This is a genomic window from Streptosporangium sp. OZ121, assembly GCF_051918885.1.
Taxonomy (GTDB): Bacteria; Actinomycetota; Actinomycetes; order Streptosporangiales; family Streptosporangiaceae; genus Streptosporangium.
In genome coordinates, this window is record NZ_JBPXMC010000047.1 from 1 (window position 1) to 49,164 (window position 49,164).

A 49,164-nucleotide genomic window follows, 5' to 3' on the forward strand; every position below is an offset into this window, starting at 1 on the left:
CCTGGGGCATCGGCACCTGGTGGGCCACCACCCCCCTGGTGCGCCGCTACCCCGTCCTCCGATAACCACCCCCACCCCCAGCACAAGGCCCGCCCCCGGTACGGGGAGCGGGCCTTTCCACGTCCCGGACACGGGATCTCCCGGCGTCTCGCCCGGCACCGCACCGCTTCGCGGTCGCTCACGAGCAGGACGCGGGCCACTTCCCGGCGCCGGCTCCCGTCGGGACCGTCATCCTCACGGGCCTTTTCGGTTGCTCGGGCGAAATCAGCCGGAGGGCTTGCCGAACCAGCGGGAGAGGTGGTCGTCCAGGTCCTGCTGATCGTCGCCGATCCAGGCGACGTGGCCGTCGGGGCGTAGCAGGACGCACGGAACATCCAGCACCGCGGTGGGATCCGCGAGGTGGTCGACCCGGTCGGACCAGCCGCCGGCGGTCAGGCGTTCTGTGCGGTCCAGCAGCAGGCCGCGGCCGCGATGCAGCAGACCGTAGAGGTGGCCCTGTCTCACGTCGATGTCGCGCAGGCGGCGGCCCAGCAGGTCGGGGCCTTCGCCGAAGTCGTAGCGGATGCCGATCGCGGTGATCTTCTCGATCAGATGGCGGTTCACCTCGTCGAAGTCCATCAGTTCGGTGAGCAGCCTGCGCACGGCCTGCGGGCCCGGTTCGGCGGACAGCAGCTGCACCTGGGCGCGGGTGTTGTCCAGCACGTCCTCGGCGACCGGATGACGTTCGGCCTGGTAGGTGTCCAGCAGGGTCTCCGGCGCCCAGCCGCGGATCTGCGCGGCCAGTTTCCAGCCGAGGTTGAACGCGTCCTGAACGCCCAGGTTGAGGCCCTGTCCGCCGATGGGTGGATGGATGTGCGCCGCGTCGCCGGCCAGCAGCACCCGCCCGACGCGATAACGTTCGGCCAGCCGGGTGGCATCCCCGAAGCGGGACAACCAGCGCGGGGAGTGCACGCCGAAATCGGTTCCGGCGATGGTGCGCAACCGCTGTTTGAAATCCTCGAGGGTGGGCGGTTCCGCGCGGTCGCTGACTCCCGCGGCGGGGACCACGACGCTGTAGACCTCTTCGCCGAAGGGCCGGAGCCAGAATGGCCGATGGGTCTTGCCGATCTCGGCCACCTTGGCGGCGACCTCCTCCCGCGGTACGCCCACTTTCATCTCGCCCATGAGCGTGTCGGTCCGTGAGGGTTCGCCGGGGAAGCCGACGCCGAGCAGTTTGCGCACCGTACTGCGCGCGCCGTCACAGCCGACGAGGTAGCGCGAACGCAGCCGTTCCCCGCCGGACAGCTCGACGGTCACGCCCTCGTCGTCCTGCTCGAAACCGGCGACCGCGCGATCGCGCAGGACCTGCGCGCCCAGTTCGATCGCATGTTCTTCGAGAAGACGTTCGATGACCGGCTGCGGAATGCCCAGCAGATAGGCGTGCGCGGAATCCAGGCCCTCGGGTGCGGGTTTGGGGATGGCGGCGAAGAAACCGCCGGCCGGACGCTGTCTTCCGTGCTGGAGAACGCGGTCCAGCAGTCCGCGCATCGCCATCAGCTCGAGACTGCGAACATGCAGACCGACTATGCGGACGAACGACTTGGGCTCGGTCTCCTTTTCCACAACGAGTACCCGCACGTCGTGCAGCCGCAGCTCGGCGGCCAGCATCGCACCGGTCGGCCCGCACCCGGCAATGATCACGTCGAACGTGAGGGGCGCGCGGTCGGCGCCGGAGGCCGGCGACCGGAGTCCGGGGACGTCGCCCGCGGTGAAGTCGCGCTCGACCGTACCGTTCGACGACGGCTCGGCGGTGAACTGCGGAGAGTGCATAGGTGTTGCCTTTCGGGAGTGCCTTGTTGGCGAGGCGCTCCCGGCGACACCTACGTCGATCGCCCGATCGTGACGGGAAGGGGGAGCACCCACATCGATACAGCGTTCATGGGTCTCACCTCCTCAGGCGGTGTCACGGTCGACTGCAAGTTACAAGCCCGGGCATCACACCGTCCAATCCTTTTCCCGCCACGTGATCGCGACTCCGTACGGGCCCGTGCGGTTGCCGGGTGAATCCGGCGTGGCGGCCCGGCCGGTCCCGGCCTCGGCCCGGGACCGGAACCGGGGCTTGCGGCGCTGGTCTTGTCGCCGCTGACCATTCTGGCGCGGTGGCGTCGGAGCGGTGGGGCTGATCCGCCGGAGGGCCTGGCGAGCCCGGGGGGCCTCAGTGACGTGGGTCCGGGCCCTCGGTGAGGCCCCAGGTCTCCGCGAGTCGGCCGTTGTCGATGCGGAAGATTTCGATGAGCACGGGCCGGACGTCGCTGCCTGGGGTCGCCATCCCCTCGACGGATGAGCGGACGGCGACCTTGTCGCCGTCGATCAGGATGTCGTCGGCGACAACGCGCATGGCCGGGAACCGGGCAACGACCTGGTTCCAGGCGTCCCTGCCCGCTTCGAACCCGGTGGCGCCAAGCGGGTGGTTGAGGAAGCCGGGGGTGAACAGGTCGGCGGCCTGGTCGAACCGCCGGGCGTTGAAGCATTCCTGCATCCGCAGCACCAGGGCGCTGGCTTCCTCGCGTGTGGTCATTGAAGGGGCCTCCTCGTGTTCGGCGGGGCCTGATCATGGTGAAATGACGCGAACTCATAAGCGGGGCTTTGCCCCGTTTATGAGAGGCAGCATACGGGGCGACGCCCCGGTTAAGCTAGGGGTGAGATGTCCAGCCGAACGCCTGAAGGAACTCCAGCCGAGCCGCCGACGGCTCCCGTGAACGACCGGGGGCTGCGGGCCGACGCGCGCCGCAATCGTGAGCGGGTGCTGCGGACCGCGCAGCAGTTGTTCGCCTCGCGAGGCCTCGGCATCTCGCTCGACGAGATCGCCCGCCGCGCGGGTGTCGGTCCAGGCACCGTCCACCGGCACTTCCCCACCAAGGAAGCGCTCTACCTCGCCGTCGCGATCGACCAGATCAGGCAGCTGGTCATCGAGGGGGAAACGCTCACCGGCACCGACGATCCAGCCGCCCTGTTCACGCTGCTGTCGCGGATGATGGCCTCGGGCGCCGAGAACGCGGCGGTGAAGAGCGCGCTCACGGCCGCCGAGTTCGACCTTCGCAACGCCGCTCCGGACGCCGCCGCCGACCTCACGCACCAGGTCGCACGCTTGCTCGATCGCGCCCATCGCGCCGGGGTCGTACGCCACGACGTGACAGTCGACGAGGTGATGGCGATCGTCGCCGGCGCCTTCGCCGCGATCCGGCACGCCGAAGCGGACACCAGCCGCGAACGCTCCGCGCACATCGCCCAGATCATCCTCGACGGGCTGCGGCCCCAGCCCCGATAGCACAAGGGCAATGGCCCCTGCCCTCGGCCCAGGGCGGTCACATCTCGAAGACCAGGCGGGCCAGGACACCGCTGCCGAGGACCTCGTCGAAGGAGGCGTTGATCTCGTCGAGCTTGCGGGTCTCGTAGATCACTTTGGTCCGGCCGGCGGCGTGCAGCCGGAAGACCTCCGCCAGGTCTGCGCGGGTGCCGACGATGGAGCCGATCACGCTGATGCCCTTCAGGACGGTCTCGAAGATCGGCAGGCTCATCGTGTTGTCCCTGGGCAGGGAGACCAGCACCAGGCGGCCACCGCGCCGCAGCGAGGCATGGGCCTGCTCCAGAACGCGAGGGCTGGCGGCCAGCACGATCGCCACGTCGGCCCCGCCCAGTGCCTTGATCGCGGCGACCGGGTCGGTGGTGGCGGCGTTGACGGTGTGGGTGGCGCCGAGCCGCCGGGCCAGGCGGAGCTTGTCGTCGGTGATGTCGACGGCGACGGTCTCGGCTCCGAAGATCTGCGCGTACTGCTGGGCCAGGTGGCCCAGGCCGCCGATGCCGAAGATCGCGGCGCGCTCGGCCGGGCGCAGGCCCGAGACCTTGACGGCCTTGTAGGTGGTCACGCCCGCGCAGGTCAGCGGGGCGGCCTCGGCGGGGGAGACGCCGTCGGGGACCGGTACGACGTAGGCGGCGTGGGCGACGGCGTACTCGGCGTGGCCGCCGTCGACGGTGTAACCGGTGTTCTGCTGGGACTCGCACAGGGTCTCGCGGCCGCTGACGCAGTACTCGCAGGTTCCGCAGGCGTAACCCAGCCACGGGATGGCCACGCGCTCGCCGACGGTCCGGCCGGTCACGGCAGAGCCGGTCTTCTCGATGACGCCGACGCCCTCGTGCCCCGGTGTGAAGGGCGGCGCCGGTTTGACCGGCCAGTCGCCGCGGGCGGCGTGGATGTCGGTGTGGCACAGGCCGCTGGCCTCGATGCGGACCAGGACCTGGTGGGCCGCGGGCTCGGGGACGGGAATCTCCCGAATCTCCAGGGGCCTGTCGAACGCGGTGACGACGGCGGCGCGCATGTTCATGGTCTTGCCTTCCCTTCGTTTTCACCTCCGAGTCTTCCGCGGGGGGGCCGGGCGGGGCAGAGCCGAAGGTCCTGGACGGCACGGTCGTCGGTCACGGCCGTGCGGGAGGCCACCGGGCTCGGGTCTCACGGTGCGTCGACGTCCTCGCCGCAGGCCTCCACGCCGGGTCTTTCGTCCTCGCCGCGGAAGCCGTCCGCCCCTTCACCCGCGAACCGACGGGCGAAATCCTGAAGGCAACCGGCGGAAGGTGGGGATCGCCCCCGATCCCACCTTCCGCGGAGCGTCAATGGAGAAGGGGACGATCCCGATGCGTGCGCTCGTGGTCTTCGAATCGATGTTCGGCAACACCCAGGCGATCGCCGAGGCCGTCGCCGACGGTCTGGCCACCCAGATGGAGGTGGACCTGGTCGAGGTCGGCGACGCCCCGGCGTCCGTTCCCGGCGACGTGGACCTCCTCGTCGTCGGCGGGCCCACCCACGCTCTCGGCATGAGCAGGCCCAGCACCAGGCAGTCGGCCGCCGAGCAGGCCGAGCAGGCCGCCACCGAGCTGGTGTCCAAGGGGCAAGGGCTGCGCGAATGGCTCGCCGACCTCGGCGACCACTCCCGGGCCCTGTCGGCCGCGGCGTTCGACACGCGGATCAAGAACCCCTGGATTCCGGGATCGGCCCGGCGCGGCTTCGAGAAAAACCTGCGCGGGCACGGCTTCGCGATCCTGACCGGCTCACGGAGCTTCTACGTCTCCGGTACCCCCGGTCCGCTCCTGGAGGGGGAGACCGGGCGAGCCCGCGAGTGGGGGATGGCGCTGGCCTCGGCACGACAGGCCGGTGCTCACCGGATCACGTAGGAGCCGGCCCGGCGCCATGCCCGCGAGAGGGGTGTGCCGTCCGGGCGCCGGGGGAATCCGCGCGGACCCACAGGTCGCCCGACCGGTCCTCGCGGCCGTGCGCCAGGACACCCGCGCGCCCGCCCCGCGCCTGCCGGGCACTCGCGGGGACCGGCCCTCGGACGGCACGGGACACCCTCGCCGACGGGGCGTCAGCTGACGAGCAGCATGGCGGTGTACATGTAGACGGTGATGGAGACCAGGTCCTGGATCACCGTGGCCAGCGGTCCGGAGCCGAAGGCGGGGTCGCGGCCGAGACGGTTCAGTGACCACGGCAGGGCCATGGCCAGCGCCGAGGCCACCGAGCAGGCGGCGAACAGGGCGATGGCCGCGGTCAGCGCCACCTGGACATCGCCGTACAGCAGCGCGAAGGGCAGGAAGGCCAGCGCCATGACGGCGCCGATGATGAGGCCGGTGACGCTCTCCCCGCGGGCGAGGCGGCGGATGGAAACGCCCACCGACAGGCCGCGCACCACGATCGCCTCGGTCTGGGTGCCCACCGCGTCGGCCATGTAGACCACGCCGGGCAGGAAGAAGGTCAGGGCGACGTTGGCGGCCAGGTGTTCTTCGAAGGAGCCCACGATGCCCGCGGAGGCCATCGCCCCGGCCAGGCCAAGCAGCAGCCAGGGCATGCGATGGGCGAATCGCCTGCCGATGGACTCCTCGGCCGCGGTCCGGGCGGTGGCCGACCCTTTCAGGTAGCCGCCGAGCCGGGCCATGTCCTCGTCGTGTTCCTGGAGCAGGACGCGCAGCATCCGGCGGCGGGGGACCAGGCCGGTGAACCGGCCGGACAGGTCGACGACCGCCAGGCCGCTCTCGCCGTGCTGGACGGCGTGCCAGGCGGCGACCTCCTGATCGGTGCCGGGCGCCGCGACGGGCGGGTCACGGTCGTCCAGCTCGGCCAGGGCGGCGCCGGGGTCGGCGGCGAGCAGCCGCTCGATGCTCACCAGCCCGTGCAGGCGGCCGTCGTCGTCGCGAACCACGATGTCGGAGGCGCTGTCGAAGCGCGCGCCGAACATCCGCTTCCAGGCCTCGCCGGCGGTCGTCGCGGGGCCGAACACCGGTACCGCGGTGACGGTGTGCTCGCCCGCCGTACCGGTGAACTCGTCTGTCGTGCCGATGGCCGGGGAAGTCGTCACGGTGTGGTCTCTCCTTGGACAGGCGCTTCCCCGCGGGAGGCGCGGACGAAAACGGCTCATCCGGCCAGCACACCACCTGGCGACGACCGTTCTCACGGCCGAAGGTCCTGAACGCCGCGCCGATGGACCCGAACCCTTCGACGGGTGAACCGGGCATGCGACCGGCCTCCGGATGTAAAAGGATCACCGGTGCCGTCACGGCGGCCGGGGTGGTGGTCCGTGACCCGCCTCCGGCGAGCCCGGCGAGCCCGCATGGTTTCCGGGGAGACGTTGGTCCTTACGGCGGGTGACGTTCGGCCGGTGCCGAATCTCTCCCGCGGGTGTGCGATGGAGGTGAAGGCGCGAAGGCTCTTCGAGAGGAGGCGGCCATGACCGGACTGATCGTCGTCGGTACCGACGGATCCGCACCCGCGACGGCGGCGGTGGAATGGGCGGCCGAGGACGCCACGCGCAGCGGTGCGGCGTTGAGGATCGTGTATGTGCGCGAGCCGTGGAACACCCTCATCCTCCTCTCCGGGATCGGGGAGGAGAAGGACTCGACCGAGTACGGTCACCGCGTGCTGGCCACGGCCGCGCAACGGGCCCGGGACCGCACGTCCGACATCAAGATCACCACTGCTCTGGCGACGGGAGCGGTGGTCGAACGGCTGAAGAGTGAATCCGAGCGGGCCGACGCGCTCGTGATCGGCAGCAGGGGCATCGGCGGGTTCGCCGGGCTGGTGCTCGGGTCGGTCGGGCTCGGTCTGGCGGGCCACGCGGCCGGCCCCCTTGTCGTCGTCCGCGCGCCGGTCCGGACCGCGCACGGCGTGATCGTCGCGGGGTTCGACGGGTCGGAGCATTCGCAGGCCGCGCTGGAGTACGCCTTCGCCCGGGCCCGGCAGCGCGGATCGCGGCTGCGGGCGGTCTGCGCCTGGCAGATGCCGATGCTCTCGCCATACGCCCTGGGCTACAGCCCGGTGCTGGAAGGCGTTTTCGCGGACAAGGCCGAGACCGCCCGGCGGCTGCTGGCGCCCTATCGGGAGAAGTATCCGGACGTCGCGGTGGAGGAGTCGATCGTCTGCGATCATCCGGTCCGCGTACTGTCCGACGCCTCGCGCCAGGCGGACCTGGTCGTGGTCGGCTCACGGGGGCTGGGCGGGTTCGGCTCGGCCGTGCTCGGCTCGGTCAGCCACGGCGTTCTGCACCGTGCGCACTGCCCTGTCGCCATCGTCCGGCCGCGCTCGGACGAGCGATGAACACCGAGCAGTATATGTCCCGCCAATATCGGACGTTATTAATCTACAACGTAAAGGCGACCGATTGGTTAAAAACGGACAAAAAGAACAAAAAGGACTAAAGGCAGCCCCAAAAACAAGGCCGACCCGTGCTGTCCGGCATGCGCAATACGAAAATCCCTGCCGTGGCGCGCTTTTCCTGTGGCACGGCAATCGATGTCACCGCGGTCCTGTGCCGGAAGGCTCAGTTGCCGCGGGGGGGCGAGGCGCGATGGACGGCGACGGGCGCCTGGGCGTGGTGGAGCAGGGCGCGTACGGTCGAGGTGAGGAACAGTTTCCGGCCGGGGGTGCCCACGATGACCAGTTCGGCGGTCGCGGAGGCGTCGATGAGTGCTTTGGCCGGATGTTCGTGGACGACGTGCTCGATGAGGGTCACGTCGGGGAATCTCTCTCGCCAGCCGCCGAGCGACTCGGCCAGCAGCCGGGCCTCTTCGTTGCCGACGTCTTCGACGTCGTAGACGAGTGGTTGCATGTCGCCGGGTGCTCTGGTGGTGGGGTGGGTCCAGGCGTGCACCGCTCGTAGCGGGCGCCGGCGTAGGGTCGCCTCGTTGAAGGCGAATTCCAGGAGGGGGTCCTGGCCGGTATGTCCGGTGACGCCGACGGCGATCTCGGTGTCCTGGGTGGTGGGTAGTTGATTGACGATCACTACCGGGCGTGGGGATCGGGTGGCCAGGTCGTGGCTGACCGAGCCCAGGAGGAGCCCGGTGAACCCGCCCAGGCCTCGGCGGCCGACGACGATCAGTTGTGCGGTCTCGGCCGCGGTGGCGATCGCCTCGGCGGCGCTTCCGTCGAGGATCTCGGTGGTGATCTTCAGGGTGGGGGCGTCGGAGTGGGCCTGTTCGACGGCTTGGTGGAGGAGTTCCTTGCAGGCGGCTTCCTCGGTGGGTCCCCAGTGGGCGGGCTGGGGGACGAGGGGGACGTCGTAGGCCCAGCGGAGGGCGGCGTGTACGACGTGCAGTGGCGCCTTTCTCAGTGTGGCCTCCTGGGCTGCCCAGGTTACGGCCTGTAGTGAGGACGTCGAGCCGTCGACGCCGACGACGATGGGCTGTGTCATGGTCATCCCCTTCGGTTCGTTGCCCGGGGCCGGTGTTGTGGGGTCGGTGGATGGATTTGCGACTGGATGGGGTCATCCGCTCGTGTCTTTCGCGGCCCTGTTTCTCTCATCTTTCGTGGCGCTGCCGTCTGCCGGGTAGGGGCGAAGGTCCCGTGGGTGTCGTCGGGTGTCGTTTCGTTGCCCGGGCGGGTGGGGCGGCTGGTGGGAAATCATGGTGTGTTCCCTGTTTGTGCAGGTCGGCGCTGTGATGAAAGGGGGCGGAAGGTCCCATGCTGTTGGGACTTTCCGCCCTGCTCTTCGTGGTTCGTCCTGGCGAGCATGGAGGGGGAGGTGAGGGTGATGACCGGTGTCCGTGAGGTCGTCGTTGGTTATGACGGTTCTGACTTCTCCATGCAGGCCCTGGAGTGGGCGATGGACGAGGCTGAGCTGGGGGGGTTGCCGCTGAGGGTGGCTCACGCGTGGCGGTGGCCGTACGGGGAGGCCGGCGAGGAGGCCAAACTTCATCTGCGTAAGGCGGCCGAGCATGTGCTGTACCACGGGGCCGACTGTGCTCGCGCGTGCAGCACCCTGGCTGATGTCGCCACGGATCTGTATGAGGGGGCGGCTGCTGAGCGGCTGGTGGCGCTGTCGGAGCGTGCGTTGTTGATCGTGGTGGGTTCTCGGGGCATGGGTGCCTTGGCCAGGACTGTTCTGGGGTCGGTCGCCGGGTATGTGGCGGCGCATGCGCGTTGTCCGGTGATCGTGGTGCGTGGGCCCGGTCCGATTCCCGTGCCGAGGGAGCGCGGTGCGGTGGTTCTGGGGATGAGTGGCGACACCTCTGACGGGGTGATCGAGTTTGCTTTCCGTGAGGCTCGTATCAGGCGGCTGAAGCTGACGGCGGTGCATGCCGGGCGTTTGCAGCCGTTGGCGCACGAGGTGCGGATCGCGATGAACGCGGTGGAGGACGGCATGCTCGAGCGTCTGGGGCCGTGGCGGGTCGCCTACCCCGGTGTGGCTGTTCGTGCGTGTTTCGCCGCCGCGTCCGCGAAGGATCTGCTGGTGGACGCGTCCAGGGAGGCGAGCCTGATGGTGGTCGGCGGGGCACGTGAGCACGGCAGGCTCGGCTCGACCTGCAGGTGGGTTCTTCAGCACGGCTTGTGTCCCGTCGCGGTCGTTCCGGCGGGCTGGGAGAGTCCGCTGCGTGGCGCGCCCATGTCGTCGGACAGCGATGCCTCCGGTGACGCGCGGGTCTTCAAAGGCTGACCGGGGTTGGCCGGGGTGGGGCTGAGGGGAGGTGGGCCATGACGCTTCAGGTGAAGGATGTCATGGGTGCGGTGGCCATCGCGGTTCGTCCGGAGGCGGCGTTCTCGGAGCTGGTGGAGACCATGCGTCGTTTCAAGGTGGGTGCGGTCGCCGTGGTCGACGGTGAGGGACGTCCTATCGGGGTGGTGTCGGAGGATGACCTGTTGTTGAAGGAGGTCGATGTCTCGCGTGGCGGGGCGGTCCTCGCGGGTCACCGGCGATGCCGGGAGCGTGAGAAGGCCGCTGGGATGACCGCGCGGGATGTCATGAGCAGTCCTGCGTTGACGGTCATCGGGCAGACCGCGGTGCGGGAGGCGGCCCGTTTGATGCACGTCAACCGGATCAAGCAGCTGCCGGTGGTCGATGTCGCCAGTGGGAAGATCGTCGGCACTGTGCATCAGGCCGACCTGCTGAAGGTCTTTTCCCGGCGGGCCTGTGACGTTCTGGCGGATGTGGCGGCGGCCGTCGCGCGTTTGGGCCTGGATCCGGGAGTGCTGACGATCACGGTTGAGGCGGGGGTGGTTCGTGTCGGGGGAAGGCTCGCCAGGCGTTCGCAGGTCGCTGAGATCGTCGAGGCCGGGCGCGGGGTGGACGGGGTCGTCGATCTGGACGTCGATGCCACCTATGACGAGGACGATGTGCGGGGGGGTTGGTAGGGCGGGATGTTCTTGGTGTGGTCGCCTGGGTGTTGTGGGCGGGGCTCTTGACGTGGGTGCCGGCGAGGAGGTCGGTGAGCGTTGTTCCGGTCGTCTCGTTGGGATTTTGGTGGGGTGGGGTGGGGTGGGGCGGTTCGGTGAGGTCGTGGGTTGAGGTCTTCAGCGTTTTGTCGGGGCCGGGTCGTCGTCGACGTCCCATTCGAGGTTGTTGATCACGTCGACGACTCCGTTCACTCGCTGGGTTATCCGTGTTGCGAGGTGGGTGTCGGCGCGCCGGTGCATGTGGCCGCTCAGGGTGACGATGCCGTGTGTGACGGTGGCGGTGGCGGTGTTGGGTTCGGCCCACAGGGAGTGTCTGAGGATGTTCTCGTCGACCTCGTGTGCGATGTCGGGGTCGCTGCGGACGAAGACCTTCAGCAGGTCGTGGCGGCTGACGATGCCTTGGAGGAGTCCGTCGGCGTTTACGACCGGTAGTCTTTTGACTCCGTGTTCGATCATGAGGCGTGTGGCGGACACGATGGAGGCGTGGGGCTGGATCGTGATCGCGGGGGCGGTCATGAGTTCGGCGGCGGTGTCGCCGCGGGCCTTGGCGCGGCCGTCGCCGCCTTTGCGGCTGAGGCGGTGGCGCAGTCGGGTGCGTAGGGGCGGCCGGTAGTTTTCGCGGTAGTAGCGTTCCTTGAACTCTTCCTTGTGGAGCAGGTCGGCTTCGGAGATGATGCCGATGACGCGTCTTTCGCCGTCGATGACGGGGAGCGCGCTCACCTGATGGGTGATGAGTGACTCGGCGACCTCCTTGAACGGGGCGGTGTCGTTGATCGACGTCACTTGTGTGGTCATGAGGTCCTTTACCTTCGCGTGCATCGCCGGTCTCCTTCGGGTTGCGGATCCGCGGTGGTGGGGTGCGTCCGTGTGGTCGTTCTTGTGTGGATCGGGTCGCGTTGGGGATGTGGTGGCTCGCCTGCTTTCCTTTGGGTTCTCAGATGTCCATTTCACTGTCGCGGGGGCTGGTCGGGCAGGGGTCGCAGGTCCTTGGTGTGGGGGTCTTTCGGCCACTGCGCGGGAGGGTTCCGAGCCGGTGGCCTCTTCGGTGTGGGTTATCCGGTGGGGGAGTGTCTCGCTGGTCAGCGGCTTGCCATCGTGGGGTAAACGATGGTTGGCCGGGTGGGTGTCGGCTTCTTGGCGGGGCGGGCGTCCGTATGCCCCGGTGCGAGACTTGGGGTATGGCGAAGATCGAGCCGGGTGCGTTGATCGCGCATATGCGCCTGGATGAGCTCTTGGCGGAGTTGCAGGTGCGGTTGGAGGCGGTGCTGGCGACCCGGGACCGGGTGTACGCGCTGTTGAACGCGGTGGTCGCGGTGGGTGGCGATCTGGATCTGGAGACGGTGTTGCGCCGGATCGTGGAGGCGGCCACCGCGTTGGTGGATGCCACCTATGGGGCTTTGGGGGTGGCCGGGGAGCAGAGCACGCTGGTGCAGTTCGTCCCGGTGGGGTTGAGCGAGGAGGAGATCGCCAGGATCGAGCATTGGCCTCATGGGCTGGGCTTGCTGGGTTTGTTGATCAAGGAGCCGCAGACGCTGCGGCTGGCCCACATCTCCGACCATCCGGCGTCCTACGGCTTCCCGCCCGGTCACCCGCCGATGGGGTCGTTCCTGGGGGTGCCGGTCCGGGTGCGTGAGGAGGTGTTCGGCAATCTCTATCTGACGGAGAAGCGCGGGGGAGGGGAGTTCGACGCCGAGGACGAGGCGATGGTGACGGCGCTGGCGAGTGCGGCCGGGGTGGCCATCGAGAACGCGCGGTTGTACGAGGAGACGCGGCGCAGGGAGATGTGGCTGCAGGCGTCGGCGGAGGTCACCACGAGCCTGCTGTCGGGTGTGGAGCCGCACGAGGTGCTCGTGCTGATCGCGCGGCGGGCGCGGGAGATGGTCGGGGCCGATGTCGTGGCGGTTTTGCTGCCGGATGAGGGTGGGCGGGTTCTGCGGGTGTTGATCGCTGATGGGGAGGGCTGTGATCAGGTGGCGCGGGCCGAGGCGTTGATCGCCGATTCTCTGGCCGGTCGTGCTTTCACCAGTGGTGAGCCGCTCATGGTCACTGATCCGTGTGAGGCGGAGGTGTCGATCGTGATCGCCGGGTATGTCTCGCTCGGGCCGGTGGCGGAGGTGCCGATCGGCGCGTCGGGGGGTGTGCGGGGGGTGTTGTCGTTGGGGAAGCGTTCGGGGCGTATTCCGTTCAACCGGGATGAATTGCGTACTTTGCACTCTTTTGCCGGGCAGGCCGCGATCGCTCTGGAACTGGCCGAGAGCCGGATGGACACCGAGCGGCTGAGCTTGCTGGAGGATCGCGACCGGATCGCCAAGGACCTGCACGACGTGGTGATCCAGCGGTTGTTCGCGGTGGCCATGACGCTGATGAGCACGGTGCGGTTGATAGAACGGCCGGAGGTCTCGTCGCGGGTGCGGAACTCCATCGATGAGCTGGACGGCACGATCCGGCAGATCCGCTGCACCGTTTTCGCCTTGCAGGCTTCCCCGCAGGAGGAGGACCTCGGTTTGCGCGCGCGGATCGTGGACCTGGTGCAGGGGGCGCGCGGTCATCTGGGTTTCATGCCGGGTCTGGACATGGGGGGCCGGCTGGACAGCGAGGTGCCGCCGCGGACGGCCGAGCATCTGCTGGCCGCGTTGCGTGAGGCGTTGTCCAACGTGGTGCGTCATGCCGAAGCTTCGAAGGTCGACGTATCGGTGGATGCCGGCCGGGGTCGGCTCGTGTTGACCGTGGTCGACAACGGTGTCGGGCTGCCCGCCGAGGGCGGGGGCAGCGGGCTGCGTAATCTTCGGGAGCGGGCCGAGCGGCTCGGTGGGTCCTTCGCCGTCGGCTGCCGGTCAGAGGGCGGTACCCGCCTGGTGTGGAGCGTTCCCCTTCGTGGCGAGGGCAGGTCGGCTCGGCTGTCCGCGGACCGTCGCCGATCTGGTCGCTGACCTCCAGGTGTCGGTGAGCCACCTGTTCGCGATCTTCGGGTCCTTCACGGCCCATCTCGCCGTTCGCCCGGCGGAATGTCACGGCGAGCCGCGTTCACCCGGTCCGCTGACGCGACTTTCCGTTCGCGTGCTCGGCATCCCTCGTTCCCCGGTGGGGGGTGTTGTCCCGGTCCCAGGTGAGTTCGTCGATCACGTCGACGACTCCGTTGATCTGCCGGGTCATCCACAGCGTGATCCGCGTGTCCGCGCGCAGGGTCATCCGCCCGCTCAGGGTCACCACGCCGTCCTTGACCGTGACCTGGACACGGGAGGTGTCCATCCACAGCGATCGCGTCAAGACCTCCACGCGGACCTCGTGTTCGATCTCACGGTCGGAGCGGATGAACACCTTCAGCAGGTCGCAGCGGCTGACGATGCCCGCCAGGTGGCCGTGCTCGTCGACCACCGGGAGCCGTTTGACGGCTTTGTCGTGCATCAGGCGGCCGGCGGCCGCCACGGAGGCGTCCTTTGAGATCGTGACCGCGGGGGTGCTCATCAGGGTCCGGGCCACCTCGCCCCCGGTCCTGTCCGCGCGCGGCTTTGGTGGTGGCGTGGCGGGCGAGGGGGGGTGCTCGCCGGGGAACCGCTCCCAGCGCTCCTGCCTGCGCAGCAGGTCGGCCTCGGAGACGACACCCACCACGTGGCCGTCGTCATCCACCACCGGCAGGGCGCTCAGCGCGTGGGTGAGAAGCGTCTCGGCGATGTCCTTGAAGCAGGTGTTCTCCCCCGTTGAGATCACCTGACAGGTCATCACCTCCTTGACGGTGACATGGTGCATCTCTACCTCCGGACCCGCGGTGACAATTGGTCCATAGGGGCAGGATCAGTCATGTGCACGGCATTCTGTAGGGTCCAAGTGCTCTCCGGGCGGGGACTGTCGGCTCTAAAAGACGCGAGAGACGCGGTCGAACCGATCAACGGTTGCGCCTTCTTCCCTTCAGCCGTAGTTCGGCCAGATCGGTGACGACGAGATCGGCTCCAGCGGCCCGCAGGGCCTGCCCCCGATCGTGCCGGTCGACCCCGATGACAAGTTTGAACCGGCCTCGCCTGCCCGCCCGCACGCCGGCCAGGGAGTCCTCCACGACGGCTGCCCGGCCCGGGCTCACGCCCAGCCGCCGGGCCGCGTGCAGGAACAGCGCCGGATCGGGTTTGCCCGCCAGTTTCAGCCGGGCGGCGGCCACGCCGTCGACCCGGACGTCGAACAGGCCGGTGGCGTTGGCCGCTTCGAGCACTCTCGCGCAGTTGCGGCTCGCCGAGACGGCCGCCGTGAGCACTTCGCGGCACCGTAGTTCGCGAACCAGATCAAGGGTGGAGGGGAAGGGGGTCACGCCGTGTGCGCTGATCTCAGCCCGGAAGGACGCGTCCTTCGCGGCGGCGAGGCCCGCCGCCGTGTCCGGATCGACCGTGATGTTTCGGGAGCGAAGAAAGTCGTTCACCCCGTCCAGCCGGGATTTGCCGTCGACGTGGCGCAGGTAGTCATCGCCGGCGTCGAAGGGCGGGAATCGCTCACCCGATCGTCTGGCGTACTCATCCAGAAAGGCGTCGAACACCTGTTTCCACGCGGCGGCGTGCACCCTGGCCGTATCGGTGATGACCCCGTCGGTGTCGAAGATCACCGCGGTGATCTCCTCGAGGTCCACCACCGCGGGAGCTGTCATGGAGCGGCCCCTTCCCGCGGGGTACGGCGCCGCCCGGCCCTGCCGTCAGGGCCGGGCGGCGCCGGAGACCGGTGACCTTCGCCGCAAGAGCGCGTGAGCCGTAAGGGGACGGCCGAAGGTGGGCGATCTTCGAGTGGCCGCCCCGGCGTGGCTCACCGGCCGTGCCGGATGCGGCGGCCGGTGATCTCGGCAGGAGTGATCTTGACGTAGAGCTCGCGGTCGCCACCGGCCCAGGGCTGGACGCTCAGGGCCATCACGGCCGCCTGCTCCTCGGCGGTGGAGACGTGGTGGACGCCGCCGCGGATGAGCACGCTCCAGCCCTCGCGGTTGGCGTCGTCGATGCGATCGACCTCGAAGGCGATTTTGAACTCGACTCCCTCCACCCCGGTGCTGAGGTTGGCGTCGAACGGGCCGCCGAAGGCGGTGCGGAAGATCACGCAGCCCTCGTGGAGGACGTAGTTGACCGGCAAGATCGTCGGGCCGCCGAGGTCGTCGAAGGCCAGCCGGCCGACCCCGCCGGGGGAGATGAGCCGCAGACACTCCTGGGTGTCCAGGCTCTCCAGCTCGGGATGAAGGGCGGCTCGCCCCCGACCGGGCGGTTGGTCGATGGTCGCTCCGAGGAGTTCGGCGGTGCTGGTGTCCAGAGCGGCGGCCAGGCGCTCGATGGTCTCGACGGCGGGTGCGGCCGCCCTCTGCTCCACGTAGGCGAGGTAGGAGGGGGTGATTCCCGCCCGGTTTGCCAGCTCTTCCCGGTCCAGGCCGAGGCTTTCGCGCCGTCTGGTGATCCGGCGGCCGAGGTCACCGGCAGCGGCGAGGCGTTCAGCCATGGGATTCTCCCCTCAGAAGATGGACATCGTCGGCGGAGGCCGACTTCGTGCGGAGTGCGGCGGGGCCGCGTCGGATACGGCGCCGGGCTCTGGTGGGCCGGCCTCTGGCGACGTCTTCTCACTGGGAACGCTACGGCCGGGGGAACGGCAGGCGACAGGGCCGAAAGTCCTGTTCGTCGCGGCAGGGGGACCTTGCCGGTTCGGGCACCCGGCCGGGGCGGGCACCGCACCGGCTCACCGCGCCGCTCATCGTGGCCGTCGGGTGCTCGTCCCCCGCGGCGGGCGCGTTCGGGGCCGGGGCGCCGGGCCGTCAACGCAGCTGACGGCGCAGGGGGGAGGGGGCGGGCGGGGCCGGGGCCAGCCGGATGCGCAGGTCCACCGCGACGGCGCCGCCGGGGCCGGCGATGATCGGGTTCAGGTCCAGTTCGGCGATCTGGGGAAGGTCGTCCACGAGTTTCGCCACGCGGACGAGGTGATCCCTCACCGCGGCGGTGTCGGCCACCGGGCGGCCCCTGTATCCGAACAGCAGGGGTGCGCAGTGCAGTTCCTGGATCATCTCCGTGGCGTCCTGGCCGGTCAGCGGAGGGCTGCGAAAGGCTCGGTCGGTGAGCAGTTCGGCGCTCACACCTCCCATGCCGACCATGACCAGGGGGCCGAAGGAGGGGTGGCGGATCGCGCCGACGATGATCTCCACACCGTCGGGGGCCATCGGCTGGACGGTCGCGCCGGTCATCTCCGGTCCGATCATGTCCTTCATCGCACGGTAGGCGCCGCGGACCTCCTTCGAGGTGCGGAGCCCGAGCCGGACGCCGCCGACATCGCTCTTGTGCACCGGTCCGGTCGCCTTCAGCGCGACGGGGAACCCGAGACGGGCGGCGGCCCGGGCGGCCTCGTCAGCGCTGTCCGCGGTGGCGAACTCCGCCACCGCGACGCCGTAGCAGGCGAGAAGCCGAGCCGCCGTCACAGGGTCGAGCCAGCGGCCCGCAGGATGCCGCGACAGGTCTTCTTCGACGAGTTCGTGCGCCGCCCGGATGTCGGTCCCCGCAGGGGGGACGAAGGGCTGGGCCGGACGTGAGCGCCACCGCGCGTAGCCGGCGGCGCGGCTCACCGCCTGCACGGCCTGCTCGGGAAAGGCGTAGGCCGGCACCGAGCCGATCGTCTCGTCATGGCCGACCACGCAGGCGACCACGGTCTTGTCCGCCGAGCCCGCCACCCGTGCGATCGCCTCGCGGGTCCGCTGGAGCCCGGAACCGAACGGCGGGGTGTAGACGATCAGGACCGCGTCGACCACCGGGTCCTCCAGCGCGGTCAAGGCGGCGAACTCCAGCTCCTCGGCCTGCCCGTCGGCCGTCAGATCGACCGGGTTGGCCACGGCGGCGGACGCCCGCAGCCGCGAGCGCATCCGCCGCTGGGTGGCGGGCGACAGTTCGGGGACGACCAGGCCGTGGCGCTCGCAGGCGTCGGCGGCCAGCGCCTGCGGCCCGCCGGAGTTACCGACGATCGCCATCCGGCCCCCGGCGGGCAACGGCTGGGTGGCCAGGAGCCGCGCGGTGTCCAGCAGCTCTTGCATGCCGTCGACGCGGATGACCCCGGCGGCGCGCAGCAGGGTCTCGACGGCGATGTCCGGGGTCGCGGCGGCGGCGGTGTGCGAGCGCACGGCCCGATCGCCCGAGGTGCTGCGGCCGCTCTTGATCGCGACGATCGGCTTGTGCCGTCCCACGCGGCGGGCGATCCTGCCGAACTTGCGCGGGTTGCCGAAGGACTCCAGGTACAGGGCGATGACCTCGGTACGCGGGTCGTCCTCCCAGTACTCCAGCAGGTCGTTGCCGCTGACGTCGGCCTTGTTGCCGACCGAGACGAAGGAGGAGATCCCGATCCGGAGTTCGGTGGCGCGGGCGACGAGCCCGGCGGCCACCGCCCCGGACTGCGACATCAGCGCCATGGCGCCCGGAGGCGGGGGATGGGGCAGGAAACTGGCGTTGAGCGCGGCGCCGGTGTTGACGATCCCGAGGCAGTTGGGGCCGATCAGCCGCATCCCGCCGCTACGGCAGACGCGCAGCAGTTCGGCCTGGCGTGCCGCTCCGCGCGGGCCGGTCTCGGCGAAGCCGGCGCTGACCACGACGAGGCCGGCCACGCCGTGGCCGGCGCACTCGCGTGCGACGTCCAGGACGGCGCTCGCCGGAGTGGCCACGACGACCAGGTCGACCGGCTCGCCGATCGACGACAGGTCCGGGTAGGCGGTGACGCCGAGGATCTGGGCCGCCTTCGGGTTCACCGGGTAGACCGGTCCGGGAAAGGCGCCGTCGAGCAGGTTGCCCAGCAGCCGGTGCCCCACCCGGTCCGGCTCGCGGCTCGCACCCACGACGGCGACCGACCGGGGCGACAGCACCCGCGCCAGCGAGGCGCGCTCGGCCTCGTGGTCGCGCCGCTCGATCGCGGCCGTCAGCGTGTCGGTGGGGCGCAGGTCGATCCGGACGCGCACCTCGTCGCCGGCGAACTCGCGGGTCGCCGCCAGGCCGAGGTCGGCGAGGACTTTCAGCATCGCCCCGTTGCCGGTGAGCACGTCGGCCACCAGCTCGCTCACGCCGCGGGCCGCGGCGTCGAGCGCCAGATGTTCCAGCAGGAGGGTGCCCAGGCCGCGCCCGTGTACGCGGTCGTCGATGAGGACGGAGACGTCGGCGCTGTGGCGGTCCTCATCGGGGATGTACTCCGCGACCGCGACGAGCTTGTCGGCGAGGAGGGCGACCTGGGCGTGCCCGCGGTGGTCGGGGCCGGTCAACCGGTCCATGTACCGGTGAGCCGTGGCGCGCCCGGCGGTGAAGAACCGCAGATAGGCCGATCTCGCGGAGGTGCGGTCCACCAGGTCGTGCAGGGCCGCCCGGTCCGTGCCGCGCAGCGGCCGGACATGGGCGATCTCTCCGTTTCGCAGCAGCGCGTCACATTCGTCGAAGCTCGCCATGAGGCCAGCCTCTCCCGGCGCCCGGGGCCGCGTCAGGGGTCCTTCGGCCCCATCGCCCGGCTGAAGGTCACGGCCGGGGCCCGGTGACGGGTCCGGGCCGGATACCGGCCAGGTGTCCTTCGTCCGCGGCCTTCTCAGCCGGGTTCCATCTGAGGACGCCGGAACCGCCAGGGAATGTCGGCCGAGGGAGCGCAGATCGCCGTCAGGGCCCGATCGAGGGCCTGTCGCGCGGTCGCGCCGGTGTCGATCTCGGTCGCGGCGGGCCAGGGCGCCGTTCTCGCCGCCATGGTCGCGGCGATCGCCTGATCGGCGTCGGACACCCCGCCGGTTCGGCGGGCGAGCCGTTCGGCGGTGAGCTGTGGCGGAGCGGTGCAGCGCAGGGCCACGAGGTCGCTGAAGGTGCGCTGGGCCAGCTGCTCTGCCGCCGCGCGGTGCTCGGCGTCGATCCAGGAGGCGTCGAGGATGACCGGCTCGCCGTGCTGGAGCAGCTTCTCGGCTCGAGACAGCAACTCGTCATAGGTGCGCTCGGTGCGCTCCCGATCGTAGAGGCCCTCGCCGAAAGGTGCCGCCGCCGGCTGGTGGGGCGCGATGCCGGCGAGTTCCTTGCGGACGCGGTCGCTGTTCAGCCGCGTGTATCCGAGGCGGTCGGCGATGGCGGCGGCCAGGGTCGACTTGCCGGTTCCAGGAGTTCCGCCGACGAGAACCAAAGTGATCATGCCCGCTCGCAGGTGACGGAGCGTGAGCTCGGCGAACTGCCGGGCCTGCCCGGCCGAGCCGGGGCCTTCCTGCCGCTGCCGCAGGCAGGCGACCTTGGCGCGGACGAAGGCCCGGTAGGCGACGTAGTGATGCCAGAGCGAGGGCGGAGCGGGGTCGGCGGTGAACTCGGTGTAGCGGTGCAGGAACACCTCGGCCAGGCGAGGCGCCCCGAGCCGCTCCAGGTCCATGGCCAAGAAGGCCACGTCGTCAAGGCCGTCGAGAAAGCGGAGCCGTTCGTCGAACTCCAGGCAGTCCAGGATTCGCGGCCCGTCGTCCAGGCAGAAGATGTCTTCCGCGAGCAGGTCGCCGTGGCCGTCGACGATGCGGCCCTCCTCGACGCGGGCGGCGAACAGGGGGTCGCGGCCTCGGAGGAAACGCAGCGCGAGCCGTTCGATCTCCGTGACGACCTCGGGCTCGAGAACCGCGTCGGGAAGCGCGCGAACCTGGTCGAAGCTCGCGCTCCAGCGGGACTGCAGTGCCGGTCTTCCTCCCTGCTGGTCGATCCGTGGGCTGTGAGGGGACCGCGCGTGCATGCCGGCGATCATCCGTGCGATCCTCAGCACGGGCTCCTCTACCGGTTGTCCCAGGCGGATCATGACGGCGAGGCGGCGTTCCTCCGGCATGCGCCGCATCACGACGAGATGCTCGCAGACCTCTCCGTCCGGGCCCAGCACGTCGGCGACCCCCTCGTACACATCCGGGGCCAGCCGCCGGTTGAGCTCCACCTCCCGGTGGCAGGCGGCTCGCCGGGCCTCACGGGTGGTGAAGTCCACGAAGCCGAGATCCACCGGCTTCTTGAGCTTGAAGACACGATCTCCCAGCAGGAGCACGACGGCGATGTGCGTCTCCTTGATCTGCGCCCACGGTCCCATCGGCAATGCCTCCACGCTCAATCCGCCGGCCGGATGACCGAAGCCCCGGCCGAACGGCCGGATCCGCCCTCGATGTGATCGCGGGCGGATGGGCGGGCTCCCCATGCCTCAGTCCTTCCCCTGGTCACGGTCCGTGACTCCACTGCCGACGACTGCCGGAGACTGCCGGCGATCGACCCGATGGCACGGCGGACGACACAGCGGACGACAGGCGGACGACACGGCGCCGGTGAGCGGGTGCGCCCGTTGCCCGCCTGGCTCGCCTCCTGCACAGCAGCCTTTATGTCCTGATTTTTGGGTCTTTCGGCCCTGTATCACCACTGCCCTGTGGCTGAAAACTGGCAGGTGGGGTAGCAGACTCGTCACAGGTTGCGAGGTGGACGAGATGTTCGTTGATCGCCATGATGCGGGAACGCGGCTGGCCGAGCGGCTGCGCGGGTTCGCCGGCGCCGAGAACGTGGTCGTCGTGGGGCTGCCCAGGGGCGGCGTTCCGGTGGCGTTCGAGGTGGCCAGGGCCCTTGGCGCGCCGCTGGATGTGATCATCGTTCGCAAGCTCGGGGTGCCGTTCCAGCCCGAGGTCGGGTTCGGCGCCCTCGGGGAGGGCGGGGTGCGCGTGATCGATCGCGACATCGTGTGGCGCGCGAATCTCACCCAGGAAGAGATGACCATGGTGGAGGAGCTGGAGCGGGCCGAACTCCTGCGCCGTGGGCGCCGCCTGCGCGGGGACCGTGCCCCGGTGGATCTGGCGGGCCGCACGGTGATCGTGGTCGATGACGGCATCGCCACCGGCGGGACGGCTCGTGCCGCCTGCCAGGTGGCCCGTGCGCGTGGTGCCTCACGGGTGGTGCTGGCGGTTCCGGTGGGAGCACCGGAGACGATCGAGAGCCTGCGCAAGGTCGCCGACGAGGTGGTCTGCCTGCGGACGCCGGAGTTCTTCTACGCGATCGGTGCCTGGTACCGCGATTTCTCCCAGACCACCGATGATCAAGTGGTCGAGCTGCTGCGCCGGGCCGGAGCCTCGGGGGACGAGCGCGAGGAGAACGCGCGGGAAGCCGATCCGCCCGAGCTCGACGGGGAGGTTCGGATGGAGGCCGGAGGGGTCCGGCTGCCCGGCCGGCTCGTCGTTCCGCAGAACGCCGCAGGGGTGGTGGTGTTCGTGCACGGCAGCGGCAGCAGCCGGCACAGCCCGCGCAACCGGTATGTGGCCTCGACGCTCAACCGCGCGGGCCTGGCGACGCTGTTGTTCGACCTGCTCACCCCGGAGGAGGAGTTCGACCGGGGCAACGTGTTCGACATCGGGTTGCTGGCCGGCAGGCTTGTCCAGGTGACGGGCTGGCTGGGGGATCGGCCCGAGGTGGCGGGCATCCCGGTCGGCTATTTCGGGGCCAGCACCGGAGCCGCGGCCGCGCTGTGGGCGGCGGCGGAACCGGGCTGCGAGGTCGCCGCCGTGGTCTCCCGGGGTGGGCGGCCCGATCTGGCCGGGCCGCGACTTCCCGCGGTGCGGGCGGCGACCCTCCTGATCGTGGGAGGCCGCGACGAGGCGGTGATCGACCTCAACAGAGCGGCGCAGAAGCTGTTGCGTTGCGAGAACCTGCTCCAGATCGTCCCCGATGCCACACATCTGTTCGAAGAGCCGGGAACACTCGAGACCGTCGCGGCTCTCGCGCGCGACTGGTTCGCCGACCACTTCGAGCCGTCGATGAACTGAGGACCTCCGGGCCCCCTCGCCGGAGCCCTCGAAGCCGATCCCCCCTCGTGCGGGCGGGAGGTGAACACCTCGCCGTCGCCAGGTGGCGCGGGCGATCAGGCTCCGCCCCAGATGACCGACATGGGCACGATGTCATCCTCTCGCCAGGTGACCTCGTCGATCACGCTGACCACCCCGTCGAGGTTCCGCGTCATCTGCGCGAGGGTGATGGCCCGACTGCGTTCGTCCACGCGCCCGCGGAGCCGCACGACGCCGTCTCGAACCTCGATCTCGACGGCGCCGGGATCCGTCCCCAGGGCGCGGGCGACGATGTCATCACGGATGCGACGCTTGATCTCGTCGTCGCCGCGGACGAACACCTTGATCAGGTCCCGGCGGCTGACGATACCGGCCAGCTCGCCGTCGGCGCGCACGACCGGCAGCCGCCCGATCCCGTGCCGGTCCATCATCCGGGCGGCGAGCACCACGGGGGAGTCGGCGGTGACGACGATGGCGGGGCGGCTCATCAGCTCCCCCGCGGTCTCGCCTTCGGCCTTTTTCCGAATGCCGCTCTCGCCGTTCACACGGTGACGGAGCCACGCGCGAAGCGACGACCGGTAGCGTTCGCAGTGGTAGCGCTGTTTGAACTCCTCCTTGCGCAGCAGGTCGGCCTCGGAGACGACGCCGAGCACGTGGGCGGCGCCGTCCGTCACCGGCACCCCGCCGATGCCCGCGGTGATGAGGGTCTCGGCGACCTCGTGGAACGAGGCGGTCTCCCTCACCGTCACGACGTTGGTCGTCATAACATCCTGAACGGTCATTTTCATGACAAACCCCCACATAACTCTAAATTCTGACGTTATGGGGAGTTCGGGAGCCGCGAGCAGAGCCGAAGGTCCTTCACGGCGTGGCCGGATGGCCCGATCTGGCGGTGCGACACCTCACCTGGCGAAACCCGGCGAAGTGCTCCGGTGCCCATCGGCGGTGAGTCCTGAGGAAACGGGACGAAAGTCCCCTCCACCGGGGGCGCAAGGCTCTGCCGCGGCGGCGGGCGGCGCGTGAACCTGGAGGCGGCCCCCGCCGGCACGGGGCTGGCGGCCCGACGCCCCGCTCGGCGGGCGCCCGCGTCCTCGGACTCTCCGTCCTCGGGCTTTTCGCCCGCCGGAGCCGGGGAACTCGCCGTGGCCGTCGTGGCGACGGTGAGGCGAGGCCGCCCCGGCAGGTCTCGCCGGAAGACGACGTGGGGGCTGATGGACGACTCGGAGCGCCGATGGCGTGAGCGCACGTTCGAAGCGGTGGTGTTCGACTGGCGTGCCACCGGGGTGCCGCACGGGGCTCGCGCCGCACCGATCCGCCGCCGCGTGACGATGCTGTGCGCCGCCGGGGCCGATGTCGCCGTGATGAGCGACGAAGATCTTGACACGGTCGACGGGCGGTTACGCGCCCGTCCGGGCGGTCCCGGCCGCCTGTGGTTGTGCGTGAGCGGCGGCCGGGAACTGTACAGGGTCGGTGAAGACGGTCCTCAGCCGAGACGGCGGCGGTTCGGCCACACCGGCCACACCGATCACACCGGCCACACCGGGCGGGCCAGGACGGTGCCGGCCGGTGAACCCGACGCCATGCGGGTGATTTTCGCCTCTCTGGCCGAGCGGGGAATCGGCGCGGGACTGGTGCTGGTCGTGGGCGATCGTTTCCGGCCGGCCGGCGGGGGAGGTCCCGGCGACGCGAAGGCCTCGGTCTTGGAGGCCGTGGGGGCGCGTCGGGCGACGGTGGTGTCGGTCGCGCCGGACTGCGATGATATTCCCCCGGGGGTGTCGCACCTGGGCGGCGGGCCGGCCACGCTGCTCCACCTGCTCGACCGGCAGGTGCGGCGCAGACGGCACCGGCGGGTTCCGGCGATGGACGACGATCCGGCATGGACGATCCGCGAGACGGGCACCGATCCTTCGCGGCACCGGGTGACCGAGACGCTGTTCACCCTCGGCGCCGGGGGTTTCGCCACCCGCGGGTCGGTGGAGGAGCCCACCTACGGGTCGGTCCCGCTGGTGCTCGCCGCCGGGATCTACACCGGTACCGGCTCCGAGCAGCACCTGCTGCCGGGCCCTCAGTGGACCGGGCTCGTCCTGCGGCCGCCTCCCGAGGAGGATCTGCGCGTGCTCGATCTGCGCACCGGCGTGCTGGTCCGGGAGGAGATCGGCCACGCCCCTCCCGTACGGACACTGCGGCTGGCGTGCGTGAACCGGCCGGGGGTGGTGGCGATGCGTGCCGAGGCGGGCATCGGGCGGCTGCGGGCGGGATCCCCCCTGCGACCGCCCCCGGACGGCGAGGTCACCGAGGGCCGGCTCGACGGCCAGGGCTGGTCGCGTGTCACCGCCGGTCACGCGGGCACGGCCGCCGTGGCGGCGCAGCGCATGGGCCGCGACGGGGAGGTACGCACCCTGGAGCGGATCGTCGCCTACACGGCCGACCCCGCCCGCCGGCCGGTGCCGCGCGATGCCGTCGCGGCGCTGGAGGCGGCCGGAGAGCTCGGCTTCGACCGGCTGCTCGCCGAACAGCGGGCGGCGTGGGCCGCGCGCTGGGAGGCCGTGGACGTCCGCATCCCCGATGATCCCGAAGCGCAGCTCGCCGTACGGTTCGCGCTGTTTCACCTCTGGGGCAGTGCCGGATGTGGTGAGGAGGTGGCCGTCGGCGCGCGAGGGCTGTCAGGTGAGGCCTACGCCGGTCATGTCTTCTGGGACGCCGACGTGTTCGTCCTGCCGGCCCTGGTGAGCATGCATCCCGCCGCGGCCAGGGCCATGGTCGTCTACCGGCTCCGCCGCCTGGCGGCGGCGCGAGCCCGCGCCGCCGCCCTGGGCTTTTCCGGCGCGCGTTTCCCCTGGGAGTCCGCGGCCACGGGCGAGGAGGTGACCCCCGCCCGCGGGCATCTGGGCGGCGAGGCCGTCGCCATCCTCACCGGGTCGATGGAGGAGCACATCACCGCCGACGTCGCCTGGGCCGCCGTCCACTACGCGCGCTGGAGCGGCGACGGCGGATTCCTGACCGGGCCCGCACGCCCTCTCCTGATCGAGACCGCCCGCTACTGGGCGTCGCGCTGTCAGGTGGACGACGACGGACGGGCCCACATCGGTGAGGTGATCGGGCCGGACGAGTACCACGAGGCGGTGACGGACAACGCGTTCACCAACGTGATGGCCCGGTGGAACCTGCGGCGGGCGGCCGAGCTCGTCGCCTCCGGCGGAGAGGAGGGCCGCCGGTGGCGCGTGCTCGCGGACCGCCTGGTGGACGGCTACGACCCCGTCTCGGGCAGGTACGAGCAGTTCGCCGGGTACTTCGGGCTTGAGCCGCTGACGATGGCGCGGGTCGCCGTCCCGCCGGTGGCCGCCGACCTGCTGCTCGGCCGTGACCGGCTGGCCGCCACACAGATCATCAAACAGCCCGATGTCCTCATGCTCCACCACCTGGTCCCCGAGGAGGTCGAGGCGGGCTCGCTGGAGGCCAACCTCGACTTCTACGGCCCCCGTACCGCTCACGGCTCGTCGCTCTCACCGGCGATCACCGCCTGTTCGCTGGCCCGCGCGGGCCGCCCGGACGAGGCGCTGAGCCTGCTGCGCACCGCGCTGGCCCTGGATCTGGACGATCTGACCGGGACCACCGCCACCGGCCTGCACCTGGCCACGTTCGGGGGCGTGTGGCAGGCGCTGCTCACCGGCTTCGCGGGAGCGCGGGTGCGCGGCGGGATCCTGTGCCTCGACCCCCGGCTTCCCACGGCGTGGGGAAGCCTCGGCGTGCGGTTTCGCTGCCTGGGCCGCCGGGTGCGGCTGGACATCACCCGAAAGGCGGTCGAGGTGCGAACCGATGGAGCGCTGCGGCTACGGCTGGGCGCCGGCGACCCGCAGGACGTGGCCGGCTCCGCCCGCCTGCCGCGAAGCCGATGAGGCGCCGATGACGCACGGAGAGACGACGCGCGGAGGGGAGCGGGCATGAAAGACGTGCTGGCCGTTGTCGGCGACGCGGGCGCGGCCACCGCCGTGACCGGCGTCGCCCGGGCGATGGCGGAGGTTCTGCGCACGGGTGTTCGAGAAATTCACCTCGCCGTCGGCTCCCGGGCGCAAGACGCCACCACGACGGTGCTTCGCGAGCTGGAGCGCACGAGCACGGTTCTCGGCGTCCTCGCCGGTGACGCCTCATCTCCGGTCACGTCCTGGTGGATCGTGCGCCGCTCCACCAAACCGGTCGTCCTGCTGCCTTCCTCACCGGCGGAGCCTGCGGCTTCCGGCCACGTCATCTCCCGGGTGCTCCTGCCGCTGGACGGCTCCTTCGAGGCCGCGGCCGCCGTCACCGAGACCGCGGAGCTGTTCACCCGTACCGGCGTCGATCTGGTGGTCCTGCACGTCTTCGACGAGGCGACCGTTCCCCGCTTCTGGGACCAGGCCGCACACGCCCGGCAGGCGTGGGAGCAGGAGTTCCTGGCCCGTCACTGCGCGTACCCCGGGGTGCGCATGGAGCTTCGCAGCGGAGTGGCGGGAGAGCAGGTGGTGAACGTGGCGGCGGCGGAGCGGGTGGACCTCATCGCGCTGGGATGGTCCCAGCACCTCGACGAGGGAAGAGCGCGAACCGTGCGCGAAACCGTGGCCGGCGCCCGCGTCCCGGTCATGCTGATCCCGGTGGCGCGGCATGAGGGGGCCTCACCATGAGGTGGGGCCGCTGACCTGGGCGATGTCCTCGGAGCCGACGGCGAGCAACCTGCCGGCCAGGTCGGCCAGCGCGCGGGCGGCCGCGAGCTCGTCGCCGATCTCGGGCACCTGCGGGTCGGCCGGGTTGCGGCACGCGTGGCCGGCCCCGGCCAGGTAGGTGCGGTCCCCGGTGGACAGCACCGCCCGGGCGGAGGTGGTGTCGCCGTCCTCGGTGATGTGGATCTGTACGGTCCATCGCTTGGCGTGCATGGAAGACCCCCTCCGATCGCATGAGCGTTCACCATCCACACTGGTCAGGGGCTTTGTCCCCGAACAGGGCAGAAAGCCCCGAGATCGGAGGACCTCCGTACCGGCCGTCAGGCCCGGAGGTCCGCAGGGCCGAAGGTCCCGCCCTCCCGCGACGATCTCCTCTACGCCGGTGAACCTTCCGGTTGGAAGCATTGAGGCATGTCGACCACCTCTCGCGCACGGTCGGGGCTGACGAGCGCGCAGGCGGCACGGCGTCTCGCCGGCGAGGGGCCGAACACGCTTCCCGAGGGCAGGCGGACGCCGGCCGGTGTGCTGCTGATCCGCGAGATGGTCCACTTCTTCGCGTTGCTGCTGTGGGCCGCGGCGGGACTGGCCCTCCTGGCGGGCATGCCCCAGCTGGCACTGGCCATCGCGGTGGTGGTGGTGTTGAACGGCGCGTTCGCGTTCGTCCAGGAATACCGGGCCGACAAGGCGGGCCGGCGGCTGCGGGAGCTGATACCGGCCGATGCCAAGGTCGTCCGGGACGGGCGCCGCACGGTGGTGAACGCCGCGGATCTGGTCACGGGCGACCTCGTGCTGCTGGAGGCGGGCGACCGGATCTCCGCTGATCTGGAGCTTGCCGAGACGCACGAGCTGGCGGTCAACGAGTCGATGCTGACCGGGGAGAGCGTGCCGCGCCGGCCTCGCGAGAAGGCCACCGTCTTCGCGGGGACCTTCGTCGTCGAGGGGGAGGCGGCCGCCGTCGTGACGGCCACCGGGCCACGCACCCGGCTGGCCGCCGTGGCCGCGCTCACCCGAAGCGCGACCCGGCCGCCGAGTTCCCTGGCCCGCCGGCTCGGGCGGGTCGTCAAAGTGATCGCCGTCATCGCGCTGGGCGTCGGCGTGCTGTTCTTCGGCCTGTCCCTGCTACTGGGAATGGCGCCTTCGGCGGGCTTCTTGTTCGCCATCGGGGTCACGGTCGCCCTCGTTCCCGAAGGGCTGCTGCCCACCGTCACCCTGTCGCTGGCACGGGCGGCGCAGCAGATGGCCGGGCAAAAGGCTCTGGTGCGCCACCTGGAGGCCGTGGAGACCCTCGGCGCGACCACCTTCATCTGCACGGACAAGACCGGAACCCTCACCCGCAACGAGATGACCGTCGTACAGGTGTGGACTCCCCGCGGCGCGCTCGATCTGGCCGATCCGGCGTCCGCCGCCGAGATCATGCGCTCGGCCGTGCTCAGCTCGACCGGGCGGCTGGTGCGCGCGAACGGGCGGTGGAAGCCGGTGGGAGACCCGATGGAGGTGGCCCTGCACGCGCTGGCCCTGCGTGCCGGGTCGAGCGAGGACGGGACGATCACCAGGCGCCTGCCGTTCGACCCCGTCCGCCGCCGCTCCTCGGTGATCGTCGACGGCGTGCTCCACCTCAAGGGCGCCCCGGACGCGGTCCTGCCGCTGTGCGCGGCGGCGCCGGGGGCCGAACAGGCACTGGAGGACATGAGCCGGCGCGGGCTTCGCGTCCTGGCCGTCGCCCGCCGCGCCGCCCCGGTGGTTTCCGCCACGCAGACCACCGCGCAGACCGCCACGGACGTCGAGCGGGACCTGACGCTGCTCGGACTGGTGGGCCTGGAGGATCCGCCTCGCGAGGACGTCGCGGAGGCGATCGGGAGGTGCCGCCTGGCCGGGATCAAACTCGCCATGATCACCGGCGACCATCCCGGCACCGCGCGCGCGATCGCCGAGAAGGTCGGCCTGCTCGGGCCGGAGGAACTCGTCATCACCGGCGCCGAGCTGCCCGGGGACGACGAGGCCCTCGGGGCGCTGCTCGATCACGACGGGGCCGTGATCGCCAGGGTCACGCCGGAGGACAAGCTGCGCGTGGCCCGCGCGCTGCGCGGGCGCGGGCACGTGGTGGCGATGACCGGAGACGGGGTCAACGACGGGCCCGCGCTGCGCGAGGCCGACATCGGGGTGGCCATGGGAGCCTCGGGCACCGACGTCGCCCGCGAGGCCGCCGACCTGGTCCTGCTGGACGACCACTTCGCCACCATCGTCACGGCGGTGGAGCTGGGCCGGGCCACCTACGCCAACATCCGCCGCTTCCTCACCTACCACCTGACCGACAACGTCGCCGAGCTCACCCCGTTCGCCGTCTGGGCGCTGTCCGGCGGCACGATCCCGCTCGCGCTCACCGTGCTGCAGGTGCTCGCCCTGGACATCGGCACCGATCTTTTGCCCGCCCTCGCTCTGGGCGCCGAACCGTCCAACCCGCGGATCATGCGCGGCCCCGCGCGGACGGGCTCGCTGGTGGACCGCCGCCTGATCCGCCGGGTGTTCGGGGTCCTGGGACCCGCGGAGGCCGCCGTGGAGATGGCGGGCTTCGTCGCCGTGCTGATGCTGGGCGGTTGGACGCTGGGAGCCGAGCCGTCACCGGCTCTGCTCGCCGCGGCCTCCGGCACGGCTTTCGCCGCCGTGGTCCTCGGCCAGCTCGCCAACGCCTTCGCCTGCCGCAGCGAGACCCGGCCGATGGGGCGCCGGTGGTGGGCGGGCAACCCCCTGCTGCTCTGGGCGGTCGCGGTCGAGGCCGTGCTGCTGGTGGTCTTCCTCGGCGTGCCGCCGCTGTCGGGCCTCCTCGGCGGATCGTTCCCCCCGCCCGCGGGCTGGGCGCTGGCGGCGCTGGCCGTTCCCGCCGTCGTGGGGGCCGACGCCCTGCACAAGGCGATTCAAGGCAGGAAACGGGGCCGCACGGGGCACCGGCCTGCCCGGCCGGCCCGAGGCGCGGCGGCCCCTTCGCCGCCCGGGCAGGCCGAGAGGTGAAACACCTCACCAAAGGTCGAGAAAGGGTAGTCAAGGACTAAAAGTCCCTCCCGGGTGGATCCCCGGAACCCGATGGGGTGGAGGGAGCGGGTCCATGATGAAGGTATGGGTCCGGCCGGCCGTTTCGACGCCTTCCGCGCGCTGGCCAACCGGCGTGGACGTCCCGGTGCCCGGCTGACGGAGGCCCTGGCCAGGGCCTCCGCCGGATCGCCGGACGGCCCGCAGGCGTGGGCACCCGAGGAGGCGAGGCGGCTCGGGCTGCCGGCGGCCGCCGGGCTGGGACCGGCCACCTTCTACGCCGACCTCGCCGCCCGGCACGGTCGCCGCCACGTGCGGGTCTGCACCGCCGCGGCCTGCTTCGCCGCCCGCGCCGGCTGCCACCTGGCCGAGGTCGAGAACGCGCTCGGTGCCGCCGCCGACAGCGCCGACCCCGATCCGCGGGTGTCGCTGCAGACGGTCCGCTGCCTGGGCTACTGCTACGCGGGCCCGGCCTGTCTCGACGGCGACACCCCCTGCACCGGCCCGGACCTCGCCGGCCAGCTCTCCGGCCGCCGACCGCCACGGGCCCCATCGATCCCGGCCGCCGACGCCACCGGTGATCCGGTGGTGCTCGCCGGCGTCGTCGCCGGGGAGGCCGCCTGGCAGGTGTGGCCGCGAACGGTGGGGGTGCGCACCCCGGAGCAGATCCAGGCCGAGGTGGCGGCCTCCGGGCTGCGAGGGCGCGGAGGAGCCGGATTCCCGGTGGCCGCCAAGTGGGCGGCCACCGGCGGCTCACCCGACACCGTGGTGGTCGCCAACGGCGACGAGGGCGACCCCGGATCCTACGCCGACCGGCTGCTGATGGAGGCCGACCCGGCGCGGGTACTGGAGGGACTGGCCCTGGCCTGCCTGGCCTGCCATGCCCGCCGCGCCGTGGTGCTGGTGCGCTCGGAGTACCCGCGGGCGCTGGCCCGGATGCGGGCCGCGGTACGGAAGGCCTACCAGGACGGGCACCTGGGACGCCGGATCCACGGCAGCGACCTGGAGCTCGACGTCGAGGTGGCCGAGGGCGCCGGCTCCTACGTGGCCGGCGAGGAGACCGCCCTGATCACCGGGCTGGAGGGAGGACGCGGGTGCGCCCGGTCGCGGCCGCCCTACCCGACGCGGCAGGGCCTGTGGGACGCCCCCACCGTGGTCAACAACGTCGAGACGCTGGCCGCCCTCCCCTGGATCGTGCGGCGGGGCGGCGACGCGTACGCCCGTCGCGGCACGCGGGCCGAGACCGGCACGAAGCTGGTCTGCCTGTCCGAGCGGTTCGCCAGGCCCGGCTGCTACGAGGTCGAACTCGGCACCTCGGTGCTCGGCATCGTCACCGAACTGGGCGGTGGCCTGCGCGAGGGGGCGCGGCTGGGCGTTTTGCAGGTGGGCGGGCCGCTGGGCGGCTTCCTGGCCCCCGATCGGCTGGACGTGCCGCTGACCGACGCCGATCTGACGAGCCGCGGCGCGGCGCTCGGACACGCCGGCCTCGTCGCCTTCGACCGGCGCGTGGAACCTCGGGAGGTGCTGCGGCACGTGTGGGAGTTCGCCGCCGCCGAGAGCTGCGGGGCCTGCTCGCCGTGCCGGGTCGGCTCCCGCCGCGGCCTGGAGATCACCGCCTCCGGTACGCCCCCCGGCGAGGAGTACGCGCGGCTGCTGCGGGTGATGGGCCAGGCCAGCCTGTGCGCCTTCGGGCGGCGGGTCCCCGCCGCCGTGCGCAGCCTCGCCCGCGCCTACGGGGACCGGCTGAAGGGGTGGGACCCGTGAGAGTCACCGTCGACGGCATCACCGTCCGGCCGGCCCAGGGCGCCTCGCTGCTCGCCGCGGTGCGCCTGGCCGGAGCCGAGCTGCCCACGCTGTGCCATGACGACCGGCTGACCCCGGAGGGCTCCTGCCGCACCTGCCTGGTGAGATCGGGCGGGAACGTGGTGGCCGCGTGCGTGACCCCGGCCGTCGACGGCACGGTGGTCGAGGTCGCCGGCGACGCGTTGCGGGCGCTGCGCCGCGAGGCCGTGGAGGTGATCGTCGCGGCTCTGCCGCCCTACGCGCTGGACGGCGGTGTGGACGACCGCGAGCTGGCCCGGGTCTGCCACGCGATGGGGATCGCGCCGCAGGCCGCCCAGGGGCGCGGTGGCCGGGGCCGCGACGACAGCCACCCCTACGTCCACCTGGACCGGGATCTGTGCATCGCCTGCGGCCGGTGCGTGCGCATGTGCGCCGAGGTCCAGGGCACGTTCGCCCTCACCCTGGTCGGCCGGGGCGCCGACACGGTGGTCGCCCCCGGCACGGGCGGGCCGTGGGCGCAGTCCGACTGCGTCGCCTGCGGCGGCTGCGTCGACACCTGCCCCACCGGGGCGCTCACCGAGCCCGGACTGCCGCTCGGCGGCGGGACGGCGGCCCCGGCACGGACGGTGACACGGACGGTGACCACGTGCGGCTACTGCGGCGTCGGCTGTTCTTTGGAGGTACTCACCCGTGAGGGCCAGGTCGCGGCCGTCCTGCCGGACCACGAAGGCCCGGTCAACCGCGGGCACGCCTGCGTCAAGGGCCGCTTCGCCCACGGCTTCCTGCGTTCCCCCGAACGCCTCACCCGGCCGCTGCTGCGCCGCGACGGCCGCCTGGAGCCGGTGACCTGGCAGGAGGCCCTGGAGCACGTCGCCCGCGGCCTGCGGGCCGCCGTCGCCGCCGGCGGCCCCGACGCGGTGGCGGTGATCTCCTCGGCGAGGGCCACCAACGAGGAGAACTATCTGATCCAGAAGTTCATGCGGGTCGCGGTCGGCACCAACAACATCGACAACTGCTCCCGGCTCTGCCACGCCCCCTCGGCCGCCGGGCTGACCGCCTCGTTCGGCCTGTCCGGCGGCACCGACACCTTCGACGACGTCGAGACGGCCGACTGCCTGCTGCTGGTGGGAGCCAACCCGATCGAGGCCCACCCGGTGATCGGCGCACGGCTGCTGCAGAAAGTCCTGCGCGGGGCGCGGCTCGTCGTCGCCGACCCCAGGGCCGTCGGGCTGGCCCGCTACGCCGACGTGCACCTGCGGCCCCGCCCCGGAACCAATGTCGCCCTGTTTCACGGGCTGGCGCACACGCTCTGGGCCGAAGGCCTGGCCGACGAGGAGTTCCTGCGCCGCCGCGCCGGAGGCCTGCCCGAGCTCCTCGCGCTGCTCGCCGACTACCCGCCGGACCGGGTGAGCGCCCTGACCGGCGTCCCCGCCGAGGACCTGGTCGCCGCGGCCCGGCTCTACGGGCGGGCCGAGCGACCGGCGATCATCTACGGGCTGGGGGTCACCGAGCACCTGCACGGCACCGACGGAGTGCGCACCCTGGCCAATCTGGCGATCCTGCGCGGTGCGGTCGGCACGGCGCGCGGCTTCGGGGTGAACCCGCTGCGCGGCCAGAACAACGTCCAGGGCGCCTCCGACATGGGCGCGCTGCCCGACGTCCTGCCCGGGTACGGCAAGGTGACCGACCCGCTCGCCCGGTCCAGGGCCGAGGACGTGTGGGGGGCGCCGGTGCCCGGCCGGCCCGGCATGCGCATCCCGGAGATGTTCGCGGCCGCCCGCGCGGGAGCGCTTGGGGCACTGTGGATCGTGGGGGAGGACGTGTGCGCCACCGACCCGGACGCCACCCGGGTGGCCGAGGCGCTGGAGGCCTGCCCGCTCGTCGTCTGCCAGGAGCTGTTTCTGTCCCAGACCGCCCGCCGCGCCGACGTCGTGCTGCCGGCCGCGTCCTGGCTGGAGAAGGACGGCACCTTCGTCAACTTCGACCGCCGCTTCCAACGGGTGCGTCCCGCCCTGGCCCCGCCGGGAGAGGCCATGACCGACTTCGCGGTCGTGCACGCCCTGGCCTCGGCGCTGGGGGTGGATCTGGGCTGCCGGACGCCGGCCGAGGCGCTGGCCGAATGCGGCCGGGTGACGCCCCTGTTCGCGGGGCTGTCCCACGAACGTCTGGACCGGGAGGGCGCCATCGCGTGGCCGTGCCCCGATCCCCGCGGTCCCGGGGAGGCCAGACTCCACCGGGAGCGGTTCGCCACCCCCGACGGGCGGGCGCACCTGGCCGCCTGCCCCTATCTCCCGCCGGGGGAGAACCCCGACGACCACTACCCGGTGATCCTGGTGACCGGACGGCGCTGGGCCCACTACAACTCCGGCGGGATGACCCGCCGCACGGGCAACATCCTGCTGGATGACACCGACCGGCTCGACCTGCACCCCGCCGACGCCGCCCGGTACGGTCTTCGCGACGGCCACCCGGTCACGGTGGAGAGCCGCCACGGCCGCGCCACGCTGACCGCCAGTCTGAGCGACGACCTGGTGCCCGGACAGGTCTTCTGCGCCTTCCACTTCCCCTCCAGCGGGGTCAACACCCTGACCTCCGATCACGCGGACACCGTGACGTCGTGCCCGGAGTACAAGGTGACCGCGGTGCGGCTGATCCCCGGGCCCGCCGCCGCGGCGCGACGGGGTGAATGACCTTCGCGCGCCGCCCGGATCACCCGCGGGCCCGTCCCGGGCCGGCCGGTCGGCGGGTGCGGTCCCGTGCCGAAGGGCAGAAGGTCCTACGAGGAGGGGACCTTCCGCCCTGCTGATGAAGCTCGGCATCGCCGAACGATGGAACAGAGGTGAGGACCATGACGAGACAACGCGGGATCGTCGCCGGCTATGACGGTTCGGACTTCTCCCTGCGGGCCCTGGAATGGGCGACGGAGGAGGCGGAGTGCCGCAGGCTCCCGCTCACCGTCACCTACGCGTGGCGGTGGCCGTACGGCGAGGCCGACGGCGAGGCCAGGCTCCATCTGAGCAAGGCGGCCGAGCACGTGCTGCTCCACGGTGCCAAATGCGCCCACGCGCACTCCGCGATCGTCGAGGTGGTGACCGACCTTCACGAGGGCTCGGCCGCGCAGCGGCTCGTCGAGCTGTCCGCCGACGCGGAACTGCTCGTGGTCGGCGCCCATGACCAGGGGGTGACCGCCCGGTTCATGATCGGCTCTGTCGCGGCGTTCGTGGCGGCCCGCGCCCGATCTCCGGTGATCATCGTGCGTGAAGCGGGCCGGGTGCCCGTACTGCCGCGACCGGGGCCCGTCGTCGTGGGTGTCAAGGACGCCACGGCCGACGCGGTGCTGGATTTCGCGTTCCAGGAGGCGGCCCTGCGGCGTCTGCCCCTGTGGGTGGTGCACGCCGGTCATCCGCGCCCGCTGGCATGGGGCATCGCCATGGCCCACGTGCCCGATCTCGAAGACTCGGCCCGGGCCTGCCGCGAGCGGGTGGAGGAGCGTCTCACGCCGTGGCGGCAGAAGTACGCGGACGTCCACCTCGAGGTGCGTTCGGCCACGACCGCGCCCAGGGAGGCTCTGCTGGCCTCGTCGGCCGAGGCCGGCCTCGTCGTGGTCGGCAGGGGCCGTACGGCGGCTCGCACCGGCCACCTCGGAGCGATCCCCGGATCCCTGGTCAGGCACGCGTCCTGCCCCGTGGCCGTCGTGCCGTCCTGCGAGGAGCACGGCTCCTCGCCCACGCCGCCCACCGGGTAGGCGAGGGCACCAGGAGGGCACCAGGAAGGGCGTCAGGAAGACACCGCGCGGTTGGCACGAGGTCCACGGTGGATGTGCCGCCGATTTGCCCGTTTATACCCCCCTGGGTATGGTGAAGCCATGGAACTGAAAGAGTCGATGCTCGGCGACGCCGTCACCCGCCTGCGGCGGGCTCAGGGTCAGCTCGGTGGCGTGATCGCGATGATCGAGGCGGGGGAGGACTGCGAGAAGGTCCTGACCCAGCTCGCCGCCGTCTCCAAGGCGCTGGACCGGGCCGGCTTCAAAATCGTGGCCACCGGGATGCGCTACTGCGAGGCCGCAGAAAGCCGCGGTGAGCAGGCTCCCATGGACAGAGGCCAGCTGGAGAAGCTGTTCATGGCGCTGGCCTGATCCTCCTCCCGGCCTGATCCCTCTCCTGGCCGGACCCGATCGGCTTCGGGTACGACCATGTCGCACGGATACCCCCCCGGGTATTCGGAAAGCAGGGAGTCCGTCCCCACCGTCGGGCCGCCGCCTGACGGCCGGATCCTGCCGGGAGAGGGGAAGCCGGTCGGACTGTTCCTTTTTTTGCCCCCCGGATACCCCCCGGGGTATAAGAACCCGAAAGGCGCACCTCATGGAAATCATCTCCTTCCGCACACCCGGACTGGGCGACCAGTCCTATCTGCTCACCCACGAAGGCAAGGGCGTGCTGGTCGACCCCCAACGCGACATCGACCGCTTCCTGGCCGCCGCGGCCGAACGCGACGTGGATCTGCGCTTCGTGCTGGAGACCCACCTGCACAACGACTACGTCTCCGGCGGCCGACAGGCCGCTCACCGCACCGGTGCCGAGCTCGTGCTTCCCGCGGCGGCGGCGGCCGCCTACCCGCACACGCCCGCCTTCCACCTGGAGGACATCCCCGGCGAGCACGGCCTGTCCCTGCGCCCCATCCACACCCCCGGGCACACTCCGGAGCACACCTCCTACCTGGTACTGATCGACGGCGAGCCGATGGCGGTCTTCTCCGGCGGCAGCCTGCTGGTCTCCTCCGCCGGCCGCCCGGACCTGCTCGGGCCCGAACGGGCACGCACCCTGGCCCGCCACCAGTACGGCTCGCTGCACCGCCTGGCCGATCTGCCGGGCAACGTCCGGCTGCTGCCCACCCACGGCGAAGGTTCCTTCTGCACCACCACCGGCGCGGGCCGCCACACCTCCACCATCGCCGAGGAGAACACCGGCAACCCGCTGCTGGCCATCGCCGACCGCGAGAGCTTCGCCGACCACCTGCTGGCCGACCCCATGCCGATTCCCGCCTTCTACCGGTACATGGGTCCCGCCAACACCCTCGGCGTGCCGCCCATGCCCGCGACCGACGTGCCGGTGCTCACCCTGGAGCAGGTACCCGACCGGGCCCGCCTGCTGGACATCCGGCCCCGGGCCGTTCAGGCCGCCGGCCTGCTGCCCGGCTCGGTGGGCATCGAGCTCGACACCGACTTCGGCAGCTGGGCCGGCTGGCTGCTGCCCTACCAGACCCCGCTTGTCCTGGTCGCCGCCCCCGGCCAGGACACCCGCGAGGCGGTCACCCAGCTCGCGCGGATCGGTATCGACACCGTGCTCGGCGTCGTCACCGACCTCGGCCAGGCGGCCACCTCGAGCTTCGAGCTGCTGGAGCTGCCCGCCTTCGCCGCCCGGCTGACCGCGCCCGGCGCGCAGTTGCTGGACGTTCGGATGCCCGGCGAGCAGCGAGCCACGCCGCTGCCCGGGGCCATCGAGCGTTTCCTGCCCGACCTGGTGTCCGACGGTGTCCCCGCCGAGCTGGACCCGCGACGACCGGTCCTGCTCGCCTGCGGCTCCGGCAGGCGAGCCTCCATCGCGGCCGGCCTGCTGCTTCAGTCCGGCTACCAGCCGGTCGTGCTGACCGGCGCCGGCGTGGCCGACCTGCGTGAACAGCTCGCAGCCACCTGACCGCCCCTTGACCCGCCATTCCTCCTGAAACGACAAGGATCCCAAACGAATGACCTCCACCCCCTCCATGGACGTGTCCGCCGCCCGCGCGCTCATCGCGGCCAACCCCGACGTGCTCGTGGTCGACGTGCGCACCCCGGGCGAGTACGCCACCTGCCACATTCCCGGTGCGATCAACCTGCCGCTCGACCAGGTCGACGCCCACCTGAACCGGATCGTCGCCGACGCCGGCGGCCGGTTGCTCCTGGTATGTCAGGCCGGTGGACGCGCGACCCAGGCCTGCGCCAAGCTCGCCGGCGCCGGACTGAGCGGCTCCACGGTCCTGACCGGCGGCATGAACGCCTGGAAAGCGGCCGACGGCCCCACCTCCGGCGCCGATGACGACGGCACGTCGCGCTGGGGCCTGGAGCGGCAGGTGCGCCTGGTCGCCGGTGGCATCGTCGCCTCCTCGGTGCTGGCCAGCGTCTGGTGGCCGCCGGCCCGCTACCTGGCCGGGTTGATCGGTGCCGGGCTGACCTTCGCCGCCGTCACCGACACCTGCGCCATGGGCATGGCCCTGGCCAGGCTGCCCTACAACCGAGGACCGCGCTTCGACGCCGAGGTCACGCTGCGACGGCTACGAGGCGGGCCCCCGGCCGAGCAGGCGGCCTCATGACCGCCACCCTGGCGCTCACCGCGGCGGCGGCCGCCGCGGTGGGCGTGGCCCTCGGCCTGTTCGGCGGGGGAGGCTCCATCCTCATGGTGCCCATGCTCATGTACATCGCCGGAGTACCGGGCAAGAGCGCGATCGCCATGTCCCTGCTGGTGGTCGCGGTCACCAGCGTCACCGCACTCATCTCCCACGCCCGCGCGGGCCAGGTGCGCTGGCGCACCGGACTGATCTTCGGCGCGGCCGGCATGGCCGGCGCCTACGGTGGAGGCCTGATCGGGCCGCATCTGCCCGAGCAACTGCTGCTCGGCGCGTTCGCGGTGATGATGGTGACCACCGCGATCGCCATGATCCGCGGGCGTCAGGCCTTCGACGGGGAAACGCGGGAGCATCTGCCCCTCAGCAAGATCATCCTGGACGGGGTGATCGTCGGCGTCGTCACCGGCCTGGTCGGCGCGGGCGGGGGCTTCCTCGTGGTGCCCGCGCTCGTACTGCTCGGCGGCATGCCGATGGCCGCCGCCGTCGGCACCTCCCTGCTGGTCATCGGCATGAAGTCACTGGCCGGGCTGGCCGGCTACCTGAGCACGGTCAGCATCGACTGGCATCTGGCGGCCGTGGTCACCGTCGCCGCCGCGGTGGGCGGGCTGCTCGGTGGCCGACGCGCCGAGCAGGTCAGCCCCGATCGGCTACGCAAGGCGTTCGGCTGGTTCGTCCTGGTGATGGGCGCGTTCGTGATGGCCCAGCAGATCATCGCACTGGCCTGAGCCGGCGGATCGCCGCGTCGACAGCCGCGACGGGGGTCGGAAGTCCCTGACGGACGGGTCTTTGGGCCGCTGTGGAAAGCGCCGCCGGCCGGTGGAATGGAGGAGAGGCCAAGGAGGCCAAGGAGGTCGGTATGGCAGCGCATGTGGTGGTGGGTGTGGACGGTTCGTCTCCCGCGGACAGTGCGGTCGAATGGGCTGTTGACGACGCGGTGCGGCGCGGGTGCGCCTTGAAGATCGTTCATGTGTGCGAGCCGTGGCCCGGTGACATCCCGCTCCAGACCCCGCCGGGCTTTCGTGACTCTGTCACCGAGTACGGCCAGGAGGTGCTGGAGCGTGCGACCGCGCTGGCGCGGGAGCGCGCGCCGCGACTGGAGGTGGAGACCCTGCTGGAGGCGGGCCGGGTGAGCGAGGTCCTGCGGCGCGAGGCCGAGGACGCCGAGCAGGTCGTGCTGGGCAGCCGCGGGCTGGGCGGGTTCACCGGGTTGCTGCTCGGATCGGTCTCCCTGACCCTGGCCGGGCACGTGGCCACCCCGGTGGTGGTCGTCAGGGGCGCACCGGAGCGGACCTACGACCGGGTCGTGGTGGGCTTCGACGGCTCCGACCATTCGGCGGTGGCGCTGGAGTACGCCTTCGAGGAGGCCGCCCGGCGCGGCGCCGGGCTGCGGGCGATCCACACCTGGCAGATGCCCGTCGTGGGACCGGGCGCCATGGTCTACACCCCCCTGGTCGAGGACATCCTCGCCGCCGAGCGGCAGGTGTGTGCCGGCACGCTCACCCCGTGGCGGGAGAAGTACCCGCGGGTCGAGGTCGAGCAGACGCTGGTCTGCGGGCATCCGGTCGGTGTCCTTTGCGAGGCCTCGGCCGCCGCGGACCTGGTCGTCGTCGGCTCCCGGGGGCTGGGCAGGTTCGGCTCGGCGGTGCTGGGCTCGGTCGGCCACGGCGTCCTGCATCACGCCCGCTGTCCCGTCGCGGTGGTCCGGGCCCGGGGGGAGGCGTGATGGACATCGGCGCCCTCACCGTGGCGCAGGTGATGAGCCGTACCCTGGTCGCCGTCGATCTTGAGGAGTCCCCGCTGCTGGCGTGGGAGATCATGCGTCGTGCGGGGGTCCATCACCTGCCGGTCCTCGACGGGCACGGCTGCCTGCGCGGGATCTTGACCCGTGAGGACCTCACCGCCCACTGGTCCGGCGGCCCGGTCGAGCAGTCGCAGGTACGGGTTCGCGCGCTGCTGGCCGACCGCCGCCGCCCGCACACCACGCCCGGCACGCCCCTGGCCGACGCGGTGGCCGCGATGCTCGACGCCGGCGTCGACGCGATCGGGGTCATCGGGGAGGATCACCGGCTGGCCGGGATGATGACCGCCACCGACGTGCTGCGGGCCGTGGCCGGCCGCATCACCGAACACCGGGAACCACCCGAGCTGATGACGGGAATGTTCCGCCTGGTCCCGGTCCTGCCCTCCCACGTTCCCGCGGGATGAGGCAGAGACCCTGCCCTTGACATGACATCACGGTCATACCTGGAGGGTGTTCCCATGAGGCGAGAGGTCATCGTCGCGTTCGACGGGTCGCCACACAGCCGTGGCGCGGTCGAATGGGCGGCGCTGGAGTGCGGGGCGCGATGGGCGAAGCTGACCGTCTGCCATGTCTGGGACGGTCCGCACGCCGAACGCGAGGCGGCGATCACCGAGCAGCGGCGCCGGCACGCGGGCCGCGTCCTGTCCGAAGGGGTGCAACTGGCCGAGCGGCTGCTGCCGGGCCGGGACGTGGGCTCGATCCTGGCCCGGGGAGCCCCCGGGTCGGAGCTGGTCGCGCTGAGCCGGACGGCGAAGACCCTGGTGATCGGATCCCGGGGTCTCGGCGGGCTCACCGGGCTGCTGCTCGGCTCGGTGAGCGCTCATGTCGCCGCCCACGCGTTCTGCCCCGTGCTGGTCATCCCGCCGCACGTCACCCCGCAGGTGTCATACCTCTCAGCCGACCGCAGGACCCCGAAGCTCAGGTCGTGCCCGGGCCCGGACTTCGGGCTCGGTGAGCCGAGGCACGCGCCGAGCGAGTAGGCGACCAGCTCGCCGCCCGGGCCCGGACCGGTCAAGACGACCCCGAACGTGCCGGTGCGGGCCGCCGCGCTCATCGGCGGGCCCAAGGTCCTGATCGAAACAGACCTCCGTCCCTGGGCCGAGGCTGCTACCCGAAGGAGGCTTGGACGGTGAGACGTTGGGGCACCATCGCCTTCCTCGCGGTGACCACGTGCGGGCTGCTGGCCGGAGGCGCACTTCACCTGGCCGGCGCGGGTACCGTCGCCGATCTTCTGTGGGCGGCGGTCACCGGCGTCGCCCTGGTGCCCGCCGCCGGATGGGTGATCTCGGCGCTGCGAAGCGGCCGGCTGGGCGTGGACGCCATCGCCGTACTCGCCCTGGCGGGGGCACTCGCCGTAGGGGAGTATCTCGCCGGCGCCCTGATCGGCGTGATGCTGGCCACCGGCCGGGCACTGGAGGACCACGCCCTGCGCCGGGCCCGCCGGGACCTGACCGCCCTGTACGAACATGCGCCGCGCTCGGCCCGGCGTTACCGGGACGGGACACCCGCCCTGGTACGGGTCGAACAGGTGCGGCCCGGCGACCTGCTGCTGGTTCCCCATGGCGAGACGGTCCCCGTCGACGGGGTGATCGCGGAAGAACCGGCGCTGCTGGACGAGTCGGCCCTGACGGGAGAGTCGATCCCGGTGAAGCGCGCCAGGGGGGAAAGCGCGCGCAGCGGTGTCGTGAACGCCGGCTCCGCCTTCGATCTGCGGGCCACCCGCACCGCGGCCGAGAGCACCTACGCCGCAGTGGTGCGCCTGGCACGGCAGGCGGAAACGGACAGCGCCCCCGTCGTGCGGCTCGCCGACCGGTTCGCCGCCTGGTTCCTGCCCGTCACCCTCCTGCTGGCGGGGGCCGCCTGGCTGCTGTCGGGCCAGCCGGTACGGGCCGTCGCCGTACTGGTCGTGGCCACCCCCTGCCCGCTGCTGCTCGCCGCACCCGCGGCCATCGCCTCCGGGCTGTCGCGTACGGCACGGCACGGCGTGGTGGTCAAGGGCGGGGGAGCGCTGGAAAGGCTGGGGCAGGCCCGCACGCTGATCATGGACAAGACCGGAACGCTGACCGCCGGACGCCCCCGGGTCGTCGACGTCGTGGCCGCACCCGGCGCCCGCGCCGACGACGTGCTGCGCTGGGCCGCCGCTGTGGATCAGATCTCCTCCCACGTCCTCGCCGCCGCGATCGTCGAGACCGCCCGCGCCCACCGGGCCGAGCTGCCGCAGCCGGCCGAGGTCCTGGAGAGGCCCGGCATCGGCACCGCGGGGGTGGTGCAGGGCCACCGGATAGAGGTCGGCAAGGCGACGACCTCCTCCTCGGACTCCTCCTCGGAGTGGGAACGGGCTCAGCGGGCGCGGGCCGCGCTGGACGGCGCCATGACCGTCTGGGTGACCGTGGACGGCGAGACCGCGGGCGTGATCCTGCTCCGCGACGCCGTACGGGCGGATGCGGCACGGACCCTGCGGCGGCTGCGCACCGCCGGGATCGAGCGGGTGATCATGCTCACCGGGGACCGGGCCGAGGTCGCCGAGAGCGTGGGCACGGTGCTCGGCGTCGACCAGGTGCTGGCCGAGCAGAGTCCCGAGGCCAAGGTGCGGGTGGTACGGCAGGAGACGGCCAGGGCGGTGAGCGTGATGGTGGGCGACGGGATCAACGACGCCCCGGCCCTGGCCGCCGCCGACGTCGGGGTCGCCATGGGCGCCCACGGCTCGGCCGCCTCCACCCAGGCGGCCGACGTGGTGCTCACCACCGATCGCCTGGATCGGCTCGCCGACGCCATGGACGTCGCCCGCCGCTCCCGCCGCATCGCCGTGCAGAGCGCGAGCGCGGGGATGGCCCTCTCGCTGCTGGCCATGATCGTGGCGGCGGCCGGAGCGTTGCCGCCGGCGGCCGGCGCCCTGCTGCAGGAGGCCATCGACGTGACGGTGATCCTCAACGCGCTGCGGGCCCTGCGTCCCGCCCGGGGAACCCGCACGGTGGTCGACGCCACCACCGAGTCCCTGCTGCGCCGCTTCCAGATGGAGCACTCCTCCTTGCGGCCGCCCCTGGAACTGATCCGGGAGACCGCCGACGAGCTGGCCGGCAATCCCACGGCGCAGGCCCTCGGCCGCCTGAGGGAGGTTCACGCCTTCCTCACCGAACGCCTGCTCCCGCACGAACGGGCCGAGGAACAGCGGCTCTACCCGGCGATGGGACGCGTTCTCGGCGGCCCCGAGGTCACGATGACCATGAGCCGGGCACACGCGGAGATCGAACGGCTCGTACGCCGGCTGGGGCGCCATCTGGCTCTCGCCGAGGACGGCGGAGTGCACCCGGAGCAGCTCGACGACCTGTGCGCCTGCCTCTACGGCCTGCACGCGGTCCTCCTGCTGCATTTCGATCAGGAGGAGGAGGCCTACTTCTCCCTGGCCTCCTTGTGATCACCGGTTCGCGGGCGGGGCAGAGGCCGTCCCGCCCGGAACGAGACAGACCATAAGTCCTTCTGATCAGGGGACTTTCGCCGCTGACGCTTTCCGGGCCGCTTTGCGATGGTTGCAGGGAGGAGGTGCGTCATGAAGGTCAGGGAAATCATGGGCGCCGTGGCGATCGCGGTGCGGCCGGAGGCGACGTTCACCGAGATGGTCGACGCCATGCGGCGCTTCAAGGTCGGCGCGCTCACCGTCATCGACGCCGACGATCACCCGATCGGGGTGGTCGCCGACGATGATCTCCTGCTCAAGGAGATCGATTCCGGCGCGAGCACCGCCGGCGTCTTCGACAGTCGCAAAAGACGCCAGGAGCATCGCAAAGCCGCGGGTGCTACGGCCAGGCAGGTCATGACCACCCCTGCGATCACCATCACGAAGGACGCCACCGTCCGGGACGCGGCGCGGCTGATGCACCGGCACCGGATCAAGCAGCTGCCGGTGATCGACGCGGTCACCGGGCGCCTCACCGGCACCGTCCACCAGAGCGATCTGCTCAAGATCTTCGTCCGTCCGGCCGAGGAGATCGAACGCGAGGTCACCAAGATCTGTGAGCGGCTCGCCGTCGATCCGGAGACGATGGTCGTCGGCGTCGAGGCGGGAGTGCTCACGCTGAGAGGCCGCATCGCCTTCCGGTCACAGATCGCGCCCCTGGTCGCGGCGGCGCGCGAGATCGACGGCGTCCTCGACGTCGAGAACGCCCTCACCTGCCGATCCGATGACCTGGCCCCCGTTCCGCCGTTCCTGTGACAGAGGTGAGATCGTGAACGCCCGTACAACCGAGGAGATCACCTCGGTGCTCCGCACGGCGGTCCAGGCCGCCACGTGGGCGCCGTCGGTGCACAACACCCAGCCCTGGTCCTTCGGCGTCGACGGCGACGAGATCGCGCTGCGTGCCGACAGCGACAGGAAGCTGCGCGCCGGCGATCCCAGCGGCCGGGAGCTGCTGATCAGCTGCGGTGCGGCCCTGACGAACGTGCGGCTCGCGTTGCGCGTGCTCGGTCACGAGCCGCGGGTGCGCGTGCTGCCCGACCCCGACCGGCCGGCCCTGCTGGCCACGGTACGGCCGGGAGCGGCCGTGGCCGCCGATGAGAACACCCGGCTGCTGCACGCCGAGATCGAGCGCCGCCGCACCCACCGGGCCGGCTTCACGGAGCTGCCCGTCCCGGAACCTCTCATCGAGGCGCTGGTGGCCGAGGCGGGCGGGGAGGGGGCGCGGCTGACGCCGGTCCGCTCCGAGCCGGCGATCCGGGTGCTTTCCGCGATCACCTGCGCCGCCCAGGACGTGCAGTCCCAGGACCGGCCGCTGTCGCTGGAGGTGATCGGCTGGGCGCGTCCGCCGGGCAGCCCTCGCAAGGACGGCGTGCCGGCCGAGGCCTATCCGCGCGCCCCCCGGCAGACCCACCCGCACTTCGCCCAGCGCGACTACGCCCACGGCCGCCCCTGGGGCAGCGACGCCGACCAGTCCTTCTCCGCCTCCACCGGCGTCGTGGCGGTCCTGACCACCGAGGGCGACACCCGCCAGGACTGGATCGCGGCCGGCCAGGCACTGCAACGGGTCCTGCTGCACGCCTCCGCCTACGGTCTCAGCGCGGCCTTCCACACCCAGGCGCTGGAGATGTTCCACCTGCGGGAGTTCCTGCGCCAGGAGCTGTGCTCGCAGGAGTACCCCCAGATGATCATGCGGTTGGGCATCACCTTCGACGACAGCCGGGGCGTCCGCCGTCCGGTCACCGAGGTGCTGGAGGAACGCTGACCGACCCGGCCGGCAGCCCCGGGGACGGGGACGCGGTGCGGCGGGCGGCTACGGGGCGCCGGTGGTGGACGGGGCCGCCGGGCCGCCGGCGCCGAGTGCGCGATCGCTGTCCGCGGGACCGCCGGTACCGCGCGTGCTGCGCAGGCTCCACACGATCGACACCGTGATCGTTGCCACGATCACGCCCAACGTCACCGGGATGGGCAGTTTCCCGATCGGGGTCTCGGACAGGATGAGCTTGACGCCGGCGAAGGCCAGCAGCACGGCGAGGCCGTAGTGCAGGTGCACGAAGCGGCGCAGCAGCCCGGCCAGGCAGAAGTACAGGCTGCGCAGGCCCAGGATGGCGAAGGCGTTGGCGGCCCAGACGATGAACGTGCTGGTGGTGATGGCCAGGATCGCGGCGACGGAGTCGATGGCGAAGATCAGGTCGGTGGTCTCGACGGCGATCAGGACGACGAGCAGCAGGGTGGCGACGCGTTTGCCGTTGACGCGGGTGAAGAACCTGTCGCCGTGGTAGGTCGCGTCGGTGGGGATGACCCGCCGGACCAGGCGCACCACGGGGTTGCGGTCCGGTGGGCTCTGCTCGTCGTGGCGGAAGGCCATCTTGTAGCCGGTGTAGATCAGGAACGCGCCGAAGACGTACGCGGTCCAGAAGAACGTCTCGAGCAGTTCGGCGCCGACGAAGATGAACACCAGCCGGAACATCAGCGCCCCGATCACGCCCCAGAACAGCACCTTGTGCTGCACCGCCGCCGGTACGGCGAAATAGGAGAAGATCAGCGCGAAGACGAAGACGTTGTCGATCGACAGCGCCTTCTCGATCAGATACCCGGCGTAGTAGGTGCCGGCCACGTCGCCGCCCTGCCACGCCCACAGGATCACACCGAACAGCAGTCCTGCGGCGATCCAGATACCGGACCAGACGGCGGCCTCACGGAAGCCGATGACGTGATTGTCGCGGTGCAGGAACAGATCGGCCGCGAGCATCGCGGCGATCGCCAGCATCAGCACCGCCCAGACCCACCATGACACAGACAACGGGAAGACCTCTCGACCGGCCGGCCTCCGCGCGGAGGCCGGCGCTGCCGGACGAAGGTCTCCCCGGGCCACCGCACCGGTGGCTGCGCCGCCGAGACCCGGATCTGCCGGGTCCGTGCTGACGGCGGCGCGTCGAACGTCGGGTACTCCCCCTCAAACTACGATAAACTATTCACGAAGTGTCGTTCGTATGTCAAGGGCTGGGACGCGAAAATCACGATGCTGCTTTCGTGTCTTCGCGTGCGTACATTGAGGGGTGACATGCCCCCCGGCCAGACCGTACGGATGGTGATCATGTGTCTCCGGCAGCCCGGGCCAGATCGGCTCACGAGGTGAAGGAGTGGACGTTCCTGACCAACCACGCCCACGTGCTGCTGGCCATCGCCAGAGAGCCGACCGCCCGGCTGCGTGACGTCGCCGAAGCCGTCGGCATCACCGAACGCGCCGCGCAGGCCATCGTCGCCGACCTCGAAGCCGCCGGATACCTGCACCGTGAACGCGTCGGGCGGCGCAACGAGTACACCATCAACCCGGCCGGGCGTTTCCGTCATCCCGCGGAGGCCGATCGGCGCATCGGCGACCTGCTCGCCCTGTTCACCGATTCCCGACTCACCGGGCAATGACCGGACGTCACGAGTGGCATCATGCCGGTCTCGCCGGACCGGCGAACTCGCCCAGGACGTCCTCCCCGAGGAAGGTGTTCACCGCTTCCACGTACCGGCGGGGTCTCGACATGTGAATCACGTGATTGGCTTTGATCTTCCTGTATCGACTGTGCGGTACGAGCCGCCTGATCCGGGCCGCGTCCTCGTCGTCCATCGCGCCGATCAGGCCGCGGCCCGGCACGCGCCGCCAGTCACCGTGCAGCACCAGCAGCGGGCACGACACGTGAGTGAGCGCGTCGGCGTGGTCGAGTCCCTTGTAGAACCGGCCGTCGACGAAGGCCCGCGCGAAGTCCACGTCGTACATGGACAGGCATTTGAGCAGCAGACGGAGCTTGAGAGGGAAGTAGGGGATGTCCACCGGCCGGCCGGGATGGCGAGTCTGGAACGCCTGGACGCGGCGGGACAGAAAGGAGACGAACCAGTCCGGGACGCGCTTCTCCCGGGTTTCCGAGACCGGGAGCGTCAGGCCGCGGAAGTAGTCGGCGAGATCGCGGTGGTGGGGGTCGCCGAGGGTGTCGACGAGGTGTTTCAGCCCGCCGTACACGAAGCGGTCGTGGTCACGGAAGCGGGGCATCTCCGCGGAGAACACCGGGGCGTCCTCCAGGATCGCCGCGGCGACCTGATCGGGGAGGTTGGCCGCGCACCACAGGGCGAGGAGCCCGCCGGAGGAATTGCCGGCGACGACGGCAGGGGATCGCACGACCTCGGAGAGGAAGGCCGTCATGTCCGCGCCGAGGTGTTCCCAGGAGTACTCGCCCGGGGTCCAGCTCGACGTGCCGTGCCCGCGCACGTCGACCGCGTAGACCCGCAGCCGCCGTGACAGCGGCACCAGTACCCGCTGGTAGCTCTCCCAGGTCCCCATCTGCGCCGGCAGCAGGACCAGCGGAGGTCCGTTGTCCGGGCCCACCACGTAATTGAGCCGCACGGCCCCGGTGTCGAACCGGTGTTGCCGGAAACCGGCGTCGCGGACGGCCTTGATGCCGATCGTTTCGGGTAAGCCCTCATAGGGGTTGCGGTACGGATACGTGCTCATGAGGGTCCTTCTTCCGTGCGGTAGGGGCCGGGGCCCGGTGCGCGGTCTTCCGAGAGGTCCGACGACACGAGCTCGATGAGCTCGCTCAGGGCGCCGGCCAGCGCCGCCCGGCCCTGCGCGCTCATGCGTCCCAAGACGGCCGCGAACCTCTCCGCCGACCGCTGGTCCGTCGTCGTCAGCATCCGTTCCGCCTCGTCGGTGAGCTTCAGCCGGATCCGCCGGTGATCGTCGGGATCGCTCACCCGGTACAGAAGCCCGGCGCGGACCATCCGGTTCACCAGGGCGGACGTGGCCGCGAGCCGCCGTCCGAGGGTTTCGGCCAGCTCTGAGACCGTGCAGCCGTCTCGGCGGCGGACGGCGAACAGCACGCGCAGCTGCGGCAGCGTGAGGTCGAGGTCCAGCCACGCGTCCGAACGCTGCAGGGTCAGCATCCGCAGCCGGGACGCCAGGTGCTCGACGTCGCGACCTCCACCCGATGTACTTGCCATGATGTGAATAATCTACATCATGTTGACCATCGGGCCTCATTGCCTGATCCGTGACCTCAAGGCCCTTCCTGCTCCACGGGGGGAGTAGACGATCTCCGCGGAGGGCCGGCCGCGGTGCCGTCGGGTGTCGGACTTTCCCGCATGACGGAGACGGGAAAGGAGTCGCGTGCCCTTTCTTCCGGCCGGTGCGGACTCCTTCCGTCGTTCCACTCATCTCGTACGCGGCGTGACAGGGCCGAAGGTCCCGCGGGGGAGGGACGTTCGAGATCGTGACGCGGTTCGTACGGCACTGTGGCCGGGCTCGGGGAAGCGGTGTGATGAGGGTGTCACAAGAACCGCTGAGCTCCACGGAGCACCAGGGATAGGGAAAGGGGAGCCGTCATGGCCACCACTCACGGATACGACGTTCACACCGGGCCGGTTACGGGCGCCGTCCCCGCTCAGGCCACACCCGCTCCGGTCGTCCCCGCTCGGATCGTTCCCGCTCAGACCACCCCCGCTCCGGTCGTGGACGCCGCCCCCGCACAGGTCGTCAAGCGGCCGGTCGACTACGTCTGGGCGGTCGCTCGGATCAGCCTGGGCTGGGTC

General features: G+C 71.4%; 40 protein-coding genes and 1 pseudogene. 25 read left to right on the plus strand and 16 right to left on the minus strand.

Annotation, left to right across the window (positions count from 1 at the left end; genetic code table 11):
• Window positions 1-264: 264 nt before the first annotated feature.
• Entirely contained in the window at window positions 265-1,809 is a 1,545-nt protein-coding gene (gene rox / locus ACTOQ1_RS40880) for a rifampin monooxygenase (RefSeq protein ID WP_440073796.1), read from the minus strand.
• Window positions 1,810-2,194: 385 nt separating this feature from the next.
• The gene (locus ACTOQ1_RS40885) at window positions 2,195-2,557 is read right to left on the minus strand and encodes an ester cyclase (RefSeq protein ID WP_440073734.1); all 363 of its coding nucleotides are present in this window, start codon (window positions 2,555-2,557) and stop codon (window positions 2,195-2,197) included.
• Window positions 2,558-2,734: 177 nt separating this feature from the next.
• Between ACTOQ1_RS40885 and ACTOQ1_RS40890 the strand changes: the two genes are divergently transcribed.
• Window positions 2,735-3,307, plus strand: a complete 573-nt coding sequence (locus ACTOQ1_RS40890; protein ID WP_440073735.1) for a TetR/AcrR family transcriptional regulator — start codon at window positions 2,735-2,737, stop codon at window positions 3,305-3,307.
• A gap of 37 nt (window positions 3,308-3,344) precedes the next feature.
• Here ACTOQ1_RS40890 and ACTOQ1_RS40895 read toward each other — a convergent pair whose 3' ends face one another.
• Window positions 3,345-4,361 (minus strand): zinc-dependent alcohol dehydrogenase, encoded by a 1,017-nt coding sequence (locus ACTOQ1_RS40895; RefSeq protein ID WP_440073737.1) that lies wholly within the window; start codon window positions 4,359-4,361, stop codon window positions 3,345-3,347.
• Between the two features lie 286 nt (window positions 4,362-4,647).
• On the opposite strand from ACTOQ1_RS40895, the gene ACTOQ1_RS40900 reads away from it, so the two are divergent.
• Entirely contained in the window at window positions 4,648-5,205 is a 558-nt protein-coding gene (locus ACTOQ1_RS40900) for a flavodoxin family protein (protein ID WP_440073739.1), read from the plus strand.
• A gap of 191 nt (window positions 5,206-5,396) precedes the next feature.
• Here the strand turns inward: ACTOQ1_RS40900 and ACTOQ1_RS40905 are convergent, their stop codons facing one another.
• Window positions 5,397-6,383, minus strand: coding sequence for a magnesium transporter (locus tag ACTOQ1_RS40905; RefSeq protein WP_440073741.1), 987 nt, complete (start codon window positions 6,381-6,383; stop codon window positions 5,397-5,399).
• Between the two features lie 368 nt (window positions 6,384-6,751).
• Between ACTOQ1_RS40905 and ACTOQ1_RS40910 the strand changes: the two genes are divergently transcribed.
• Complete coding sequence (locus ACTOQ1_RS40910) at window positions 6,752-7,618, plus strand: universal stress protein (protein WP_440073743.1); 867 nt, start codon at window positions 6,752-6,754, stop codon at window positions 7,616-7,618.
• A gap of 223 nt (window positions 7,619-7,841) precedes the next feature.
• Here ACTOQ1_RS40910 and ACTOQ1_RS40915 read toward each other — a convergent pair whose 3' ends face one another.
• Window positions 7,842-8,711 (minus strand): universal stress protein, encoded by an 870-nt coding sequence (locus tag ACTOQ1_RS40915; RefSeq protein ID WP_440073745.1) that lies wholly within the window; start codon window positions 8,709-8,711, stop codon window positions 7,842-7,844.
• A 339-nt stretch (window positions 8,712-9,050) separates the two neighbouring features.
• Between ACTOQ1_RS40915 and ACTOQ1_RS40920 the strand changes: the two genes are divergently transcribed.
• Window positions 9,051-9,953, plus strand: coding sequence for a universal stress protein (locus ACTOQ1_RS40920; protein WP_440073747.1), 903 nt, complete (start codon window positions 9,051-9,053; stop codon window positions 9,951-9,953).
• Between the two features lie 38 nt (window positions 9,954-9,991).
• Window positions 9,992-10,648, plus strand: a complete 657-nt coding sequence (locus ACTOQ1_RS40925) for a CBS domain-containing protein (protein WP_440073749.1) — start codon at window positions 9,992-9,994, stop codon at window positions 10,646-10,648.
• A gap of 159 nt (window positions 10,649-10,807) precedes the next feature.
• Here the strand turns inward: ACTOQ1_RS40925 and ACTOQ1_RS40930 are convergent, their stop codons facing one another.
• A complete protein-coding gene (locus ACTOQ1_RS40930; protein ID WP_440073750.1) occupies window positions 10,808-11,509 on the minus strand; it encodes a CBS domain-containing protein in 702 nt (233 codons plus the stop codon).
• A gap of 359 nt (window positions 11,510-11,868) precedes the next feature.
• Between ACTOQ1_RS40930 and ACTOQ1_RS40935 the strand changes: the two genes are divergently transcribed.
• Window positions 11,869-13,620, plus strand: coding sequence for a GAF domain-containing protein (locus ACTOQ1_RS40935; RefSeq protein ID WP_440073752.1), 1,752 nt, complete (start codon window positions 11,869-11,871; stop codon window positions 13,618-13,620).
• A 94-nt stretch (window positions 13,621-13,714) separates the two neighbouring features.
• Here ACTOQ1_RS40935 and ACTOQ1_RS40940 read toward each other — a convergent pair whose 3' ends face one another.
• The 5 genes from ACTOQ1_RS40940 to ACTOQ1_RS40960 form a co-directional block, all read right to left on the minus strand.
• A complete protein-coding gene (locus ACTOQ1_RS40940) occupies window positions 13,715-14,437 on the minus strand; it encodes a CBS domain-containing protein (RefSeq protein ID WP_440073753.1) in 723 nt (240 codons plus the stop codon).
• Between the two features lie 136 nt (window positions 14,438-14,573).
• Window positions 14,574-15,317 (minus strand): HAD family hydrolase, encoded by a 744-nt coding sequence (locus ACTOQ1_RS40945; RefSeq protein ID WP_440073754.1) that lies wholly within the window; start codon window positions 15,315-15,317, stop codon window positions 14,574-14,576.
• 152 nt (window positions 15,318-15,469) lie between these two features.
• Window positions 15,470-16,144, minus strand: a complete 675-nt coding sequence (locus ACTOQ1_RS40950; protein ID WP_440073756.1) for a pyridoxamine 5'-phosphate oxidase family protein — start codon at window positions 16,142-16,144, stop codon at window positions 15,470-15,472.
• Between the two features lie 310 nt (window positions 16,145-16,454).
• Complete coding sequence (locus tag ACTOQ1_RS40955; protein WP_440073757.1) at window positions 16,455-19,103, minus strand: bifunctional acetate--CoA ligase family protein/GNAT family N-acetyltransferase; 2,649 nt, start codon at window positions 19,101-19,103, stop codon at window positions 16,455-16,457.
• 134 nt (window positions 19,104-19,237) lie between these two features.
• The gene (locus ACTOQ1_RS40960) at window positions 19,238-20,746 is read right to left on the minus strand and encodes an AAA family ATPase (RefSeq protein ID WP_440073758.1); all 1,509 of its coding nucleotides are present in this window, start codon (window positions 20,744-20,746) and stop codon (window positions 19,238-19,240) included.
• Between the two features lie 370 nt (window positions 20,747-21,116).
• On the opposite strand from ACTOQ1_RS40960, the gene ACTOQ1_RS40965 reads away from it, so the two are divergent.
• The gene (locus tag ACTOQ1_RS40965) at window positions 21,117-22,439 is read left to right on the plus strand and encodes a phosphoribosyltransferase family protein (protein ID WP_440073759.1); all 1,323 of its coding nucleotides are present in this window, start codon (window positions 21,117-21,119) and stop codon (window positions 22,437-22,439) included.
• Between the two features lie 95 nt (window positions 22,440-22,534).
• Here the strand turns inward: ACTOQ1_RS40965 and ACTOQ1_RS40970 are convergent, their stop codons facing one another.
• The gene (locus ACTOQ1_RS40970; RefSeq protein ID WP_440073761.1) at window positions 22,535-23,221 is read right to left on the minus strand and encodes a CBS domain-containing protein; all 687 of its coding nucleotides are present in this window, start codon (window positions 23,219-23,221) and stop codon (window positions 22,535-22,537) included.
• 447 nt (window positions 23,222-23,668) lie between these two features.
• Between ACTOQ1_RS40970 and ACTOQ1_RS40975 the strand changes: the two genes are divergently transcribed.
• Both ACTOQ1_RS40975 and ACTOQ1_RS40980 read left to right on the plus strand, forming a co-directional pair.
• Window positions 23,669-26,353 carry a glycosyl hydrolase family 65 protein gene (locus ACTOQ1_RS40975; RefSeq protein ID WP_440073763.1) on the plus strand — a complete coding sequence of 895 codons (2,685 nt, stop codon included), beginning with the start codon at window positions 23,669-23,671 and terminating at the stop codon, window positions 26,351-26,353.
• 45 nt (window positions 26,354-26,398) lie between these two features.
• Window positions 26,399-27,112, plus strand: coding sequence for a universal stress protein (locus tag ACTOQ1_RS40980; protein WP_440073765.1), 714 nt, complete (start codon window positions 26,399-26,401; stop codon window positions 27,110-27,112).
• Here ACTOQ1_RS40980 and ACTOQ1_RS40985 read toward each other — a convergent pair.
• The gene (locus tag ACTOQ1_RS40985) at window positions 27,104-27,361 is read right to left on the minus strand and encodes a dsRBD fold-containing protein (RefSeq protein WP_440073767.1); all 258 of its coding nucleotides are present in this window, start codon (window positions 27,359-27,361) and stop codon (window positions 27,104-27,106) included. The two genes, ACTOQ1_RS40980 and ACTOQ1_RS40985, sit on opposite strands and share 9 nt — an antisense overlap.
• Before the next feature lie 198 nt (window positions 27,362-27,559).
• Between ACTOQ1_RS40985 and ACTOQ1_RS40990 the strand changes: the two genes are divergently transcribed.
• The 14 genes from ACTOQ1_RS40990 (at window position 27,560) to ACTOQ1_RS41055 (ending at window position 45,352) form a co-directional block, all read left to right on the plus strand.
• The gene (locus tag ACTOQ1_RS40990) at window positions 27,560-30,154 is read left to right on the plus strand and encodes a cation-translocating P-type ATPase (protein WP_440073769.1); all 2,595 of its coding nucleotides are present in this window, start codon (window positions 27,560-27,562) and stop codon (window positions 30,152-30,154) included.
• A 105-nt stretch (window positions 30,155-30,259) separates the two neighbouring features.
• The gene (locus tag ACTOQ1_RS40995) at window positions 30,260-31,936 is read left to right on the plus strand and encodes an NAD(P)H-dependent oxidoreductase subunit E (RefSeq protein ID WP_440073770.1); all 1,677 of its coding nucleotides are present in this window, start codon (window positions 30,260-30,262) and stop codon (window positions 31,934-31,936) included.
• Window positions 31,933-34,644 (plus strand): formate dehydrogenase subunit alpha, encoded by a 2,712-nt coding sequence (fdhF, locus tag ACTOQ1_RS41000; RefSeq protein ID WP_440073772.1) that lies wholly within the window; start codon window positions 31,933-31,935, stop codon window positions 34,642-34,644. The genes ACTOQ1_RS40995 and fdhF overlap by 4 nt, the downstream gene beginning before the upstream one ends.
• A gap of 158 nt (window positions 34,645-34,802) precedes the next feature.
• Complete coding sequence (locus tag ACTOQ1_RS41005) at window positions 34,803-35,699, plus strand: universal stress protein (RefSeq protein ID WP_440073773.1); 897 nt, start codon at window positions 34,803-34,805, stop codon at window positions 35,697-35,699.
• Between the two features lie 120 nt (window positions 35,700-35,819).
• On the plus strand, window positions 35,820-36,089 hold the full coding sequence (locus tag ACTOQ1_RS41010; protein WP_440073775.1) for a metal-sensitive transcriptional regulator: 270 nt from the start codon (window positions 35,820-35,822) through the stop codon (window positions 36,087-36,089).
• Window positions 36,090-36,315: 226 nt separating this feature from the next.
• The gene (locus ACTOQ1_RS41015; protein WP_440073777.1) at window positions 36,316-37,647 is read left to right on the plus strand and encodes an MBL fold metallo-hydrolase; all 1,332 of its coding nucleotides are present in this window, start codon (window positions 36,316-36,318) and stop codon (window positions 37,645-37,647) included.
• 49 nt (window positions 37,648-37,696) lie between these two features.
• Window positions 37,697-38,302 (plus strand): rhodanese-like domain-containing protein, encoded by a 606-nt coding sequence (locus ACTOQ1_RS41020; protein ID WP_440073779.1) that lies wholly within the window; start codon window positions 37,697-37,699, stop codon window positions 38,300-38,302.
• Window positions 38,299-39,060: a sulfite exporter TauE/SafE family protein gene (locus ACTOQ1_RS41025; RefSeq protein WP_440073781.1), complete on the plus strand. Its 762-nt coding sequence runs from the start codon at window positions 38,299-38,301 to the stop codon at window positions 39,058-39,060. The genes ACTOQ1_RS41020 and ACTOQ1_RS41025 overlap by 4 nt, the downstream gene beginning before the upstream one ends.
• Before the next feature lie 131 nt (window positions 39,061-39,191).
• Window positions 39,192-40,058, plus strand: coding sequence for a universal stress protein (locus tag ACTOQ1_RS41030; RefSeq protein WP_440073782.1), 867 nt, complete (start codon window positions 39,192-39,194; stop codon window positions 40,056-40,058).
• The gene (locus ACTOQ1_RS41035; RefSeq protein WP_440073784.1) at window positions 40,058-40,540 is read left to right on the plus strand and encodes a CBS domain-containing protein; all 483 of its coding nucleotides are present in this window, start codon (window positions 40,058-40,060) and stop codon (window positions 40,538-40,540) included. Before ACTOQ1_RS41030 ends, ACTOQ1_RS41035 begins: the two co-directional genes overlap by 1 nt.
• 54 nt (window positions 40,541-40,594) lie before the next feature.
• Window positions 40,595-41,116: a universal stress protein gene (locus ACTOQ1_RS41040; protein WP_440073786.1), complete on the plus strand. Its 522-nt coding sequence runs from the start codon at window positions 40,595-40,597 to the stop codon at window positions 41,114-41,116.
• A gap of 149 nt (window positions 41,117-41,265) precedes the next feature.
• Window positions 41,266-43,551, plus strand: coding sequence for a heavy metal translocating P-type ATPase (locus ACTOQ1_RS41045; protein ID WP_440073787.1), 2,286 nt, complete (start codon window positions 41,266-41,268; stop codon window positions 43,549-43,551).
• A 132-nt stretch (window positions 43,552-43,683) separates the two neighbouring features.
• A complete protein-coding gene (locus tag ACTOQ1_RS41050; RefSeq protein ID WP_440073788.1) occupies window positions 43,684-44,346 on the plus strand; it encodes a CBS domain-containing protein in 663 nt (220 codons plus the stop codon).
• A 13-nt stretch (window positions 44,347-44,359) separates the two neighbouring features.
• Window positions 44,360-45,352 (plus strand): Acg family FMN-binding oxidoreductase, encoded by a 993-nt coding sequence (locus tag ACTOQ1_RS41055; RefSeq protein ID WP_440073790.1) that lies wholly within the window; start codon window positions 44,360-44,362, stop codon window positions 45,350-45,352.
• A 48-nt stretch (window positions 45,353-45,400) separates the two neighbouring features.
• Here ACTOQ1_RS41055 and ACTOQ1_RS41060 read toward each other — a convergent pair whose 3' ends face one another.
• Window positions 45,401-46,384 carry a TerC family protein gene (locus tag ACTOQ1_RS41060; RefSeq protein ID WP_440073798.1) on the minus strand — a complete coding sequence of 328 codons (984 nt, stop codon included), beginning with the start codon at window positions 46,382-46,384 and terminating at the stop codon, window positions 45,401-45,403.
• A gap of 338 nt (window positions 46,385-46,722) precedes the next feature.
• On the opposite strand from ACTOQ1_RS41060, the gene ACTOQ1_RS41065 reads away from it, so the two are divergent.
• Complete coding sequence (locus tag ACTOQ1_RS41065) at window positions 46,723-47,013, plus strand: helix-turn-helix transcriptional regulator (RefSeq protein ID WP_440073791.1); 291 nt, start codon at window positions 46,723-46,725, stop codon at window positions 47,011-47,013.
• 19 nt (window positions 47,014-47,032) lie between these two features.
• On the opposite strand, the gene ACTOQ1_RS41070 is transcribed toward ACTOQ1_RS41065, so the two are convergent.
• Together ACTOQ1_RS41070 and ACTOQ1_RS41075 are read right to left on the minus strand one after the other, a co-directional pair.
• On the minus strand, window positions 47,033-48,088 hold the full coding sequence (locus tag ACTOQ1_RS41070; protein ID WP_440073793.1) for an alpha/beta fold hydrolase: 1,056 nt from the start codon (window positions 48,086-48,088) through the stop codon (window positions 47,033-47,035).
• Window positions 48,085-48,576, minus strand: a complete 492-nt coding sequence (locus ACTOQ1_RS41075) for a MarR family winged helix-turn-helix transcriptional regulator (protein ID WP_440073794.1) — start codon at window positions 48,574-48,576, stop codon at window positions 48,085-48,087. Before ACTOQ1_RS41075 ends, ACTOQ1_RS41070 begins: the two co-directional genes overlap by 4 nt.
• Before the next feature lie 381 nt (window positions 48,577-48,957).
• Between ACTOQ1_RS41075 and ACTOQ1_RS41080 the strand changes: the two are divergent.
• Window positions 48,958-49,164, plus strand: a pseudogene (locus tag ACTOQ1_RS41080) (hypothetical protein); the annotation flags it as partial.

What these genes read in the sequence shown, in the direction of transcription:
- rox (WP_440073796.1), bottom strand. Translation starts at nt 1,809, where the DNA reads ATGCACTCTCCGCAGTTCACCGCCGAGCCGTCGTCGAACGGTACGGTC.
- ACTOQ1_RS40935 (WP_440073752.1), top strand. Translation starts at nt 11,869, where the DNA reads ATGGCGAAGATCGAGCCGGGTGCGTTGATCGCGCATATGCGCCTGGAT.
- ACTOQ1_RS40980 (WP_440073765.1), top strand. Translation starts at nt 26,399, where the DNA reads ATGAAAGACGTGCTGGCCGTTGTCGGCGACGCGGGCGCGGCCACCGCC.
- ACTOQ1_RS40975 (WP_440073763.1), top strand. Translation starts at nt 23,669, where the DNA reads ATGGACGACTCGGAGCGCCGATGGCGTGAGCGCACGTTCGAAGCGGTG.
- ACTOQ1_RS40920 (WP_440073747.1), top strand. Translation starts at nt 9,051, where the DNA reads ATGACCGGTGTCCGTGAGGTCGTCGTTGGTTATGACGGTTCTGACTTC.
- ACTOQ1_RS40925 (WP_440073749.1), top strand. Translation starts at nt 9,992, where the DNA reads ATGACGCTTCAGGTGAAGGATGTCATGGGTGCGGTGGCCATCGCGGTT.
- ACTOQ1_RS40995 (WP_440073770.1), top strand. Translation starts at nt 30,260, where the DNA reads ATGGGTCCGGCCGGCCGTTTCGACGCCTTCCGCGCGCTGGCCAACCGG.
- ACTOQ1_RS41070 (WP_440073793.1), bottom strand. Translation starts at nt 48,088, where the DNA reads ATGAGCACGTATCCGTACCGCAACCCCTATGAGGGCTTACCCGAAACG.
- ACTOQ1_RS40900 (WP_440073739.1), top strand. Translation starts at nt 4,648, where the DNA reads ATGGAGAAGGGGACGATCCCGATGCGTGCGCTCGTGGTCTTCGAATCG.
- ACTOQ1_RS40990 (WP_440073769.1), top strand. Translation starts at nt 27,560, where the DNA reads ATGTCGACCACCTCTCGCGCACGGTCGGGGCTGACGAGCGCGCAGGCG.
- ACTOQ1_RS40915 (WP_440073745.1), bottom strand. Translation starts at nt 8,711, where the DNA reads ATGACACAGCCCATCGTCGTCGGCGTCGACGGCTCGACGTCCTCACTA.
- ACTOQ1_RS41015 (WP_440073777.1), top strand. Translation starts at nt 36,316, where the DNA reads ATGGAAATCATCTCCTTCCGCACACCCGGACTGGGCGACCAGTCCTAT.
- ACTOQ1_RS40945 (WP_440073754.1), bottom strand. Translation starts at nt 15,317, where the DNA reads ATGACAGCTCCCGCGGTGGTGGACCTCGAGGAGATCACCGCGGTGATC.
- ACTOQ1_RS40910 (WP_440073743.1), top strand. Translation starts at nt 6,752, where the DNA reads ATGACCGGACTGATCGTCGTCGGTACCGACGGATCCGCACCCGCGACG.
- ACTOQ1_RS41020 (WP_440073779.1), top strand. Translation starts at nt 37,697, where the DNA reads ATGACCTCCACCCCCTCCATGGACGTGTCCGCCGCCCGCGCGCTCATC.
- ACTOQ1_RS41030 (WP_440073782.1), top strand. Translation starts at nt 39,192, where the DNA reads ATGGCAGCGCATGTGGTGGTGGGTGTGGACGGTTCGTCTCCCGCGGAC.
- ACTOQ1_RS40895 (WP_440073737.1), bottom strand. Translation starts at nt 4,361, where the DNA reads ATGAACATGCGCGCCGCCGTCGTCACCGCGTTCGACAGGCCCCTGGAG.
- ACTOQ1_RS41010 (WP_440073775.1), top strand. Translation starts at nt 35,820, where the DNA reads ATGGAACTGAAAGAGTCGATGCTCGGCGACGCCGTCACCCGCCTGCGG.
- ACTOQ1_RS41050 (WP_440073788.1), top strand. Translation starts at nt 43,684, where the DNA reads ATGAAGGTCAGGGAAATCATGGGCGCCGTGGCGATCGCGGTGCGGCCG.
- ACTOQ1_RS40985 (WP_440073767.1), bottom strand. Translation starts at nt 27,361, where the DNA reads ATGCACGCCAAGCGATGGACCGTACAGATCCACATCACCGAGGACGGC.
- ACTOQ1_RS40965 (WP_440073759.1), top strand. Translation starts at nt 21,117, where the DNA reads ATGTTCGTTGATCGCCATGATGCGGGAACGCGGCTGGCCGAGCGGCTG.
- ACTOQ1_RS41025 (WP_440073781.1), top strand. Translation starts at nt 38,299, where the DNA reads ATGACCGCCACCCTGGCGCTCACCGCGGCGGCGGCCGCCGCGGTGGGC.
- ACTOQ1_RS40940 (WP_440073753.1), bottom strand. Translation starts at nt 14,437, where the DNA reads ATGCACCATGTCACCGTCAAGGAGGTGATGACCTGTCAGGTGATCTCA.
- ACTOQ1_RS40950 (WP_440073756.1), bottom strand. Translation starts at nt 16,144, where the DNA reads ATGGCTGAACGCCTCGCCGCTGCCGGTGACCTCGGCCGCCGGATCACC.
- ACTOQ1_RS40885 (WP_440073734.1), bottom strand. Translation starts at nt 2,557, where the DNA reads ATGACCACACGCGAGGAAGCCAGCGCCCTGGTGCTGCGGATGCAGGAA.
- ACTOQ1_RS40930 (WP_440073750.1), bottom strand. Translation starts at nt 11,509, where the DNA reads ATGCACGCGAAGGTAAAGGACCTCATGACCACACAAGTGACGTCGATC.
- ACTOQ1_RS40955 (WP_440073757.1), bottom strand. Translation starts at nt 19,103, where the DNA reads ATGGCGAGCTTCGACGAATGTGACGCGCTGCTGCGAAACGGAGAGATC.
- ACTOQ1_RS41005 (WP_440073773.1), top strand. Translation starts at nt 34,803, where the DNA reads ATGACGAGACAACGCGGGATCGTCGCCGGCTATGACGGTTCGGACTTC.
- ACTOQ1_RS41035 (WP_440073784.1), top strand. Translation starts at nt 40,058, where the DNA reads ATGGACATCGGCGCCCTCACCGTGGCGCAGGTGATGAGCCGTACCCTG.
- ACTOQ1_RS41075 (WP_440073794.1), bottom strand. Translation starts at nt 48,576, where the DNA reads ATGGCAAGTACATCGGGTGGAGGTCGCGACGTCGAGCACCTGGCGTCC.
- ACTOQ1_RS40970 (WP_440073761.1), bottom strand. Translation starts at nt 23,221, where the DNA reads ATGACGACCAACGTCGTGACGGTGAGGGAGACCGCCTCGTTCCACGAG.
- ACTOQ1_RS41040 (WP_440073786.1), top strand. Translation starts at nt 40,595, where the DNA reads ATGAGGCGAGAGGTCATCGTCGCGTTCGACGGGTCGCCACACAGCCGT.